General features: G+C 71.6%; 47 protein-coding genes and 1 tRNA gene (1 of these 48 running past the window's edge). 24 read left to right on the forward strand and 24 right to left on the reverse strand.

Annotated features, from left to right (window positions below; genetic code table 11):
- Nucleotides 1–339: 339 nt before the first annotated feature.
- Nucleotides 340–612 (reverse strand): hypothetical protein, encoded by a 273-nt coding sequence (locus AB0O40_RS16625; protein ID WP_365041261.1) that lies wholly within the window; start codon nt 610–612, stop codon nt 340–342.
- A gap of 289 nt (nt 613–901) precedes the next feature.
- A complete protein-coding gene (locus AB0O40_RS16630) occupies nt 902–1,870 on the reverse strand; it encodes a sigma factor (RefSeq protein WP_365041263.1) in 969 nt (322 codons plus the stop codon).
- Between the two features lie 96 nt (nt 1,871–1,966).
- On the opposite strand from AB0O40_RS16630, the gene AB0O40_RS16635 reads away from it, so the two are divergent.
- Complete coding sequence (locus tag AB0O40_RS16635; protein ID WP_365041266.1) at nt 1,967–2,359, forward strand: hypothetical protein; 393 nt, start codon at nt 1,967–1,969, stop codon at nt 2,357–2,359.
- 4 nt (nt 2,360–2,363) lie between these two features.
- On the opposite strand, the gene AB0O40_RS16640 is transcribed toward AB0O40_RS16635, so the two are convergent.
- Nucleotides 2,364–3,548 carry a PLP-dependent aminotransferase family protein gene (locus tag AB0O40_RS16640; RefSeq protein ID WP_365041269.1) on the reverse strand — a complete coding sequence of 395 codons (1,185 nt, stop codon included), beginning with the start codon at nt 3,546–3,548 and terminating at the stop codon, nt 2,364–2,366.
- Nucleotides 3,549–3,711: 163 nt separating this feature from the next.
- Between AB0O40_RS16640 and AB0O40_RS16645 the strand changes: the two genes are divergently transcribed.
- Nucleotides 3,712–4,572, forward strand: a complete 861-nt coding sequence (locus AB0O40_RS16645) for a hypothetical protein (protein ID WP_365041272.1) — start codon at nt 3,712–3,714, stop codon at nt 4,570–4,572.
- 218 nt (nt 4,573–4,790) lie between these two features.
- On the opposite strand, the gene AB0O40_RS16650 is transcribed toward AB0O40_RS16645, so the two are convergent.
- The 3 genes from AB0O40_RS16650 to AB0O40_RS16660 form a co-directional block, all read right to left on the reverse strand.
- Nucleotides 4,791–5,003 (reverse strand): DUF397 domain-containing protein, encoded by a 213-nt coding sequence (locus tag AB0O40_RS16650; protein WP_365041275.1) that lies wholly within the window; start codon nt 5,001–5,003, stop codon nt 4,791–4,793.
- Nucleotides 5,004–5,261: 258 nt separating this feature from the next.
- The gene (locus AB0O40_RS16655; protein WP_365041277.1) at nt 5,262–6,146 is read right to left on the reverse strand and encodes a helix-turn-helix transcriptional regulator; all 885 of its coding nucleotides are present in this window, start codon (nt 6,144–6,146) and stop codon (nt 5,262–5,264) included.
- 214 nt (nt 6,147–6,360) lie between these two features.
- Complete coding sequence (locus AB0O40_RS16660) at nt 6,361–7,107, reverse strand: GPP34 family phosphoprotein (protein WP_365041280.1); 747 nt, start codon at nt 7,105–7,107, stop codon at nt 6,361–6,363.
- Between the two features lie 183 nt (nt 7,108–7,290).
- Here AB0O40_RS16660 and AB0O40_RS16665 point away from each other — a divergent pair, with 183 nt between their 5' ends.
- Together AB0O40_RS16665 and AB0O40_RS16670 are read left to right on the forward strand one after the other, a co-directional pair.
- Nucleotides 7,291–9,894 carry a hypothetical protein gene (locus AB0O40_RS16665; protein WP_365041282.1) on the forward strand — a complete coding sequence of 868 codons (2,604 nt, stop codon included), beginning with the start codon at nt 7,291–7,293 and terminating at the stop codon, nt 9,892–9,894.
- Nucleotides 9,895–10,152: 258 nt separating this feature from the next.
- Nucleotides 10,153–11,865 (forward strand): MFS transporter, encoded by a 1,713-nt coding sequence (locus tag AB0O40_RS16670; RefSeq protein WP_365041395.1) that lies wholly within the window; start codon nt 10,153–10,155, stop codon nt 11,863–11,865.
- Nucleotides 11,866–11,940: 75 nt separating this feature from the next.
- Here the strand turns inward: AB0O40_RS16670 and AB0O40_RS16675 are convergent, their stop codons facing one another.
- The 5 genes from AB0O40_RS16675 to AB0O40_RS16695 all read right to left on the reverse strand — a co-directional run bounded on the left by AB0O40_RS16675 (nt 11,941) and on the right by AB0O40_RS16695 (nt 18,899).
- Nucleotides 11,941–13,017, reverse strand: coding sequence for an NlpC/P60 family protein (locus AB0O40_RS16675; RefSeq protein ID WP_365041285.1), 1,077 nt, complete (start codon nt 13,015–13,017; stop codon nt 11,941–11,943).
- Between the two features lie 79 nt (nt 13,018–13,096).
- The gene (locus tag AB0O40_RS16680; RefSeq protein WP_365041288.1) at nt 13,097–13,579 is read right to left on the reverse strand and encodes a poly-gamma-glutamate biosynthesis protein PgsC/CapC; all 483 of its coding nucleotides are present in this window, start codon (nt 13,577–13,579) and stop codon (nt 13,097–13,099) included.
- Entirely contained in the window at nt 13,576–15,249 is a 1,674-nt protein-coding gene (gene pgsB / locus AB0O40_RS16685; protein ID WP_365041291.1) for a poly-gamma-glutamate synthase PgsB, read from the reverse strand. Before pgsB ends, AB0O40_RS16680 begins: the two co-directional genes overlap by 4 nt.
- Before the next feature lie 6 nt (nt 15,250–15,255).
- A complete protein-coding gene (locus AB0O40_RS16690; protein WP_365041294.1) occupies nt 15,256–17,514 on the reverse strand; it encodes a cache and HAMP domain-containing protein in 2,259 nt (752 codons plus the stop codon).
- A gap of 161 nt (nt 17,515–17,675) precedes the next feature.
- Nucleotides 17,676–18,899: a CapA family protein gene (locus AB0O40_RS16695; protein WP_365041297.1), complete on the reverse strand. Its 1,224-nt coding sequence runs from the start codon at nt 18,897–18,899 to the stop codon at nt 17,676–17,678.
- A 161-nt stretch (nt 18,900–19,060) separates the two neighbouring features.
- Between AB0O40_RS16695 and AB0O40_RS16700 the strand changes: the two genes are divergently transcribed.
- The 3 genes from AB0O40_RS16700 (at nt 19,061) to AB0O40_RS16710 (ending at nt 21,164) form a co-directional block, all read left to right on the forward strand.
- Nucleotides 19,061–19,891: a hypothetical protein gene (locus AB0O40_RS16700; protein ID WP_365041300.1), complete on the forward strand. Its 831-nt coding sequence runs from the start codon at nt 19,061–19,063 to the stop codon at nt 19,889–19,891.
- A 139-nt stretch (nt 19,892–20,030) separates the two neighbouring features.
- Nucleotides 20,031–20,231: a hypothetical protein gene (locus tag AB0O40_RS16705; protein WP_365041303.1), complete on the forward strand. Its 201-nt coding sequence runs from the start codon at nt 20,031–20,033 to the stop codon at nt 20,229–20,231.
- Nucleotides 20,232–20,528: 297 nt separating this feature from the next.
- A complete protein-coding gene (locus AB0O40_RS16710) occupies nt 20,529–21,164 on the forward strand; it encodes a sortase (protein ID WP_365041306.1) in 636 nt (211 codons plus the stop codon).
- Here AB0O40_RS16710 and AB0O40_RS16715 read toward each other — a convergent pair.
- The 3 genes from AB0O40_RS16715 to AB0O40_RS16725 all read right to left on the reverse strand — a co-directional run bounded on the left by AB0O40_RS16715 (nt 21,136) and on the right by AB0O40_RS16725 (nt 22,030).
- A complete protein-coding gene (locus AB0O40_RS16715; RefSeq protein ID WP_365041309.1) occupies nt 21,136–21,672 on the reverse strand; it encodes a hypothetical protein in 537 nt (178 codons plus the stop codon). The two genes, AB0O40_RS16710 and AB0O40_RS16715, sit on opposite strands and share 29 nt — an antisense overlap.
- 4 nt (nt 21,673–21,676) lie before the next feature.
- On the reverse strand, nt 21,677–21,892 hold the full coding sequence (locus tag AB0O40_RS16720; RefSeq protein ID WP_365041311.1) for a cold shock domain-containing protein: 216 nt from the start codon (nt 21,890–21,892) through the stop codon (nt 21,677–21,679).
- Nucleotides 21,893–21,957: 65 nt separating this feature from the next.
- Nucleotides 21,958–22,030: transfer RNA gene (locus AB0O40_RS16725), tRNA-Arg, on the reverse strand.
- Nucleotides 22,031–22,798: 768 nt separating this feature from the next.
- Between AB0O40_RS16725 and AB0O40_RS16730 the strand changes: the two genes are divergently transcribed.
- The 4 genes from AB0O40_RS16730 to AB0O40_RS16745 all read left to right on the forward strand — a co-directional run bounded on the left by AB0O40_RS16730 (nt 22,799) and on the right by AB0O40_RS16745 (nt 35,103).
- Nucleotides 22,799–26,458, forward strand: coding sequence for a LamG-like jellyroll fold domain-containing protein (locus AB0O40_RS16730; RefSeq protein ID WP_365041314.1), 3,660 nt, complete (start codon nt 22,799–22,801; stop codon nt 26,456–26,458).
- 142 nt (nt 26,459–26,600) lie between these two features.
- Complete coding sequence (locus tag AB0O40_RS16735; protein ID WP_365041317.1) at nt 26,601–33,563, forward strand: polymorphic toxin-type HINT domain-containing protein; 6,963 nt, start codon at nt 26,601–26,603, stop codon at nt 33,561–33,563.
- A gap of 2 nt (nt 33,564–33,565) precedes the next feature.
- Nucleotides 33,566–34,024 carry a hypothetical protein gene (locus tag AB0O40_RS16740; RefSeq protein ID WP_365041319.1) on the forward strand — a complete coding sequence of 153 codons (459 nt, stop codon included), beginning with the start codon at nt 33,566–33,568 and terminating at the stop codon, nt 34,022–34,024.
- Between the two features lie 440 nt (nt 34,025–34,464).
- Nucleotides 34,465–35,103: a hypothetical protein gene (locus AB0O40_RS16745; protein ID WP_365041321.1), complete on the forward strand. Its 639-nt coding sequence runs from the start codon at nt 34,465–34,467 to the stop codon at nt 35,101–35,103.
- A 3-nt stretch (nt 35,104–35,106) separates the two neighbouring features.
- Here the strand turns inward: AB0O40_RS16745 and AB0O40_RS16750 are convergent, their stop codons facing one another.
- Entirely contained in the window at nt 35,107–36,384 is a 1,278-nt protein-coding gene (locus AB0O40_RS16750) for a M6 family metalloprotease domain-containing protein (RefSeq protein ID WP_365041324.1), read from the reverse strand.
- Between the two features lie 262 nt (nt 36,385–36,646).
- Here AB0O40_RS16750 and AB0O40_RS16755 point away from each other — a divergent pair, with 262 nt between their 5' ends.
- From AB0O40_RS16755 to AB0O40_RS16765, 3 genes are all read left to right on the forward strand, one after another.
- Nucleotides 36,647–37,309, forward strand: coding sequence for a TetR/AcrR family transcriptional regulator (locus AB0O40_RS16755; protein WP_365041398.1), 663 nt, complete (start codon nt 36,647–36,649; stop codon nt 37,307–37,309).
- 201 nt (nt 37,310–37,510) lie between these two features.
- A complete protein-coding gene (locus tag AB0O40_RS16760; protein ID WP_365041327.1) occupies nt 37,511–39,061 on the forward strand; it encodes an MFS transporter in 1,551 nt (516 codons plus the stop codon).
- A 717-nt stretch (nt 39,062–39,778) separates the two neighbouring features.
- Nucleotides 39,779–40,759, forward strand: coding sequence for a sigma-70 family RNA polymerase sigma factor (locus AB0O40_RS16765; RefSeq protein WP_365041330.1), 981 nt, complete (start codon nt 39,779–39,781; stop codon nt 40,757–40,759).
- 27 nt (nt 40,760–40,786) lie between these two features.
- Here AB0O40_RS16765 and AB0O40_RS16770 read toward each other — a convergent pair whose 3' ends face one another.
- A complete protein-coding gene (locus AB0O40_RS16770; protein WP_365041333.1) occupies nt 40,787–41,761 on the reverse strand; it encodes a YafY family protein in 975 nt (324 codons plus the stop codon).
- A 179-nt stretch (nt 41,762–41,940) separates the two neighbouring features.
- Here AB0O40_RS16770 and AB0O40_RS16775 point away from each other — a divergent pair, with 179 nt between their 5' ends.
- The 3 genes from AB0O40_RS16775 (at nt 41,941) to pfkB (ending at nt 45,327) form a co-directional block, all read left to right on the forward strand.
- Entirely contained in the window at nt 41,941–43,446 is a 1,506-nt protein-coding gene (locus tag AB0O40_RS16775; protein ID WP_365041401.1) for an MFS transporter, read from the forward strand.
- A gap of 181 nt (nt 43,447–43,627) precedes the next feature.
- On the forward strand, nt 43,628–44,389 hold the full coding sequence (locus tag AB0O40_RS16780) for a DeoR/GlpR family DNA-binding transcription regulator (protein ID WP_365041335.1): 762 nt from the start codon (nt 43,628–43,630) through the stop codon (nt 44,387–44,389).
- Nucleotides 44,386–45,327, forward strand: coding sequence for a 1-phosphofructokinase (pfkB, locus tag AB0O40_RS16785; protein WP_365041338.1), 942 nt, complete (start codon nt 44,386–44,388; stop codon nt 45,325–45,327). Before AB0O40_RS16780 ends, pfkB begins: the two co-directional genes overlap by 4 nt.
- Nucleotides 45,328–45,337: 10 nt before the next feature.
- Here the strand turns inward: pfkB and AB0O40_RS16790 are convergent, their stop codons facing one another.
- The gene (locus tag AB0O40_RS16790) at nt 45,338–46,117 is read right to left on the reverse strand and encodes a DUF6227 family protein (RefSeq protein WP_365041342.1); all 780 of its coding nucleotides are present in this window, start codon (nt 46,115–46,117) and stop codon (nt 45,338–45,340) included.
- Nucleotides 46,118–46,292: 175 nt separating this feature from the next.
- Entirely contained in the window at nt 46,293–47,330 is a 1,038-nt protein-coding gene (locus tag AB0O40_RS16795; protein WP_365041345.1) for a P1 family peptidase, read from the reverse strand.
- Between the two features lie 87 nt (nt 47,331–47,417).
- On the opposite strand from AB0O40_RS16795, the gene AB0O40_RS16800 reads away from it, so the two are divergent.
- Nucleotides 47,418–48,065: a vitamin K epoxide reductase family protein gene (locus AB0O40_RS16800; protein ID WP_365041347.1), complete on the forward strand. Its 648-nt coding sequence runs from the start codon at nt 47,418–47,420 to the stop codon at nt 48,063–48,065.
- A 103-nt stretch (nt 48,066–48,168) separates the two neighbouring features.
- Here AB0O40_RS16800 and AB0O40_RS16805 read toward each other — a convergent pair whose 3' ends face one another.
- The gene (locus AB0O40_RS16805; RefSeq protein WP_365041350.1) at nt 48,169–48,579 is read right to left on the reverse strand and encodes a rodlin; all 411 of its coding nucleotides are present in this window, start codon (nt 48,577–48,579) and stop codon (nt 48,169–48,171) included.
- Nucleotides 48,580–48,759: 180 nt separating this feature from the next.
- On the opposite strand from AB0O40_RS16805, the gene AB0O40_RS16810 reads away from it, so the two are divergent.
- Both AB0O40_RS16810 and AB0O40_RS16815 read left to right on the forward strand, forming a co-directional pair.
- A complete protein-coding gene (locus AB0O40_RS16810; RefSeq protein WP_365041353.1) occupies nt 48,760–49,347 on the forward strand; it encodes a hypothetical protein in 588 nt (195 codons plus the stop codon).
- 146 nt (nt 49,348–49,493) lie between these two features.
- Nucleotides 49,494–49,733, forward strand: coding sequence for a chaplin (locus AB0O40_RS16815; protein ID WP_365041355.1), 240 nt, complete (start codon nt 49,494–49,496; stop codon nt 49,731–49,733).
- 205 nt (nt 49,734–49,938) lie between these two features.
- On the opposite strand, the gene AB0O40_RS16820 is transcribed toward AB0O40_RS16815, so the two are convergent.
- The 5 genes from AB0O40_RS16820 to AB0O40_RS16840 all read right to left on the reverse strand — a co-directional run bounded on the left by AB0O40_RS16820 (nt 49,939) and on the right by AB0O40_RS16840 (nt 53,270).
- The gene (locus AB0O40_RS16820) at nt 49,939–50,283 is read right to left on the reverse strand and encodes a hypothetical protein (protein WP_365041358.1); all 345 of its coding nucleotides are present in this window, start codon (nt 50,281–50,283) and stop codon (nt 49,939–49,941) included.
- 174 nt (nt 50,284–50,457) lie between these two features.
- Complete coding sequence (locus tag AB0O40_RS16825) at nt 50,458–51,795, reverse strand: chaplin (RefSeq protein ID WP_365041360.1); 1,338 nt, start codon at nt 51,793–51,795, stop codon at nt 50,458–50,460.
- A gap of 127 nt (nt 51,796–51,922) precedes the next feature.
- On the reverse strand, nt 51,923–52,156 hold the full coding sequence (locus AB0O40_RS16830; protein WP_365041362.1) for a chaplin: 234 nt from the start codon (nt 52,154–52,156) through the stop codon (nt 51,923–51,925).
- Nucleotides 52,157–52,447: 291 nt separating this feature from the next.
- Nucleotides 52,448–52,858: a rodlin gene (locus AB0O40_RS16835; RefSeq protein ID WP_365041364.1), complete on the reverse strand. Its 411-nt coding sequence runs from the start codon at nt 52,856–52,858 to the stop codon at nt 52,448–52,450.
- 145 nt (nt 52,859–53,003) lie between these two features.
- Nucleotides 53,004–53,270 (reverse strand): chaplin, encoded by a 267-nt coding sequence (locus AB0O40_RS16840; RefSeq protein ID WP_365041367.1) that lies wholly within the window; start codon nt 53,268–53,270, stop codon nt 53,004–53,006.
- Between the two features lie 102 nt (nt 53,271–53,372).
- On the opposite strand from AB0O40_RS16840, the gene AB0O40_RS16845 reads away from it, so the two are divergent.
- From AB0O40_RS16845 to AB0O40_RS16860, 4 genes are all read left to right on the forward strand, one after another.
- A complete protein-coding gene (locus tag AB0O40_RS16845; RefSeq protein WP_365041370.1) occupies nt 53,373–54,575 on the forward strand; it encodes a DUF3344 domain-containing protein in 1,203 nt (400 codons plus the stop codon).
- Nucleotides 54,576–54,596: 21 nt separating this feature from the next.
- Nucleotides 54,597–55,778, forward strand: a complete 1,182-nt coding sequence (locus tag AB0O40_RS16850; protein ID WP_365041373.1) for a glycosyltransferase — start codon at nt 54,597–54,599, stop codon at nt 55,776–55,778.
- Nucleotides 55,775–57,271 (forward strand): exopolysaccharide biosynthesis polyprenyl glycosylphosphotransferase, encoded by a 1,497-nt coding sequence (locus tag AB0O40_RS16855; protein ID WP_365041376.1) that lies wholly within the window; start codon nt 55,775–55,777, stop codon nt 57,269–57,271. The genes AB0O40_RS16850 and AB0O40_RS16855 overlap by 4 nt, the downstream gene beginning before the upstream one ends.
- Nucleotides 57,272–57,345: 74 nt before the next feature.
- Nucleotides 57,346–57,671, forward strand: the 5' portion of a protein-coding gene (locus tag AB0O40_RS16860; RefSeq protein ID WP_365041404.1) for an O-antigen ligase family protein. 1,021 nt of this gene lie beyond the right edge of the window; only the first 326 of its 1,347 coding nucleotides appear in the window; the start codon lies at nt 57,346–57,348; its stop codon lies beyond the right edge, outside the window.

The raw sequence follows: 57,671 nt of genomic DNA on the forward strand, positions 1-57,671 counted from the left end.
CGACCGCCACGGCCGCGCCTCCCCACCCCGCCCCTTCCCGAAACCGGTGGGCGGCCGCCCCCGGAGCCCCCGCACCGCCGCTGCCGCGACGGTCGCCTCAAGCGCCGGCGGGGCTGGAAGCGCGGGGTCGCGCCCAAGCCGCACCGCCGCTGCGCGACGGTCGCCTCAAACGACGGCGGGGCTGTCCGGTCAAGGCGTCAGCCACGGCCCCAACTCCGCCGGGTTGCGGATGACCCAGATGTCGGTGATGCGGGTGTCGGTCACGGCGAAGGCGGCCACCGTCGCGGATGCGCACACCTGCGCCGGTACCGGCGCCTGAGAGGCGCCGGCACCGGCAGTTCAGCGGGCGCCCCAGACGAGCGGGGTGGTGACCGTCCAGGCGCCGAGGAGGGCCCAGACACCGGGGGAGACGCGCCGGCCACGGATCCGCGCCCACAGAAGGGCCGTGGCGACCGGAACGACAGCGGCGAACTGCGCCGCCGTCCCCGCCGCCACGAGCCCCGCGGCTCCCTGCCGTTCACCGACCTTGCGCAGCACGAAGCCGACCAGCAGGACGGGGACGGCCAGGTGGGCGACGAGGTCTTGCGCGGAGGACTTCCCGCGGGCGGTCACGACGTCAGGCCGAAACGCTGCCCCGCCCTGACGGGTTGCGGTCCGGTGTGCGCGGCGTCTGTAGCCGTGGGGGGAACGGGGGTGGTCACGCCTGTGGGCGGATGTAGACATGTCGACATGGTTGTGCCAAGGGGGCCCTCGGTAACACCCGCTGAACGGCGGGGTCCGCCCCGCCCTTTGGGCTCGCGCCCCGCCGGAACCTCCCACCCTGGCCGGTGGTCCGGCGTTCCAGCCCCGCTGGGAGGTGCCCCCAGCGGGGCTGGGTATGCGCGGCGGGCCCCGGGCGCGGTCAGGGCGTCAGCCACGGCCCCAGCTTCGCCGGGTTGCGGATGACCCAGATGTCGGTGATGTGGGTGTCGGTCACGGCGAAGGCGGCTACCGTCGCGGTCATGCCGCCGTGTTGGGCCACCAGGCCCGGCCGGCCGTTCACCTGCCGCTCCAGCAGCACCAGCCCGGGTGCCTTGTCGGCGATCGCCCGGACGTACTGCGCGATCGGGCCGCTGCCCGCCACCGGGCGGAGGACCGTACCGACCAGCCCGCCGCCGTCCGCCGTCATCACGGCGTCCGGGTCCAGCAGGGCGACCAGCGCCGAGACGTCCGCCGCCTCCCAGGCCACCTTGAACTCGCGTACCAGCCGGGCCTGCTCGGCCACCGCGCCGCCCGCCCCGCGGGGCCCCGTCCGCCCGGCCGGGTCGCCCGGGGTCCCCGGGGCCGAGCCCGCCGCGGACGCCCCCCGGACCCGCCGGCGTCCCGAGGCCGCCAGCTGGCGGCAGGCGGCCGGGGTGCGGCCGACGACGGCGGCGATCTCGGCGAAGGGGTAGCGGAAGACGTCGTGCAGGACGAAGGCGACGCGTTCCGCCGGGGTCATCGTCTCGAGGACGACGAGGAAGGCCATGTTCACGGAGTCGTCCAGGACCACCCGGTCCGCCGGGTCGTCCGGGCCGCCCGACCCGCCGCCCCGGCCCCACTCCGTCCGGTCCGGCAGCGGCTCCGGCAGCCAGGCGCCGACGTACTTCTCCCGGCGGGCCCGGGCCGAGCCCAGTACGTCCAGGCAGATCCGGCCGGCCACCGTCGTCAGCCAGGCGCCCGGCGAGCCGATCGCCGCCCGCCGCGCCGCCGGCATGGCGTACCAGCGGGCGTACGCCTCCTGGACCGCGTCCTCCGCCTCGGTCAGCGAACCGAGCAGCCGGTACGCCACGTTCGTCAACTGCCGCCGCTCGGCGACGAGTACCGCGCCGCCCGGGTCCCACACGTCCATCCAAGCCCCCCGTTCAAGGACGCCGCCTCACATTCCGCGGGGCTGCGTCGTCGGACCAGCGAGACAGTACCGATCACCGCAGCCGAGGAGCCCCCGATGGCCACCACCGCCGCCCCCAGCACCCCGACCACCCCCCGCTCGGCCACCTTCCTCCGGGTCGCCATAGCCCTCCAGACCCTGACGATCCTCTGCCAGGCGAGCACCGCCGGGCTGCTGCTCACCTCCGCCACCGGCGAGACGCTGCACAGCGTCGGCGCGCGCGTGATGTACGCGGCGTCGATGCTCTACCTGCTGGCCGCCGTGCTCGCCTGGCGGCCGGGCGGCGGCTCCGCCCGGCGGATCGGGCACGCGGGCGGGTTCCTCGTCCTCGCGTCCGCGCAGGTGGTGCTCGGGGTCACGCACCACCCCGCGCTCCACGTCCCGCTCGGGGTGCTGATGTTCGGGCTCAGCATCCTCGACCTGGCACACCTCGCGCTGCGCCGCCCGTGAACCCTCAGACGGACAACGCCACCCCGAGCCGCTCCAGCCCCTCCGTGATCTCCGCCGGGGTGTGGGTGGTGAAGGAGAGCCGCAGGGTGCGGGGGTCCGGGGCGGTGGCGTAGAAGGGGGCACCCGGGACGTACGCCACGTCGTGGGCCACCGCCGACTTGAGGAGGGCGGCCGCGTCGTGGCCCTCCGGGAGGCGGGCCCAGACGAACATGCCGCCCGCCGGCCGGTTCCAGACCGAGCCGGCCGGCAGCGCGCCGCCCAGCCCGGCCAGCAGCGCGTCCCGCCGCTCGCGGTAGGCCCCGCGGACCTTGTCCAGGTGGTCGTTCAGGTCCACCGCCGCCAGGTAACGCGCCGCCGCTATCTGGTCGATGGTCGAGGTGTGCAGGTCCGCGGCCTGCTTGGCGCGGGCCGCGGCCCGGCGCAGCTCGCCGGGGGCCCGCAGCCAGCCCAGCCGCAGCCCCGGCGCCATGATCTTGGAGAAGCTGCCGAGCAGGGCGGTACGGTCCTCCGCCCCCGGGTGCGCCGCCAGCCACGGCACCTCCGCGCCCTCGTACCGCAGGTCCCCGTACGGGTCGTCCTCGACCAGCCACAGGCCCAGCCGGGCGGCCACCGCGGCCACCTCCCGGCGCCGCTCCCCGGGCAGCGTCCGGCCGGTCGGGTTCTGGAAGGTGGGGACGGAGTAGAGCAGCTTGGGCCGCTCCCGCCGCACCAGCTCCTCCAGGGCCGCCGGATCGAGTCCGTCCTCGTCGCACGGGACCGGGACCACCCGCGCGCCCGCCATGCCGAAGCACTGGAGCGCCGCGAGGTAGGTCGGGTTCTCCACCAGGACCGTGTCGCCCGGCTCCAGCAGGGTCGCGGCGATCAGGGTGAGCGCCTGCTGGGAGCCGGTGGTGATCAGCACGTCCTCGACGGCGGTGGGCAGCCCCCGGCCGCTCGCCCGGGCCGCCACCGCGGCCCGCAGCTCGGTGGCGCCCTCGGTGACGGAGTACTGCAGGGCCCGGCCCGCGCAGTCCGCGAAGGCCCCGTCGTAGGCGGCCCGCAGGCCCGCCGCGTCGAAGAGCTCGGGCGCGGGCAGCCCGCCCGCGAAGGAGATCACCCCGGGCCGCTCGGTGAGCGCCAGGATCTCCCGTACGGGCGAGGCGGCGACCGAGGTCGCACGAGCGGCGAACGGGGGCAACTGAGCGCGCATGGAGGCTCCTTGACGTCTTCCGGTGTGGACGTGACCCGCCCTGCTACCAGGCTGGCCGCCACCCTAGCCAAAAAACATGCATCAGCCACCTACCTGTCCGAGGGCCGGACCCGCGACCGCCCGACCCCTCCCCATCTGACGCAGCATCAGCTACACCGGTGCCATGACACCTCAGGACGCAGGAGCAGAGGACACCCGGGCCGGGGACTACGCCGAGCTGGCGGCCGTCGGGCCGTACGGGGTGCACCCGGGGCACGCGCTGATCACCATGGTCGAGCCGCACCCGGGCCACGAGTACGCCTACAACCGCTGGTACGAGGACGACCACTACTACGCCGGGGCGATGGCCATGCCCTGGATGTACGCGGGCCGGCGCTGGGTGGCCACCCGGGACCTCCAGGAGCTGCGCTACCCGGAGAAGTCGGCGGTGGCCCAGCCGGTGACCGCCGGCTGCTACATCTCGACGTACTGGGTCACCGAGGGCCGCTACGACGAGCACATGAAGTGGACCGTCGGCATCAACAAGCGCCTCAACCGCGACGGCCGGGTCTACCAGGACCGCACCCACGTCTTCACGGCCTTCCAGGACCACGAGGCCACCGTCTACCGCGACGGGGCGGCCGGCCCCCGGGACTTCCACGCCCTCGACCACCCGTACGCGGGCCTGGTCGTGACGGTGGTGGACGCCGAGGGGGCGGACCGGCGGGCGGAACTGCTGGAGCTGCTGCGCTCCCGGCTGCTGCCCAAGCGGCTGGCGGGCGGCCCGGCCGCGATGGTCACCGTCTTCCGGCCCACCCCGCTGCCGGGGGACCGGATGACGTACGTGAAGCAGGTCGAGGGGGTCGACACCCGGCTGACCCTGCTCTGGTTCCTCGAGCAGGACCCCCGGGAGGTCTGGGTGGACCGCTTCCTCGGCCTCGACGATGAGGTGGCCGCCACCGGACTGGGCCGGGTCGAGCTGGTCGCGCCCTTCATCCCCACGGTCCCGGGCACGGACCGCTACGTGGACCGGCTCCGGGCCTGACGTCCGGGCGGGAGCCCTGACACGCCGGCGCCCGGGCCGGCTGCGAGCCTGGCGGGATCGCAGCCGGTCCGGGCGGTTCGGGGTCCGCGCCGGGAGTCGTGCACGGCTCCCGGCCGGGCGTGGCCGAGCCCCCTCGGCCGGGACGGCGGGCCAGTCGAGAGGGCTCTTTCCAGTGGTGCGGTGCGACGGCGGACGCCCGGGGAGGTCTCCCCGGACGGTCAGCCGAGGTGGCCAAGCGGCCCCCGGGTGACGCCCGAGACGAAGGACGTCCAGGCGGCCGGCGCGAAGGTGAGGGCCGGGCCGGCCGTCACCTTCGAGTCCTGCACCGCGATCTCCTCGACGACGGGCGACTTGACTTCGACGCACGCGCCGTTTCCGGCGGAATAAGAAGACTTCGTCCAGACTTCCGTGGCGCCCTGAAGAATAGCCATGTTCACTCCGGTCCAGCGTGATGTGGTGATGTGGCGCCAATCTGTTCCTGATTGGCGTGATCGACGCTACTCGCCCATCCGCCCGGGTGAAGGGGCCATTCACTCGACCGGATGGCATATTCCAGTGGGGTCTTCCATTACGGACCGGTCTCGGTGTACCGTGCCGCGCCATTCGAGTCTTGCCCGGATTTCACCGGATCCCGCCGGGTCTCGGCAGGTCTCGCCGGATCTCACCGGGTCTCACCGGTTCTCGCCGGGTCACGACTCCTGACGGGCCGCGTGCTCCTGGATGCGTTCCGCGATGAACTTGCGGGTGTCGTCGGGATTCAGGGCCTGGGCCCGCAGGTGTTCGTACATGACGCTGTACTTCTGTACGTCGTTGGCCTTCTCCAGGTACAGGTCGCTGGTGACGCCCTCGATGTAGACCACGGTCGAATCCGAGGCGTCCGGGAATTCCAGAATCGCGTACTGGCCGTTCACGCCGGGATGCGCGCCCATGCTGAAGGGCATGACCTGGACGGTGACGTGCGGGAGTTCCGACTGCATTATCAGGTGCTCCAGCTGCCGCACCATGACCTGCGAGTCGCCCACCCGGCGCAGCAGGGCCGCCTCGTCGATGACCGCCCACAGCCGCAGCGGACCGCGCTCGGCCTCGGGGTCGTCGGTGGAGACACGTTCCTGCCGGCGCATCCGCACCTGCACGCGTTTCTCGATGTCCAGCTGCGGGGTCTCCGGGAGCGCCCCGCGGATGATCGCGGCGGCGTAGTCGGAGGTCTGCAACAGGCCCGGGATGATCTGCGGTTCGTACACCCGCAGGGACGCGGCGTCCGTCTCCAGGCCGATGTAGACGCTGTAGGGGATGTCGCCGAAGGCGTGCCACCAGCCCTGCTGGCGGGAGTCCTTGGCCATCTGCATGAGTGAGTCCACGAGCCTGCGGTCTTCCACCTCGTACACCTCGCAGAGGTCGCGTACGTCGCGCTGACTGATGGAACGGCGGCCGTTCTCCAGGCGGCTGATCTTCGACTGGGAGACGAGGAGGCGCTCGGCGACCTGCTCCGCCGTCATGCCCTTGTCCTCACGGAGCTTGCGCAACTCCATGCCCAGTCGGCGGCGTCGGACGGTGGGATTGACATTGGACGCCACGGGAACGGCACCTCCGGTCGGTCTGTGTGTATCTGTGTCTCTGTGTATCCACTGATGTGCAGACTGCCACCGAAGAGGGCCTGGCGCTGGGAAAGTTGCAGGAATGCAGACGCGCGGGGTGGCGGGACCGGATCTCCGGCCCCGCCACCCCGCGCGCTGGCGGCTCCCGAACCGGGTTCGGTGGGGTGATGCGGTCGAGCGGTCGTACGTGTGATCAGTGGGCGGCGGCCCGGGCCATCGCCACACCGCGGCGCGGCTGCATGGGTACGCCCGCCGCCGCGGTCGCCCGGGACGGCCCCGAAGGCTGGGGCTGCGCCTGGGCCCGGCGCGGCTGTGCGCCCGCGCCGTTCTGGACGTCCATCACGGCGTGCGCCACGAGGCCGCCCATGGGGTCGTGCCTGATCAGGTCCCGCAGCCGGGACCTGGAGGAACGCCCCTCATTGCCGGGGTAGAGGTGCTTGCCGAGACCGACTGCGTGGGCCAGTGCGGCGAGCGCCGCGGTCCGCGGGTCCGGGGGTACGCCGGTGCGGATCGCACTGTCCAGCCGGGCCCTGATCTCCCGGCTGATCGCCGTGTCCGTCGCTTGGTAGCGAGTCGTCGGCAGCACCCCGCACATCTGGCCGGCCACGGCATGCACCATGCCGCACCGCTCCAAATGCGAGAGGTACGTCTGGCGGAGCCCCAGGCGGGGTCCGCCGATCCAATGGACGGCCCTCACCGGGCTGCCGCGACGGCGCAGCAGTTCCAGTGCGGAGTCCAAGGTCGGATCTCCTGTCGGCCGTGGCATCACCACGGCGATACGATCCCCGTCTGGGGCTATTCGTCCTGCCAGAGCCAGCTCTACTAGCTGGGCCCCGGCCAGGCCGAGGTCGAGCGACTGCGGCTGCGCTGTGGTGCCCGTGGCCGGGTCCAAAGCGAGCAGCAGAAGCTCCTCCGGAATGGTTCTGCGGCTCCTGCCCATCCATGCCTCCCCGCGTGGATGAATGACAGGGTGACCCCTCTCACATTCATCTGTCGAGAGTGCCTGGCCGCTTTGTGGTGGAACCGGCAACTATGTCGTTCTCGTCCGACGCGAGAGCGATGCGCATCAGACGGGACACTGTTAGACGGTTCGGACAGCCGGACAGCGAACGAGGAGGAACTGGTGGCGGGCGAGTCCCCCGACAAGTCGGTAGAGCAAGGTTCGTCGGGCACGACGGCGCAGAATCCCCCCGAACACGACCCCCGCCTCTCCCTCTTCGGCCCCCGGTCGACCCCGGCCGCCGCTCCCGCCGAGGACGCGCCCGAGCCGGCCGGGGACGCCGAGCCGGGCGCGGCTGCGGAGGCCGCCCCGGCGGCCCCTGGGGCGCCGGCGGCCGTCGAGGAGTCCCCCGAGGCCGCCGACGCGCCCGAAGAGCCGCAGGCCGCCGTACGCGAGCCCGCTCCGGCCGAGCCCACCGGGCCCGAGGCCGCGAAGCTCGCGGCGACCGAGCCCGAGGCGGCGAAGCCCGCCGCCGCCGAGCCTGCGGCCGCCGAGCCCGAGCCCGAGACCGCCGAGCCCGAGGCCGACGAGCCCGAGCCCAAGGCCGACGAGCCCAAGGCGACCGAGCCCGAGGCCGCCGAGCCCGCCCCGGCCGCCGACGGCTTCGATGTCTTCGCGCGCCCGGCCCGGCGCACCCCGCCCGCGGGGGAGCCCGCCGCCTCCGCCAAGCCCCCCGTCGACCCCCGGGTCGTACCCGGTCAGGGTGCCGGCCGGAGCGAGGACGAGGGGCTGCGCTCCGCCGTCGCCGCCTGGGTCGCCTCCACCGACCAGGCCGATGCGAATGCGAACACCGAGGCCCCTGCGGCGGGTGGGGCGCCGACCGCCGAGCCGACCGCCGAGCCGGCCGCCCCGTCGGCCGCCAAGCCGGGCGCCCAGCCCCTGCCCGACTCCGAGCGCACCGCCGTCTTCCGCGCCCCCAGGCTCCCGGAGGCCGACCCGGCCCCGGCCCCGGCCGCGGACAAGCCGGCGACCGAGCCCGCGACCGGCGGTCCGGCCGCTCCGAAGCCGCCCGTCGACGAGTCCGAGAAGACCGCGGTCTTCCGCGTCACCAAGCCCCCGACGGCCCCCGCCGACCCGGCCGACGACGTCGAGAAGACCACCGTCTTCCGCGCCGTGAAGCCCCCGACGGCGGGCCCGGCCCCCCAGGCCCCCGCCCCGGCGCCCGGTCGTACCGCCCCCGCCTCCGACCGCGACACCGCCGTCTTCGGCACCGGCCCGGCCCGCCCCCAGGCCCCGGGCCAGGGCGGCAGCCGGAACGGCGACCAGGGCCCCGGCGGCGGCACGGCCGCCCAGCCCAAGAACAGCAGCACCTTCGTCCCGCTGCGCGGCGACGACGCCCCGCCGGTCCGGGAGACCCCCCGCACCGCACCCCCGGCCCCGGCCCCCGCCGCGCACCCCGGACTCGCCGAGAGCGAGCGCACCAAGCAGCAGCCGATGCCGCCGCGCCCGCCGCTCGACATGCTCGCCGAGCTGTCGAACAACCCGCCCCCGCCGCCGAGCGCGCTGCGCACGACGATCCGGCGGTTCAAGATCTGGACCCCGCTGGTGGTCCTGCTGGCCATCGTCTTCGTCGTCGTCCAGCTGGTGCGGCCGCTGCCGGACCCGAAGCTGGTCATGACGGCCAAGGAGAACTACTCCTTCGCAGGTGAAAAGCCCACGCTGCCCTGGCCCGAGGACGGCCAGGCGTACATGGCCGCGGCCGGCCTGGGCACGGTCGGCTCCTTCGGCGAGCAGAAGCCGGTCCCGATCGCCTCGGTCACCAAGTCGATGACGGCGTACATCATCCTGCGCGACCACCCCCTCAAGCGCGGCGAGAAGGGTCCGATGATCGACATCGACCAGGCCGCCGAGGACGAGGGCCGCAAGGACAAGTCGGACAACGAGTCGACGCTGAACACGGTGCAGAAGGGCCAGCAGATCAGCGAGTACGACGCGCTCGCGGCCCTGATGATCCCGTCCGCCAACAACATCGCCCGGCTGCTGGCCCGCTGGGACGCCGGCGACCAGGCGGCGTTCGTCAAGAAGATGAACGACACCGCCCGCGAGCTGGGCATGGCCAACACGACGTACACGGACCCCTCGGGTCTGGACGCGACGACCGTCTCCACCGCCGAGGACCAGGTCAAGCTGGGTCTGAAGCTGGTCGAGATCAAGGCGCTGATGGACATCACCAAGCTGCCCTACTGGGTCGACCCGTCCGGCAAGAAGTGGCGCAACTGGAACGACCTCGTCCCGTACAACGGCGCGCTGGGCATCAAGACCGGTTCCACCACCGCCGCGGGCGGCAACCTGCTCTTCGCCGCCCACAAGATGGTCGGCAAGACCGATCAGCTGATCGTCGGCGCGGTGCTGGCCCAGCACACCTCGCACATCCTCGACGACGCCATCGCGGCCAGCAAGCGCATCATGCTGGCCACCCAGGACATGCTGGTGAGCGCGAAGGTCGTCAAGAAGGGCGATGTGGTCGGGTACGTGGACGACGGCCTCGGCGGGCAGACCCCGCTCGTCGCCACCGCGGACGTGGACGCCATCGGCTGGCCCTCGGTCACCGTCGACATCCGGCTGACCGCCAAGGGCAAGAAGGGCGTCCCGCACACCGCCGCCGACGGCTCCCGGATCGGCACCCTGACCATCGGGTCCGGCGCCAGCCAGGTGAAGGTCCCGGTGGCGGTGCAGGGTGCGCTGGCCGAGCCCGGCATCGGCAGCAAGCTGACCCGCGTCGGCTAGCCCGGCCGGGACCCGACGAGCCGGACACACGACAGAGGTGAGACGCATACGACCGCCGCGGCGCCCCGGGCAACCCCGGGGCGCCGCGGGGCGTCTGTCCCGCCGGACGGCCCGTCCGCACGGCACGCCGTGCGGGCGGGCCGCACGGGAGAGTGGAGAGTCTGAGTGACGACCGCCGAGCAGCAGGACCCCGCGCCGCCGTACGCCGGCCCGCCCGCGGACCGCGGTCCCGGGGGCCCGGGCCGCCGGGACCGGGCGCTGGCCCTGGCGCGCCGCCGTCCGGTCCTGTTCACCACCGCGGTGGCCGCGGTGCTGCACCTGGTGTGGTTCTTCCTCTTCGCCAACAGCGGCGGGGACCTGGCCGCCCAGGACGCCTGGGCGGAGTTCGTGGGCCGGCACCCGGACTCCGCGTACAACCTCGCCTGGTACGGCGGGATGCACCCGGTCTCCTACAGCGTCGTCTCCCCGTACCTGATGTCCCTGCTGGGCGTGCGGACCACGATGATGATCGCGGGCACGCTCTCGGCGGGGCTGCTCACGCTCATCCTGTGCCGCTGCCGGGGGGCCGTGAAGGACCCGCTGCCGCCCGCCCTGGCGGGGGTGTTCGCGCTCTTCTGCAACGCCCTCTCCGGCCGGGTGACCTTCGGGCTGGGCCTGCTCTTCGCGCTGGGCGCGGTGGCCGCGGTCTTCTGCTGGCCCCGTAAGTGGGCGGAGAACCGCTGGGGCAAGGCGGCGGTGGCCGCGCCCCTGGCGGGCCTCTCCACGGCCGCCAGCCCGGTCGCCGGGCTCTTCCTGGGCGTGGTGGCCGCCGCGCTGTTCCTGAGCGGCCGACGGCCGGGCGCCTTCTCCATCGGCCTGCCGCCGGTGGTCGTGGTGGGGCTGTCCTCCTGGCTGTTCCCCTTCTCCGGGACCCAGCCGCTGTCGCTGGGCAGCGCCTCGCTGCCGTTCCTCTTCGGCGTGCTGGTGCTCGTCCTGGTCCCCAAGGGGTGGCAGACGGTCCGGGTGGCCGCCGGGGTGTACGCCCTCGGGGTGCTGCTGTGCTGGCTGGTGGACTCCCAGATCGGCTCCAACGTCACCCGCTTCGCGATGCTCTTCGCGGGCGTGGTGCTGCTGGCCGCGCTCCCCTATGCCGAGCGCCGCTCGCGCCGCTGGTACGCGCTGGTGCTGGCCTTCATAGGCCTGAACGTGTGGATCGGCGTGAACAGCGTCAGCGACATCGTCCGCACCACCCCGCAGGCCGCCTGGACCCGTGAGCTGGCGCCGCTGGTGGACCAGCTCCAGCGGGTGGAGGCGGACCGGGGGCGGGTGGAGGTCATCCCCGTCTCCAGCCACCGCGAGTCCTCCGCGCTGGCCCCGTACGTCAACCTGGCCCGCGGCTGGAACCGGCAGGCGGACCTGGAGCGCAACCCCCTCTTCTACGACGACACCCTCGACGCGGCCGGGTACCGGCAGTGGCTGGACCGCTGGGCGGTGCACTACGTCGTCCTGCCCAAGGACCCGCCGGACTCCGGGGGCAAGAGCGAGGCCGAGCTGATCCGCGGCGGCCTGCCCTACCTGAAGCGGCTGTGGGGGGACGCCAACTGGCAGCTCTTCGAGGTGGACGGGCCGACCCCGCTGGCCGACCCGCCGGCCGTGGTGCGGCGGGCCGACGCGGGCGAGCTGGTCATCGACGTGCAGCGGGCCGGCCGGGTGCTGGTGCGCATCCCGTACTCGCCGTGGCTGGGCCTGGTCGACGAGGCCGGCAAGGGCGTCGAACCGCCGCGTGAGACCCGGGAGTCCAAGGCCCGGGGTGCGGACCCCAAGGAGTTCGAGAACGTCTCGGGCTGCCTGCTGCGGGCCTCGGGCGACGAGTTCGGCGACGAGTGGACGGTGCTGCTGGCCCCGGAGCCGGGCCGCTACCGGCTGGCCGCCAAGTACAAGCTGCCGCGGGGCACGGCCTGCCCGGACGAGCTGGCGGCCCAGGCGCCCTGAGCCGCCCGTACGTACGACGGTGCCCGCCACCCCTTCGCGGGGGTGGCGGGCACCGTCGTACGTGCGCTGACCGGGTCAGAGGCGCTTGGCGCTCCGCAGGGTCGAGGCGTAGTAGCCGTTGCCGTCCAGGCGGGAGGTGCCGCCCTTGTCGCCGATGGTGGGGCCGTTGGCCTCTTCACGGCTGGAGATGAAGATCTTGTGGCCCTCGGTGTCGTTGCCGAGGTACATGCCGGTGTGGTCCAGGCGCTGCCCGGTGCGCTGGTCCAGCTTGAAGAAGAGCAGGTCGCCCGGCTGCAGCACGTCGATGTTGGAGGGCCGGTCGGCGGGGGTGATGCCCTTGAGCGGGATGATGTCCACGCCGACGTTGGAGCGGGAGATGCCGTTGGCGGTACGCGGCAGGCCGTCGCCGTGGCCGTCCAGCGGCGCGAGCGGGTAGCGGCTGCGGTAGCCGAAGACGGTCCGGATGAAGCCGGAGCAGTCGATGGCGCGGTACTTGGCGGCCTCGGGGGCCATCGTCTCGCCGTTGCGGAAGGTGTACGACTGGCCGAGGTAGTCGTAGAAGTCCGACTGCTCCTCGCGCAGGTCGTTGCCGACCGAGCCGTTCGGGTTGATCGGGCCGAAGGCCGCGTCGCCCGCGTAGGGGGTGCCGTCCGCGTCCTTCTTGACCGGGGCCTGGTCGCCGTACTGGAAGGCGATCGCGAAGATGTCGTCCTCTTCGCTGCCGTAGAACTTCTTGAACCACTCCTTGAACCACTGCTCGCGCTCGGCGCCGTTGCGCCAGGACTCCGGCATCAGCCGGACCCAGTCGCTGGTCACCACGCGGGTCTTGGTGTTGGCCGGCTCGGTGAAGGTACGGCTGGGCCCGGTCAGGGTGGCGGTACGGGCGCCGTCGGTGAAGGTCGCCAGGACGTTTCCGCTGCCGTCCCGCAGCACGGAGCGCTCGGGGTTCTTCAGGCGCTCCCACTTCTGCTGGCCGGCGTCCGCGCTCTTGCCGGCCGCGCTCACGCCGTCCGTCACGCTCGCGACCACGGGGGCCTTGGCCTGCTCGTCCTTGCGCAGCTCGACGGTGAAGTAGGCGCTGCCGGCGAGCAGCGCCACCACCGTGACGGCATGCAGGACGGGACGCTTCTTTTTGGGCTTGAGCTCGCTCATCGATTGCTCCGGGCGGGTCGGTCAGAAGGTACTGCGGGCGGATGCGGGTGCGGACTGCGCGTGCGTGTTCGGGCCAGCCTTACACGTGCGGCATGAATCCGAGCAGGATTCCGGCGGTCAGGACGACGTACGTCATGAGCGTCGCGGAACCGGTGGCGAGCAGCGTGGCGCCCTTGGGCTGGCGGACCAGCTGGTAGGCGATCAGGCCCGGGACGATGAAGCCCAGGGTCTGGTTCGCGTAGAGCAGCGGGAACTCCATCTGGAGCACGATGACCACGGTGGCCTGCAGGAGCACACCGATGAGCACGACCGCGGCGAACAGGCGCTTGCCGTAGAGGATCACGAACTTCTGCGTGAGCAGCGTCAGCAGGTAGGTGAGCACGGTGATGCCGATCACCAGGGCGGCGCGCTGCAGGTCCTCGATGAGGGTCAGGGCGAGCCAGCCCGGGGTGATCATGCCGCCCGGCGACAGGTTCGTCGTCAGGTAGCACATGAGCGAGAACAGCAGGCCCAGCGCGATGCCGATCGCGGCGATCTCGGGGGTGAGTACGGCGGGGATCAACGGGGCTCTCCTGGGCTCTGCCACTGCTGGGTCGGGTGGGGCTCTTGCTGCTGCTGCGGCCGCTGGGGCTGCTGCTGTTGGAACGGCGGCCAGGGGGCCTCGGGCCGCTGCTGCTGCCCGTACTGCTGCTGGCCTTGCTGCTGCTGCTGGTGCGGGGCCTGCTGGCCGTACTGCTGGTGCTGCTGGCCCTGCTGGGCGTACTGGTCCCCGTACGGCTGCTGCTGCGGCAGCGGCTGGACGTACTGCTGCGGCGGCACGTGCTGCATCTGCTGCGTGACCGGCCGGCCCTGCTGGTGCAACGGCTGCGGCGGGTACGGCTGCTGGGGCTGGCGCGGCCGCGGGACCGGCGGGGCCTGCATCCGGCGGGCCTCCTCGGCGGCCGGGATGTTCGCGTACGGGTCCAGGTGCTTGACGTACAGCGCCATGGTCTGGTCGTGCCGCGGGTGGTGCGCCTGCGCGCCCGGCAGGGCCGCCTCGACGTCGTCCTCGTCCTCGAAGTTGGGCAGCTCGGCCAGGTGCTCGAGCAGGATCTCGCCCTGGCCGTGGATGTTGCCGATCGAGACGAGCGAGGAGTCGGGGCCCAGGTGGCCGAGGAGTTCGTGCATGAACTCCTCGCCGTCGCGCTCGCCGCCGAGGTCGATCGCCCGGTCGCGCCACTCCGCCGGGATGGCGTCGATGGCGGACTTGGACGGGTGGCCGATGACGAAGACCTTCTCCGGCTTGATGTCCGGGACGATCTGGCCCATCTGGCCGTTGCGCTCGACGCGGTCGGGACGGCAGTTGATGACCACGTTCAGCGGGCGCTTGATCGCGCCCAGGTCGATCAGCTGCTGGATGTTCATCAGCGTCGACTCGGGGTCGTTGGCCGCGAAGATGTTGCCGAAGCGGAGCTTCTTGTCACCGGGCACGACGTACCGCTCGACGGAGAGCACGCCCGGGTCCGGCGGCGCGTCGTACATGCCCTGGAGGGCGGTCTGCCGCTCGATGCCCAGCAGGTCGGCGACGACCAGTGCGATCGCCACGTTCTCCTTGAAGGTGAACCACGAGAAGCCGCGCAGCTCCTCGTCGGTGACCATGTCCGGGTCGGCGTAGATCAGCTGGCAGTCGCGGGCGTCCGCCTCCTGCTGGAGGACGTGGAAGCGGTCCTTCTCGGCGGTGACGCAGATGCCGCCGACCGGCATCGAGCGCGACAGCGAGCGGCCGATGTCGTCGAGGGTCGGGCCCATCTCGGCGACGTGGTCCTCACGGACGTTGCAGAGCACGCCGATGGTGGACTGGATCAGCTTCTGCTGGTTGAGCTCCTGCAGCGGGGGCATGACCGCCATGCACTCCATGACCAGCGCGTCCGGCTGGTAGGCCGCCGCGCGGCGCACGATACCGATCTGCTCGACGACGTTCGCCAGGCCGAACTTCCGGTAGACCGGCTCCTCGGTGGCGTCCGGGTGGATGAAGCGGGCCGCGGTGCCGGTGGTCTTGGCGACCGTCACCAGACCGCCGCCGCGCAGCGCGCCCGCCACCAGGCGGGTGATGGAGGACTTGCCGCGGATGCCGTTGACCAGCACCCGGGTCGGTATCTCCTCGAGGTTGGCGAAGTGCCGCCGCTGCTCGATGATGCCGGCGACCAGCATGAACGCGCAGCAGACCACGAGCACGGTGTAGAGGAAGAGCACGGCGGATCAGTTCCTTCCGGCCGGGGTGGCACTACCGGCCCGCCCGGCGTTCCCACTGGCTTCCCGCTTCTTCAGCTCGACGAGCTGCTGCCTGATGACCTCCAGGCTGCGGGTGACGGCGCCGACCTCGTCGTGGTGGGTCGGGTAGAGGACGGTGCGGCGGTCGCCTTCGGCCAGCGCCTCGGCACGCTTGGCGAGCTCGCGCAGCGGGCGTACGACGATGATGTGCAGCCAGCCCAGGCAGGCGGCCGCGGCGGTCAGGCCGAGCAGGCCGGCCAGCACCGTGCGGTTCTGCAGGCTGTACTCGGGGATGTCCAGGCCCTTGGCGGGCTGCCAGCTCACCACGGCCCAGTTCATGCCCTTGGCCGCGCCGCCGCCGACGAAGGGCGCCGAGGCGGCGACCGTCTGCTGGCCGTGGTCGCGGTAGAGCACGCCGGACGGGCGCGGGGACATGCCGACCTTCAGCGCGGAGCCGGTGACCAGGGCGTCCAGGCGGGAGTTGTCGAGCTTCTCGAAGGCCCGGTAGCCGCTGTTGGAGGCGATGACCCGGTGGTCGTTGTCGAGCACCCGGATCTGGCCCAGGCCCGGCCGCTTGAGCAGCGCGTTGAGGAAGTCGATCCGGAACTCGCCGACCACGGCCTTGTCGCTGCCGGAGACCTCGGCGGTGCCGACCAGCACCGGCTCCTTGCCGGCCTTGGCCATCACCAGCGGCTTGGCGCCGGCCTTGGTGACCACCGGGGCCTTGGGGTCGCCGCCGGCCTTGGCCAGGACGTTGCCCTTGGCGTCGCGGACGTACAGGCGCTGGTAGCGGTTGTGCTCCTGGAGGGTGTGCTCGAGCACGCTGGTCATGCGCTCGGGGGTGGCCTCCTTCTCGCCCATGATCGCGGCGACCGACACGAGGTCGGCGTGGCCTTCGTTCAGGGCGCGGCGGACCCGGTCGTTGAGGGTGTCGGTGCGCTCGCGCTGGTCGTTGACGACCTGCTGCGGGACGACCACGTCGTCACCGGCGCGGTTGACCAGCAGGCCCAGCGGCAGGCACCAGGCCAGCAGCAGCGCCAGGGCGAGGCCGACCAGGGTGCGCACGCCGGCCTTGCGGATCTTGCCGCCGGTGTTGATGCCGTCCTGGCCGGGGTCGGGCTGGCCGAGCAGCTGGCAGCGCAGCCGCTCCAGCGCCAGGCCGATCCGGGCGCCCTCGCCGGTGCGCGGGATGTTCACGGGGCGGTGCAGGTCGCCGCGGGTCAGGCGGCGGCTCTCCAGGAAGAGCGCGACCAGCGGCCGCTGCACGGTGGTGACCAGCAGGAGGATCACCAGCGCGCCGATGAGCAGCAGCGCGCCGGCCGCGGCGGTGCCGATGAAGGCGTCGGAGGCGGGCCGGGTGTCCTCGGAGACCGGGACCATCGCGACGACGGTCAGGCCCAGGCTGGTGGCCATGGTGCCGACGCCGGGCTCGGGGCCGGCCAGCGAGGCGTAGCCGGCGACCGCGCGGTCACCGTCGGAGATGCCGCCCGTCAGGCTGCCGCTGACGCCGAGGAAGCCGCCGGAGCCGGGCTCCTTGGTCTTCAGCGGGTTGCCGTCGGTGCGCTTGGCCGCGGTCTTGGCGAAGGACTTCAGCTGCTTGGTGTCCCGCTTGACGTCGACCCGGTCGCCGTCGGTGAGCACCTGCTCGGGCTCGGGGATGCCGTCGCTGCTGAGGATGTTGCCGCTCGGGTCGACCACGGCGATGGAGCGGAAGCCGCCGAGGCTGATGCCGGGGACGCGCAGGCTGCTGGAGGAGACCAGGAGCTGCTGGGGCTTGCCCGGCCAGGAGAGCAGCGAGAGGGTCAGCAGCCGCACCTCGCCGTCCTTGAGCCGGACCATGCGCGGGGCCAGGCCGTTCTCGCCCGACAGCTTGCTGCGGTCGATGGCGGTCAGCGGCAGGTTCTCGCCGCGGGCGGCGAGCAGGCGGCCGGAGCTGATCTCGACGACCGCGGTGCCGCGCCACTTCTGGTAGACGCTGCCGATCTTGTCGAGGACGGCGTCGGGGGCGACCGGGTCGCCGGAGGAGAAGAGCGAGGCGGCGCGGTTGAGGTCGGTGACGCTCTCGTCCAGCGACGCGCGCAGGGCGATGGCCCCGTCCTCGGCGAAGTGCTGCTGGGAGGTGAGGACGGCCTTGGGTATCCCGTCCTTGCGGACGCTACCCAGGCTCAGGGCGGTGACGCCCGCCAGGAGGAGCAGCAGGGCGGACAGCACGGCTATCGGCGGGCGTATGCCACCGAGCAGTGACATGTCGGCCCTTCGGCGGACCTTGTGCCGCCGCTTCGTACGCGAAGCGGCCACAGGGGCGCTCCTCTCCTGGATCCGGGTGGTGCGTGTTGCTGTCGAAATGCGTGGGCGCGCGCGCCCGGGGCTGCCGGGCGTCGCGCGGTGTCGGCCGTGCCCGGTCGGGCTCAGTCCGGCAGTCCTTCGAGCGGACGGAGGCCGTCCTTGGCTGCCCCCCGGTTCTCGACGGTGCCGGAAGTCCGCTCGAACGCCAGACGGTATCGGGAACGCTGCTCCGGAAGCAGCTTCTCCGGTTCCTTGAGCGCGAGGGCCGGGACGATCAGCCGGTGGTCGCGGACGGGCTTGAACTCGCTGGAGGCGTTGCCGAGCTCGACCTCGGGGTCCGGCGGGATGTCCGTGAAGGTGGGCACGTAGCGGGCCTGGACGTCCCAGCCGCCGCGGGCCTTCTTGTTCTCGTGGAACTCGAACCAGCCGATGATGCCCTCTTCGGTCAGGCCGCTGGGCACGTCGTGGCGGGCGAGCTGGTTGCCCAGACCGTAGGCGACCCACATGCCGTCGACCTTCTCCATGGGCTGCACCACGTGCGCGTGGTGGCCGATGACCAGGTTGATCCCGGTCTTCTCGGCGATCTGGCGGGCCATCTGGAGCTGCGGCTTGGTCGGGTCCGGGTGGTGCTCACGGCCCCAGTGGATGGAGAGGATGACGACCTCGGCGCCGGCCTTGCGGGCCGCCTTCTCCGCCGCGGAGATCTTGGCCAGGGAGGTCTCGTTGACGATCCACGGCTTGTCCTTGGGGACCGGGATCCCGTTGAAGCCGAAGGCGAATGAGATCTGCGCCACCTTGACGCCCTTGACGTCCATGATGTTGGGCGTCTCGGACTCCTTCTTGTTGCGGAAGGAGCCGGTGTGCTTGAGCCCGGCCTTGTCGAGGAAGTTCAGGGTGCGGAAGACCGCCTCGGGACCGTGGTCGAGGGTGTGGTTCGAGGCCGTGGAGCAGGTGTCGTACCCGATGTGCTTGATCGTGGTCGCGATCTGCGGCGGGATCAGGAAGCGGGGGAAGGTCTCGAACGGGCCGTTGGGGTTGCCCATGACGGGCTCCATGTGGCAGATCGCCAGGTCGGCCTTGCTGATGACCGGCTTCACGCCGCCCATGATCTTGTCGAAGTCGTAGCCGGTCTTGCCCTCGGCCTTCGCGTCCCGCGCCGCCTGGTCGGTCAGCTCCGGGTGGATCAGGATGTCGCCCGCCGCGGCCACCGTGAAGCTGCGGCCACCTGCGGCCGAGCCGCCTCCGGAGTCTGATCCGCCGAGGAGTCCGCATCCGGTGAGAGCGGCGCTCAGCAGGAGTGCGAGTGCCCCGGTTCGGTAGGTGGCGGTTCGGGCGGCGTTGGTCATCACTCCGGTATTTTCATCTGACTATGAGCGCATCTCCCGCGAAACGAATAACGATTGCAATAACTTTCGGCGCTGTGGCTTCCATCCTCGCGATTGTGGCGTGTATCACGCTGTGGGATGGGCAACCCTCTGCCGGTCCGCAGGAGAAGCCGAAGCCGCGGGTGACAACGGGCGTTGACCTGGAAGAACGGATCACCCAATACACAACAGCCTTTGGTGAACGCGGTGGGTACCGCATCCCAAGCCGGGATGAACGCCTGACGCTCACTCAGGCCGTTTCGCTGCTGCTCGACGGCGACCAGGCGGCGGCCAAGGCCAAGCTCGCCGAGGTCGACTTCACTTTGCAGACCTTCACCGACCGGGTCAGTAACCGCCGGTACGCCGAGGTCGCGGACGCGGTGCAGGCCACCGGCAGCCGCAGCCGGGGCTGGGGCCGGGTCTACGTCGACCTGAGCGAGCCGGTCCGCTGGTCGGTCCAGGTCCCGCACCCCATCGCCGACGAGAACACCGAACGCCTCGGCGCGCGGGTCCTCCAGGGCGAGCCCGGCGGCATCCTCGTCCTCGCGGGCGCGCACCGCACGGCGGGCGTCGGCAACTCCGCCGACGTGGCCCACCGCACCGACTCCGTCTTCCACAGCGTGATCGACGAGCTCATGCGCCGGAAGCTGCCCGGGGTCCAGCTGCACGGCTTCGCCAACGAGTCCTTCCCCGAGTACGACGTCGTGGTCTCCACCGGCGCCGGCGACCGGGCGGTGTCCGACGCCAAGCGGCTGTCCAACGGACTCGAGGACGCCGACTTCGCCGTCTGCCAGGCCTGGGCCCGCAAGTGCAAACTCTCCGGCACCTCGAACGAGCAGGGCCAGGTCGCGGCCGAGGAGCGGCTGCGCTTCCTGCACATCGAGATGAACCGGGGCATCCGGACCAACAGCGAGAGCCTGGACAAGGTCGCCGAGGCGATCACGGTCCTGACCTCGCGCTGGTCGAAGGACTGAGCCGGGGCCACCCCCGGGGCGCGGGAGATGGTGACTCCGGGGGTGCGCAAATCGGGACATCTGCATACGATCCCAGTAGTCCGATCGGGTAAATCTGTCTCAGGGCTCTGTCGCAGGGTTCCGAAGGAGTGACGACGCCATGGCCAAGGACCAGAAGAAGGATCTCCGCGCGGCGGTACGGGCGGCCGAGCCGGCCGGACCCCCGCGCACGGCGGACCACGGCTTCGGCGGCCCGCTCCACAGCAAGGTCAAGGGCGGCGCCCACACCAAGGCGGCCCTCAAGCGCTCCGGCTCCCCCCAGGGCGACCGCATCGGCGAGCGGAGCAAGGGCCTGAGCTGACGGCCGTACGCAGGTGCCCTCCCGGTGATGTCGGCCGGGAGGGCTTTCGCGTTCCCGTGGGGGGCGTAACGCCTTCGCTGGAGTAAATCGGGGCAACCGTTACACCACGTACCCCTGCCCGGGACACGGCCCTCCTAGCGTCGAGGGGACGGCACGGACTGCGGCTCGCGGGCCCGCGGGCGAGACGGCCTGCGGCCGACGAGGGCCGCGGGCCAGGCTCGATCCGGACCGCGGCCCGCACCGGCCCCGGCCACGATCCGTTCGCCGTCGGTCACCCCACGCGACGAGGACGAATCCATGCAGACGAAGACCCGACCCCGACCCCGGCACCGGGCGCTGGCCGGCGCGCTCCTGGCGGCCACCCTCACCACCGGCGGACTCACCGCGTGCGGGGGAGGGGCCGCGGTGGACGCCGCGGACCCGGGGGTGGGCAACAAGGTGGCGGCCTCCCAGCCGGCCACCCCGGCGGCCCGGCCGCTGGCCGCGTCCAAGCCCACCGGCCTCCAGATCCCCGCGGCCGGCGTCGACGCCACGACGATGCTCGACCTCACCACCGACGCCGCCGGCGAGCTCGCCGTCCCGGACCCGGACACCGCCGCGGACGACCCGGGCTGGTGGACGGGCGGCGTCACCCCGGGGGAGAAGGGGGTCGCCGTCCTGGTCGCCCACTACGACACCAAGCACGGCCCCGCCCTGATGAAGAACGTCGCTCGGCTCGCCCCGGGGGACGAGATCCGCGTCCCCAGGGCCGACGGCGCCACCGCCACCTTCACGATCCGCGAGATCCAGGACGTGCCCAAGACCGACTTCCCCACGTCCAAGGTCTACACCCCCACCCCCACCCCCGAACTCCGCCTCCTCACCTGCGGCGGCCCCATCAAGGACGGCCACCGCGCCAACAACGTCATCCTGTACGCGAGCCTGGCGGCGTAACGGGTGCGGCGGGGGGCCGGGGGAGCCACCCCTCGAGCGCCCGCAGGTCGTCCTCCCGCAGCCCCACCCGCGGATCCACGTGGTGCAGCAACGCGGACCCGGGATGCCGCGCGGCGACCCAGGCGTGGTCCAGCTCGCCCTGCTCGTCGTCCACCCAGACGAACGCCCGCCCGCCGGCGTACTCGATCAGCGGGTCCGTCTTCCAGTGCACCCCGTCGGGCCGCTCCCGGAACAACGCCTCCCCGAAGTCCACGAACGGCAACTCGGGCAGCCCGAGGACCGGGGCGATCCACTTGTTGGCGTCCCCCATCCACGAGGTCGCCCAGACCAGCTCGTATCCGAGCCCTATCAGCGCCGCCCCGTGCCCCGGGTGCAGCCACACCCGCAACGGCCGCCGCCCGGCCGCAGGCACCCGGATCGTCGTGTACCCCACCGGCCGCCGCTCCGGCTTGGCCGCGTAGGGGTTCAGCGGCCCGTCCACATCGAGGAACAGCAGCGTCCCCGCCACGGCGCTAGGGCACGATCCGGGTGGCCCGGTAGGCGTACCCGTCCTGGAGGAAGCCCGGCTCCTCGAAGTCCAGCCGCACCCGCTGCCCGGCGCGCAGGGTCCGGAACCCCGCCATCTCGACCACGGAGAAGTGCCCGAAGCACCCCCCGGGCGTCTGCGGGCAGTCCACCACCCCCCACCCCTCCTCCTCGAACCACTCCCGCACCACACCCTCGACCACGGCAACCCCTCCCCAGATACGCCAAAGACCCCCCACCACGATCGGTGAGGGGCCTCTGCCCGTTGTGCCCCCGGCAGGATTCGAACCTGCGACACCCGCTTTAGGAGAGCGGTGCTCTATCCCCTGAGCTACGAAGGCCGACCGGCAACCCGCCCCCACCAGGGGGCAGACCGCCGCCGTCAGTGTAGCGGGTGGTGTGCCGAGCGTACGGGGCACTTTCCCCCGCGCGAGGCGCCGGCACGGACCGGGCGCCCGGCCCGATCGCCGACCCGACGCCCCGCAGTGACGCCGCTCACGCTCTGGATTCGGCCGTTCCCTGTGTGTGGCCTGTGGAGAACCTGTGGGAAACCGTGCGCTCGGCCTCGTTTCGGATGCCGGGCCCCAGTCAAGATCGTGTACATGCTCAATCGGCATATGACCGCTGGTGTTTGGTGCGCGGATCTTCTGTGAGTGATGGGTGGGCACCGCGTCCCCGCCCCCGGTGCCCGCACCGCACATCCGCACTCCTTCCGGCGTCAAACGGGCGAACGCCCCGGGTGCCCCTTTGGGCGGCACATCCCCTTTCGTGGCCTGGCTGGATGTGCCGCTTTGTTTCGCCGCGGAACCAATCACCCTTGACACCGCCGAACGACCCGAACGTATGTTGCAGCAGCTCGAGCGGCCCGGCCGGTCGAGCGGAACGGGCGGGGGGTCCGTTCCACCGGAGCGCGGCACGCGGGGGATGAGCGGCCGGCCGTAGCTGCGACGGGGGACGTCTGCAGCAGCGGGGCGCGGTGCCGACGTGGTGGGAACCCATCGCCTGATCCAAGACAGCGCGACAGCGCACGGCACCCGATGCCGCGTGCCGTGCGACGCGTTGTGACCACGGCCCGGGGGAAGCTCTCCCGGCCGGCGATGGGGTGGGGAATGTCAGTAAGAGAACGGAGAAGGCTCCGCCGTACCCTGGGCGCCGCGCTCGGCCTGGTCCTCGTGACCGCTGCCGCGCCCGCCTACGGGGTGGACAGACCGGCGGCGACCACGGACGGGCCGCAGTCCGAGGGCGAGCGGGCCCTGGTGAAGGCCGCCGACACCGGTGCGCCGGTCGAGGTGGTCGGCGAGCGCTCGGAGTTCACGACCACGTACGCGAACCCGGACGGCGCGACGTTCCGACTCGAGCAGTCGGCCGTCCCGGTACGGGTGAAGACCGAGAGCGGGAGCTGGGTCACGCCGGACCCGACGCTCGTGATGCGTCCGGACGGCACGGTCGGCCCCAAGGCCGCCATCGTCGGGTTGAGCTTCTCGGGCGGTGGCGCCGCCTCGGACCTCGTCACGATGGAGCGCGAGGGCCGGACCCTCGGGCTGGGGTGGCAGAAGCCGCTGCCAAGGCCCACCCTCGACGGGGCCAGCGCCACGTACCCGGAGGTCCTGCCCGGCGTGGACCTGCGGATGACCGCGACGACTGAGGGCTTCCGCGACCTGCTGGTCGTCAAGACGCCCGAAGCGGCGGCCAACCCCGCACTCAAGGAGATCGAGTTCGGGCTCAAGGCCAACGGCCTGGAGGTCTCCGGATCCAAGCAGAACGGTCTGACCGCCTGGAACAGCGACGGCCAGACCGTCTTCCAGGCGCCGCCGGCCCTGATGTGGGACTCCAGCGGACCGGACGCACCCCCCGTACAGCCGACGGCCAAGAAGGCGGCCGCGAAGGCGGCGGTGGGGGCGGCCAAGGCCGCTCCCACGGCAGAGGCCGATGCCGGCGATTCGCCCTTCGACGGCCCCGGCCACGGCGACCGCAAGGCCGCGCTGCCCCTCGAAGTGGACGACAAGTCCCTGACGGTGGTGCCGGACCCCGCTCTGCTCGCGCAGCGCACGCCGGCGGCCTTCCCGCTCTACATCGACCCCTCCTTCAGCGCTGACGACAGCGTCGAGCGGACGCTGCTGCGCAGCGACGGCTACGAGAACTGGGGCTGGGGCAACGGTGACGACGACCTGGGCAAGGGCATGGGCAAGTGCGGTTCCTGGGCCGGCTACTACTGCGGCCCCGGGTACGTCCAGCGCCTCTACTTCCAGTTCACGCCGGAGAAGCTGCGCGGCAAGCGCATCGTCGACGCGACCTTCCGGGTGGCCGAGCCGTGGGCGTTCCAGTGCGAGCCGCGCAACGTGTGGCTGGTCAAGACGGCCGGCCGCATCACCAAGTCGACCACCTGGGCCAACAAGCCGGGGTATGCGGACCGGCTGGGAGACCGGTGGGTATCCGCAGGCCGGGGGTCGTTGTGCGACCCGGACAAGCCGAAGGCGTACATCGAGTTCAACGACAACCCGGACGAGACCGACGAGAACCTGACGCCCACGGTCCAGGCCTGGGCCAAGGGCACCGCCCCGCTCACCCTCGAACTCCGCGCCGAGGACGAGAGCGACACGAGCGAGTGGAAGCGGTTCCGGAACGACGCGGTTCTCAACGTGCAGTACATGAGCGACCCGGCCGTGCCCACGGACCAGGAGATCGACGGCCATGACTGCGAGACGGACCCCGACGACGCGACCACCGTCTCGCACGAGAAGCCCGTTCTGAGCGCGCGGCCGCAGGTGGTCCGGGGCGGCGAGAACGGCGCAAGTCTCAGCGTGGCCTTCCTCTTGGAGCGCAAGAACGGATCGAGCTGGGTCTCGGTACTCGACAATCCATTCGTCGAGGCTCCATCCGGTCATGATGCGAAGCCGAACTCACGGCAGACCGTCCAATCGGGGCAGATCCCGAACCTGAAGGACGGCGAGCTGTACCGCATCCGCACCTGGACGCGGTCCTACGCATCCCAGATGAAGACGACCGGCAGCGACGTGAACGACGCGCCCACCTGCTACTTCAGGGTCGACCTCTCGGCGCCGGAGCCGCCGGTCATCACGTTCAAGGGCCCTTACTCCGCCTGTGATGTGGCCTGCTTCCCGGCCGGGCGTCCGGGCCAGGCAGGGGCGTTCACCTTCCGTCCTGCCGCCGGCGACGACAACATCGCGAGCTACCACTACAAGCTCAGCACCGACACCAGGTGGCGGGACATCTCGGCGAAGGCCGACATGCCCGTGAAGCTCACCCCGCAGACGTCCGGTCTCGTCTCCGTCCGGGTGCGCGCCCGGGACTCGGTCGGCAACGGACGGCTGGGTGAGGAGGCCAAGGTGTCCTTCATGGTTCAGGAGGACCCGGACCCCGTTGCGCACTGGAACTTCACCACCATGGACGGCGAGGACGCCGCCGACACGGCGTCCCACGACATCTCCCGCGACCCGGCGGACCTGCGCAACGGCGCCTCCCGGCCGGACGACGGCCGCAGGGGCTGGCTCACCGACATAGACCAAGAAGACCGGGCCCTGAAGCTGGACGGGGTCGACGACTACGCGGTCACCGAGCACTCGGTGCTCGACACCCGGAAGTCGTACACCATCGCGGGCTGGGTCCGTCCCGACCGGGTCGACGACACCTTCTCGATGGTGGGAATCGCCGGCGAGCACTCGAGCGCCGTCTCTGTCACGCACCACTCCGGTGGCGAATGGTCCGCGCGGCTGGCCAGTGCCGACGGATCCGAGGACTTCATCGTCGAGGCGAAGACCAAGACCGTCCCCAAGGTCTGGACGCACGTTGCCGTCGTCTACGACGAGGGCAACGAGATGGACATGCGCCGCAAGGTGTCCCTCTACCTCAACGGTGTCCCGCAGGGCTCGACCATCGTCGACAAGCCGCTGATGGCCGCGACGGGCCCGCTCACGCTCGGTCGGATCAAGTCCCGCGACGAATGGGTCAGCCACTTCGCAGGTCTGATCGACGAGGTGACGGTCTGGCAGGCACCGCTGATCGAATCCTCCGTCAGGGCTGCGGCCCGGCTGGGGGACCGCGACACCGATCGCAACCGGGTCGAGTTGTCGGCCCGGTGGAACCCGGACCTGGCCGTCGACGGTGTGGGGGTCGTCGACACCTCCGGCTACGACCGGACCCTCTCGCTCACTTCCGGGGCGTCGATCGCGGGCGGCAAGCTCGTGCTGAACGGCACGTCCGGATCCGGATGGGCCGACGGGCCGCTCGTCGACGAGCTGGGGTCCTTCACCGCCACGATCGAAGCAGAACTGGACGACGAGAAGCTCGTCGACAAGCCCGACGGGTATGTAGCCCAACTGCTGGGCCAGCGGACCTCCTCCGGAGCCGCGTGGGGCGTCTGGTTCAAGAAGTTCGAGAACGTCCCGAAGCCCGACAAGGTCCATGGCGGCCTGGTGATGACCGCCCAGGGCAGGTGGTACTTCGGTCGGCTGAACGCCGATGGGACGGGCACCTGGGTCCAGTCCAAGGACTACGCGGTGACGGACGAATCCGTGCAACTCACGGTGGTCCAGGACGTGCAGGGCCAGAAGCTCCAGCTGTACGTCGACGGTCGGCGCGACACGGAGCGGGAGGGCTACCAACCGGTGGAGACGAACGCCACCACCTTCGCCGTGGGCAAGGGCCTGGTGAAGGACGAGTGGAGTCGCTTCCTGCCCGGCCGCATCAACGATGTCCGGCTCTGGTCCGGCGCCATGCGCAATCCCGATCAGGTGCAGGACTTCACGTAACCGCAATCGATTCCTTCCGCTGTCGCCTGCGGTCCGGCTGAGGCCGGGGGCCGTCCGCCCCCGGCCTCACCACCCGGCATCCGCCCGGCACGGCATTTCCTCTGGCCCCTTCGGGTAGCCAGACCACTCACAGGAGACACCCTTGTCCCATAGACGCCTGTGGGCACGGACACCGCTCGTCGGTGTCCTGTCCCTCGCGCTGTCGGTCCCGGCGTCCTTCGTACCGCTGGCCGTCGCGGCCGAACTGCCCGGTGTATCGAAGGCGCCCAAGTACGAGGCGGCGAAGCTCCGCCCGACCGACGACGACGCCCCCGCCCGCCGGGTCGCCGCCGAGCTGGCGACCGTCAACAAGGCCCAAGAGGCGAGAGCCCGCGCTGATCAGAAGAGTGCTTGGCCTGGCCCTTCCACGAGCACCCGGGACCTGTCGAGCCCGCCGCCTGCCGGCTCGCTCGTCGACGTCCGGGCCGTCCGCGCACAGAAGGCGGGCGGTCAGGCTGCGCCGGCCGCCGCGGGCTCGGCCACGGTCCGGGTCCTCGACCAGTTGGCCGCCCGCCGGGCCGGCGTCACGGGCGTACTGATCACGGCCGCGGCGACCAACCCCGGAAGCGCGCAGATCGGGGTGAACTACGGCTCCTTCGCCTCCGCCGTCGGTGGCGCCTGGTCGACCCGCCTGAAGCTGGTGGCCCTGCCCGCCTGTGCCGTCGCCACCCCGCAGAAGGCGGAGTGCCGTACGACCACCCCGTTGGCCTCGAGCAACGACGTGAAGGCCCACCGCCTGACCTCCTCGGTCACACTGCCCGCCGCATCGGGCGAGAGGACCGCGAACACCGCACCGGCGGTCTTCGCGGTGATGGCGACGGACGTCACCTCTCCCAAGGGCGCCGGAGACTACAGCGCCACTCCGCTCTCGGCCTCGGCCAGCTGGGAGGCCGGCGGTTCGTCCGGCGGCTTCACCTGGTCGTACCCGATCACGGTGCCGCCCGCAGCGGCGGGCCCCACGCCGTCGCTGGCCGTCTCGTACAGCTCCGCCTCGATCGACGGCCGGACGGCCAGCACCAACAACCAGGGCACGATCGTCGGTGAGGGCTTCGACCTCACCTCCTCGTACATCGAGCGCAAGTACGGGTCGTGTGACGACGACGGACACGACAAGAAGTACGACCTCTGCTGGAAGTACGACAACGCCTCGCTCGTGCTCAACGGCAAGGCCTCCGAGCTCGTGAAGGACGAGAGCGACACCACCGGCAAGACCTGGCGGCTGAAGAACGACGACGCCACCAAGGTCTTCCACGAGACGGGTGCCGCCAACGACGACGAGGGCGACACCGAGACCAACGCCGGTGACAAGGCCGGCGAGTACTGGCGTGTGGTCACCGGTGACGGCACCGTCTACACCTTCGGCCGCAACCGCCTTCCGGGCGCCCCCACGGGCAGCGAGACCAACTCGGTCTGGACCGTCCCGGTCAGCGGTGACGACGAGGGCGAGCCCGGCTACAAGAAGGGCAGCACTTACACCAGCCGGATGGTCAAGCAGGCCTGGCGGTGGAACGTCGACCTGGTCCAGGACACCCGCGGGAACGCGGCCAGCTACTGGTACGCCGCTGAGGAGAACAACTACGCCAGGGGCGGGGACAAGGACAAACTCCTCCTGTACACCCGAGGCGGGTACCTCAAGGAGATCAAGTACGGCCAGCGGGCCGACGCGCTCTTCACCGGAGTCACCTCGGGCAGGGTCCTCCTCGGCTACGGCCAGCGCTGCGACAGCAACTGCTCCTCGCTGAACGAGGACACGGCGAAGAACTGGCCGGACGTGCCCTTCGACGCCATCTGCTCCAAGAGCGAGACCGACTGCAAGGCGGGCAGCCCGGCGTTCTTCACGCGGCTGCGTCTGGAGAACATCAAGACGCAGGTGTGGTCGACCGCCAAGGCCACCGACGGTTTCGTCGACGTGGACGGCTACGACTTCTCGTCGCGGTTCTGGGATCCGGGCGACATCGGCGACAGCGCCGACCAGAGCCTCACTCTGACGTCCATCCAGCGGACCGGCCTGAACGGCAGCGACCTGAAGGTACCGCCCGTCGTCTTCGACTACGGGGCCAAGGACGCGGCCACCGACCAGCCGAACCGCGTGGAGGTCAAGGGCGATGACATCCTGCCGCTGAACCGGCCGCGCATCCACGGCATCATCTCGGAGACGGGCGCGAAGACCAAGGTCACCCTGTCCCAGCCCGAATGCGTGCGCACCACCAAGATGCCCGCCGACGAGGACGACAACACGGACCCCACGCGGCCCTGCTATCCCGTCAAGTGGAACATCAACGGTGCGGTGGGCACCAGTCTCGACTGGTTCCACAAGTACCGAGTCACCGGCGTGACGACGGTGGACGAGCCCACGGGCTCGGAGGTCGTGACCACCTACGCCTACGACAAGCCCGGCTGGCACTTCAACACCGATCCGATCACGCCCGAGAAGGACCGCACCTGGTCCGACTGGCGCGGCTACGGGCGGGTCACCACGTACACGGGCCTCGCCGGTGACGCGCGCACCAAGAGCACGCGCGTCTACATGCAGGGCATGCATGGCGACAAGCTCAAGGACAAGACCACCACCCGCACCAACAAGATCGCCGCCATCGACCTGGACGGTGACGCCACCGCGGTCACGATCCCGGACTGGGACGACCTCGACCAGTACGCGGGCTTCCTGCGCGAGGAAGTCACCTACAACGGCAGCACGCCCATCAGCGCCACGCTCAACAGCCCGATGAGCAGGCTGACCGCGAGCCAGCAGAAGTCCTACGCCGACATCAAGGCGTACTACGTCCGCACGGCGCGCAGCTACGCCTACACCCTCCTGACGGCGGCCCCGCCGGCACCGGGTACCTGGCGCCGCAGCCACACGGACTACTCGTACGACGACTACGGCATGACGTACCGGGTGGCTTCCGCCGGTGACTCCGCCAAGTCGGGCGACGAGACGTGCACCACGACCTGGTACGCGCGCAATGACGCCCTCGGCCTCACGAGCCTGGTCTCGCGCACGCGCACCGTCTCCGAGCCCTGCACCGACGAGGACGGCAAGGCCGTCACCGACGACCAGCTGAGCCTGCCCTCGTCCACCTCGAGCCGCGGCGACGTCATGTCGGACACGGCCGTGGTCTACGACGACGCCACGGTGACCGGTTGGAAGAACGGACGGGTCCCGACCAAGGGCCTGCCGACCTGGGCCGGACGCGCCAAGGCCTACCCCGCCGTGACCAACGGCACGGCCCCGCGCACCCCGTCCGAGGGTGACGGCTGGCAGACGGTGTCGACCACGGCGTACGACGCCCTCGGCCGTCCGACCGCGGCCACCGACGCCCAGGGCAACACCACGACCACCGCCTACACGCCCGCTACGGTCGGCCCGCTGACCGCGACGGTGGTGTCCGGTCCCAAGCTCGACGCGACCGGCAAGACGCACCAGAGCTACAGCTTCATCGACCCCGCGCGCGGATCCGTGGTCAAGAGCTACGACGCGAACCTGAAGCAGACCGTCAACGGCTACGACGCCCTCGGCCGCATCACCGGCACGTGGTTCAGCAACCGTTCCCAGGCCGGTGGTGAGACCCCGAGCATCAAGTACGAGTACTCGCCCTTCGTGCCGGGCAAGGCGCCGTGGACCTCGGTGACGAGGCTCAAATACGACAACGTCTCCTACCGCAGGCCGGTCTACTCGCTGTTCGACACCCTTCTGCGACCGCTCCAGACACAGCGCGAGGCGGCGGACGGCGACGGACGGATCCTCACCGACACGAAGTACGACACCCGCGGCGCCGCCTTCGAGAGCTACGCGGACGCCCTGGACAGCGAGAACAAGCCCAACGGGCAGTACCAGGCGGTCGACGGCCACGGCGCCTACCCCATGACCCACACGAACTTCGACGGCGCCGGCCGGCCGGTCAGCACCGAGCTGTGGGTGAAGGAGGAGAAGAAGTGGACCACCACCACCAGCTACACCGGTGACTCGGTAGCCACCTCGGCACCAGACGGCGGCACCGCCTCCCGCACCTTCACGGACGCCCTGGGCCGCACCACGGAGACCAGGACCTACGCGAGCGAGCAGCCGGAAGGCTCGTACACCAGCGTGCGCTACGGCCTGGCCCGGGACGGCAAGCCGCTCTCGGTCACCGGACCCGACGGCGCCAAGTGGGCCTACTCGTACGACCTGTTCGGACGCCAGCGCACCTCTGACGACCCGGACAAGGGCACGTCCACGACCTACTACACCTCCCTCGACCAGATCTCGAGCACCGTCGACGCCCGGGGCACCACGCTCCTGTACGCCTACGACGAGATGGGCCGCAAGACCGGCCTGTGGAAGTCCTCCAGGACGGACGCGAACAAGCTGGCCGCCTGGACGTACGACACCGTGCTGCTCGGCACGCCGGGTGCCTCGATCCGCTACGAGGGCGGAGTGGACGGCAAGGCCTACCGCAAGGAGGTCACCGAGTACGACTACCTGAGCCGTCCCCTGACGACGGAGCTGAAGCTCCCGGCCGACGATCCCTTCGTCACCTCGGGCGCCATCAAGGCGACGACCTCCTACGAGACCAACCTCTGGGAGGACGGCACGATCAACAGCACCTCCGAGCCGGCCGCCGGCGGGCTCCCTGCAGAGACGATCTCCACCGACTACGACACGCACCTGCTGCCGAACCAGCTCTCCGGCACCACGGGCTACGTCCAGAACATCGGGTACACGGCCCTCGGACAGATCGACAGCATGAAGCTGTCCCGTTCCGGCGCCCTCGGCGTCAAGGACGTGGACATCAGCAACACCTACGAGATGGGGACCGGTCGCCTGACCAGGTCGCAGGTCGCCGACCTGACCCACGGCCTCCTCCAGAACACGTCGTACGACTACGACGACGCGGGCAACGTGAAGTCGATCTTCGACCGCGCGACGGCCAATGGCGCCGTCGAGCCCGACTACCAGTGCTTCACCTACGACGGCCAGCGCCGGCTGAGCCAGGCCTGGACCCCGGACACGGCGAGCTGCGCCACCAGCGGCCGCACCGCGGCCAACCTGGGCGGTGCCGCTCCGTACTGGAAGGAGTACACGTACACCGACGCGGGCCAGCGTGAGTCGGAGACCACGCGCACGTCGACCGGCACGACCAAGCGGCAGTACTGCTACGAGAACGCCCGGCCGCACGCCCTCGTCTCCACGACCACGGGCCCGGTGTGCATCAACATCCCGCAGTACGTCTACGACGATGCGGGCAACACCGTCGAGCGCGTCGCGTCTCCGACCAACGACGCCACCCAGACCCTCGACTGGAACAGCGAGAACAAGCTCAGCAAGCTGACCGAGGGCACCGACACCACCACCTACCTCTACGACGCGGACGGTGAACTCCTCATCCGCCGCAACGTGGGCGGCGAGGCGATCCTGTACGCGGGTGCCACGGAGGTGCACCTCCAGGGCAGCAAGAAGTGGGCCAACCGCTCGTACTCCATCGCGGGCCAGCGGGTCGCGGTCCGCAGCAACGAGTCCGGCAGCTCGAAGGTCTCCTTCCTCGCCGGCGACCAGCACGGCACCTCGTCGGTCTCCGTCGACAGCGGTGACTCCCAGACCCTGAGCAAGCGCTTCCTGACCCCCTTCGGCGCCCTCCGCGGCAACTCGCTGGGCACCTGGCCCGACGACAAGCGCTTCCTGGGCAAGCCGGCCGACACCAACACCAACCTCACCCACATCGGCGCCCGCGAATACGACCCCTACATAGGCCAGTTCATCAGCGTCGACCCTCTCCTCACCGTCGACTCCCACCAATCCCTCAACGGCTACTCCTACGCCAACAACAACCCGACAACCTTCAGCGACCCCACGGGCCTGTTCTGTGACGGCTGCAACTCCGGCAAGGGGTGGTCGCGCCCTGACGGCGGGACGGACGTCGACACTGACGGCGACGGGGACTACGAGGACGACGGAGGCGGCTTCAACGACGACGGGACGATCCGCAGCACCGGCGGAAAGGGCGGCGCCAAACCAGGCACCAGGCTCCATGACCTCGGCTTCGGCGCGAGCGGACCGCTCCCGGAAGACCTCGCCAGGAAGTGGCTCATGTCCGGGTACCCGAGCGAAGCACAGATGCGTGCGACCAACGGCGAGTCCTATGAGCACCTCAGCCCTGAATTGAACCTCGAGCTCTACTACCGCGAGCAGTGCACCGGCGCCACAACCGCCATGGGCACCTGCAGAAAGATTCGCGACTACTACGACGGCTGGGCCCACGTCAAGGGAATCGACACGGTCCAAAAATGCCCGCTGTGCGACAACATCGGCTTCAAAGCCCTCATGCTCTACGTCGGGTCGAGGGTCGGAGGGTGCACGAAGTGCTTCCCCGCCGGCACTAAGGTCCTCCTCGGAGACGGATCCTCGAAAAAGATCGAAGAAATCAAGGTCGGAGACCTTGTCACAGCCACCGACCCGATCAACGGAAAGACCGCGAAGCGCCGAGTAACGGCGCTGATCATCACCGAAGCCGACAAGAAATTCAACACCCTCACGCTCAAAACCAAGCACGGAACCGAGCGACTCACTGCAACACACGAACATCCCTTCTGGTCACCGTCCGAAGCTGACTGGATCCCCGCCAGGGTCCTGAAGCCTGGCATGACACTCCTGACCGACGACGGAACCACCGTCGCCGTCACCAGTAATACGCAGTACACGCAGCACGCCCGGACCTACAACCTGACGGTCGACGACCTTCACACGTACTATGTGCTGGCAGGCGAGACTCCGGTACTCGTTCATAACAGCGACTGCCCTAAATATGAAAACCCGGGGCACCACGATCCGACGGGTGGTCCGAATCCGTACGTTCCGAAGAAGGCGGTGCTGCCGGGTGACGCTGAGGAGCAATTTGGCAGGAGCGTCCTCGTCGACGGCACCAGGTGGACCAAGATCGGCTCCGGCAAGAATGCCGAATATTACCGCTACTTCGATGACGGCAATGGTAACTGGCACTGGAGTGGCAGCACCAACGGTGTGACGAAGTCGGGTACTCCGGTTCCGATTCCGATGAGTCGCGTTCCTATTGAGGTCAAGAGAGGTTAGACGTGAGATTCCTGACCGATGACGGTCGCTTCGGATTTCTTGTCGCCCCACTGAATGGTATCGGCATGTTCCGGTTCCAGCTCATCGTCGACGGTCAGCTGATCGGTGATACCGAACCGTGCATTCTGGGCACAGCCATGGCCAGGCTGGGAGACCTGACGCATCTGGATGATGATCGGCTCAGTCTCCTGTCCTCGGACAGGGAAGCCGTACTCTCGGCGTTGCTCACTGAGGAGAAGCTCCACGACCGCACAACCCTTTCTATCGCCGAGTCGCTGGATGACTGGTTGATCCACGGATATGCATTCAAGGGGAATGTAGTTATAGTGGCGCGAGGTGACGAGGATGGATCGCTGACGGGCCCTACACTTGTCTCCGTCGTGACATCTGCTGAGTACGCTCCGATTATCGAGGCGGCTCGCAGCTATTGGTCGAGCGTCAAAAGCTCCTCCATTGCGTGATTTTTTCGTTGCGATGGAATAGGTTCATTGCCGACCGAAGCAGAGTAGATTATCGCTACTGAGCGATCCGGCAGCCTCGTCCTATCAAGAACGGATCTCTACTCGAGCTGCATGAATCTCCGAAATGGATCTGAAGCCCCATCGGTTTTTACTGATGGGGCTTCAGGGGTTTCTGACGGCAGTGGTTGACGGCAACGCCCAGGGGATGGTGACTGCACAGAGCGGAGAGTCGTCACGGTTGCCGGGGCCCGTGGGGTGGCGACCGCGTGCCTACGGACAGCGCCGCCCTTGAGCGCGTGGCATCTCGCCTGGTTGAGGCAGTAGGTGAGCTGTTCAGAGTTTCTTTACTTGATCAAGGGCGTCCCGCTGACGCGGGCCGCCGCCCGCTCCTGTCTGTCGCCCCCGCCGATCGCGGTGACCGGAAGTGATGGTTCTGGATAGTGAACGCACTGGATTCTGTTGTGCGGGAGTATGTTGTTCCCGCTGCCGCCGCTGCCGCCGCTGCCGGATTCCGCAAGCGTGGGCGAATGTTTTGGAAGGCGAACGAAAGTCGCGATTATGTGATTCTTGAATTCCAAACCCATGCAGTCAACCCCGACGCCCTCGTGTTTGATGTCGAGTTCCATATCGTTCCGGAACCATACTGGGACTGGGTGAATCTAGGGCACCAGCGACCCGGCGCGGTCCCGGATTCGTCCGGGGCGTTGGTTTCGGTGAGAGCGATACCGCCAGAAGCGGCAGCGCACCATCCCGCCTCGGAGATGCCGTTCCGTGCGCGCTGGGCGCTTCGCTCCGGAGACGAGGCTTCGTTCGGCCGCCTACTGTCAGATGAGCTCACGGAGCGAGTCTTCCCTCGAATGCAGCGTCTTCTGGACAGGGATCACCTGCTGGAAGTCCTGCGTGGACGGGATGCGACGCTCATGAAGCGCATGACGCCGCAGCTACGAGAGATCCTGCTCCGAGTCGACCAGCTGTCACTAGCCGATCTTGCGCGGCTTCTGGCCGGACTCGAGAGCACCCGCGCCCCGGCCGCGTTCTCGCGTTGGGCATATGACAGGGTCGCCGCCCGCGAGCGCTGACCCCTACGGCCGCGTCACCCGCACCTGGTAGCTCCCGTTCCGTAGCTCCCCCACCACCGAGATCGAGATGCCCGCCTCGTCGTCCTTGAAGGTTTCGCCGGGGGAGAAGGGGGCGTCGGAGAGTTCGGCGTGGACGTTGGGGCGGCGGGTGCAGCCGCCGCTGGACTTGGTGCTGTCGGAGACGGTGACCGGGCCGCGGCCGGTCTCGACGTCCGAGTCGACCTTGTAGATGAGGACGCCCGGTTTGCAGACGGCCTCGTCGTTGCCGGCCCGGGTGCGGACCTCGACCGCGTACCCGGCCTTGTCGGAGATGGGCACGAAGGCCAGCTTCGTGCCGCCCTCCACGGCCAGCGGCGACAGGACGTGGTCGCTCACCCCCGCCTTGGAGGCGCAGCTGATCTGGCTCGCGTCCAGCCAGCCCAGCTTCCACTTGTGCCAGCCCAGCAGGTCGTTGTTGGCCCCCCAGTCCTCGGACATGATGTCCCAGTGCCCGACGGTGCCGCCGCCGTCCGAGGTGTAGAGGTCCGGCAGGCCGAAGACGTGCCCGTTCTCGTGGGGGAGCACCCGGTAGCCGGTCTCGCGGTAGGAGCCCGAACCGTCGTCCTGCCGGCTGTAGACGAAGGACGTGTTCGCCAGCGGCACCCCGTCCGCCATCGGCGCCTCGCTGTTGCCGGAGAAGGTCACCGACAGGACGGTGTCCAGCGCGGAGGGGCCCGCGTTCGGCGTGACCAGGATGTTGATCAGGTCGTACTTGCTGAAGTCGACCTCCGGGTCGGCCGCCGCCACAATGTGCTCGACCAGCTGCCGGTACCCCGGCTCGTACGGGGACCCGCGCTCGATCCCGTACGCCGCGAACGGCATCGGCATCCGCAGCCACCTCCGCAGCGGGGCCTCGGGCCGGTAGTTCAGCCGCCCGTAGGAGCTGGTGCGGAACCAGTCCGAGGTCTGCGGGAAGAACTCCGCCAGCCGGTCGGCCGCGGTCCCCTCCGCCTTGGCGTCCGGGAAGTCGATCATCAGGTTGAGGGCGCGGACCTCGCCGGTGGAGCGTGAGTAGCCGGGCGGGGTGGGCACGCCCTCCGAGAGCTGGACGCCCATGGCGCCCGAGATCCGGCAGGGCGCGAGGGAGGAGGCGTCCGCCGCGGCCACCGGGCCGGCGGCGGAGTGGCCCCGGTGACTGATCCCCGCACTGGCGGTGGCGGTCACTCCGAGGGCCAGCGCGGTGAGGCCGATGTACGCGCTGGTGCGGCGGTGCCTGCATATCCGGTGGCGGGTGTGCGCCATGCGATCGCCCTCGGGGGTCGGGGGCGGCCGGCCGGGTCCGGTCCACCCTCTGTTCGACACCCTCTGCCGGGGTGCGGCCGACCGCGCGCCGGAGGCGGCCGAACGTGGAGGGTGACGTGACCCACGTCACACCAGGGGGTGAAATAACCGGGGACCCGATCCCCGTTTGGATGGTTGTAGCAAAAGCGGGGAGCGAGTCCCCGGATTCCAGTACCCGACAGAGCAGACAGGTGTGGTTGAGGTGATCGACGTGGTCGAGGAGATATCTGCGGCAGGTGGGGCCGTCCCCGCCAAGCCCGTCCGCGTCCCCCGCCCCCGCGCCGACGCCCTGCGCAACCGCGAGCGGATCCTCGCCGCGGCCCGCGAGGCCTTCGTCGAGTACGGCCCCGAGGCCGCCTTCGACGAGATCGCCCGCCGTGCCGGGGTCGGCAACGCCACCCTCTACCGCCACTTCGCGGACCGGAGCACCCTGGTCCACCAGGTCGTCCTGTACGTCATGGACCAGGTGATCGAGCACGCCGAGGCGGTCCTCGCCGAGGAGCCCGACGCCTTCGCGGCGCTCTCCCGCTTCACCCACGCCGCCGCCGACGAGCGGATCGGTGCCCTGTGCCCGATGCTCTCCGGCGACTTCGACCGGGAGCACCCGGAACTGCTCGCGGCCAAGGACCGGCTCGAGGCCGCCGTCACCGAACTGCTCGCCCGGGGCCACCGCGCCGGGCAGGTCCGGCCGGACGTGGCCGCCGGGGACCTGATGATGGCCCTCTCCCAGCTCAGCCGCCCGCTGCCGGGCACCGGCTGCCTGGACGTGGACCGCTTCACCCACCGGCACCTGCAGATCTTCCTCGACGGGCTGCGCGCCCCGGCCCGCTCCGTGCTGCCGGGCGCCGCGGCCACCCTCGACGACCTGAGGCGGGACCGCATGTGACCTCCACCGTGCGGTTGGTCTCCGGCCTGACCCCGAACCCTTACGACTCCGAGCCCTCTCGCTCAGATGTCCCAGCACATCCGTCTATGTCGACACGTTCCTGAACTCGCCCTTCAGGAAAGCCTCTTCGCCGGCGTCTCAGGCTCGCCAGTGCACCGCACCGCCTGACCGCCCGGTCCGCATCACGAACGGGGAACCCCCATGCCTAAGAACGAGCCGGCCGCCGCGCAGCACGCGCCGCTGGCCGCCGACCCCCGGCGCTGGAAGGCGCTGGTCTTCATCGCCCTGGCCCAGCTCATGGTCGTGCTCGACGCGACGATCGTGAACATCGCGCTGCCGTCCGCCCAGCACGACCTGGGCATCTCGGACGGCAACCGCCAGTGGGTCATCACCGCCTACGCCCTCGCCTTCGGCGGCCTGCTGCTCTTCGGCGGCCGCATCGCCGACCTGTGGGGGCGCAAGAACGCCTTCATCGTCGGCCTGATCGGCTTCGCCGCCGCCTCCGCCCTCGGCGGTGCGGCCACCGGCGAGGCCATGCTGCTCGGTGCCCGCGCGCTCCAGGGCGCCTTCGGCGCGCTGCTCGCGCCCGCCGCGCTCTCGCTGCTGGCCGTCATGTTCACCGATGCCAAGGAGCGCGCCAAGGCCTTCGGCATCTACGGTGCGATCGCCGGTGGTGGTGGCGCCGTGGGCCTGATCCTCGGCGGCTTCCTGACCGAGTACCTGGACTGGCGCTGGACCTTCTTCGTCAACATCCCCTTCGCCATCGTCGCCGCCATCGGCGCGTACATGGTGATCCGCGAGCCCGAGGGCGCCCGCAACCGCGCGCCGCTGGACATCCCGGGCGTGGTCCTCTCCACCCTCGGCCTGGTCTCGCTGGTGTACGGCTTCACCCGCGCCGAGTCCGACGGCTGGACCGACCCGGTGACGCTGGGCCTGTTCGTGGGCTCCGCCGTGCTGCTGGCCGCCTTCGTCTTCGTCGAGTCCAAGGTCCGTTCGCCGCTGCTGCCGCTGCGCGTGGCGCGTGACCGCAACCGCGGTGGCGTGTACCTGTCGCTGGGCCTGGCCGTGATCGCGATGTTCGGCCTGTTCCTCTTCCTGACGTACTACCTCCAGGTCGTGAAGGGCTTCTCGCCCGTCAAGACCGGCTTCGCCTTCCTGCCGATGATCGCGGGCATGATCACGGGCTCCACCCAGATCGGCGCCCGCCTGATGACCCGGGTCGCGCCGCGGCTGCTGATGGGCCCGGGCTTCCTGCTCGCCGCCACCGGCATGCTGATCCTGACCCAGATCGAGGTCGGCTCCTCGTACGCGGCGCTGATCCTGCCGGCGCAGCTGCTGCTGGGCCTGGGCATGGGTACGGCCTTCATGCCGGCCATGTCGCTGGCCACGCTCGGGGTCAACCCGGCCGACGCCGGTGTGGCCTCGGCCATGGTCAACACCTCGCAGCAGGTCGGCGGCGCCATCGGCACGGCCCTGCTGAACACCATCGCCGCCTCGGCGACCACCGAGTACCTGGTCTCGCACGCGGCCCAGGCCCAGGGCGGCAAGCAGGCCGTCCAGGCGCTCCAGGCGCAGGCGATGGTGCACGGCTACTCGTCCGCGATCTGGTGGGCGGTCGGCATCCTGCTGGTCTCCGCGACGATCGCCTTCACCTTCATCAACACCGGCCGCCCGGGTTCCGGCGGTGCCGTGGCCTCCGGCGACGGCAAGGCCGCGGACGCGGAGCTGACGGTCCCGGTCATCGCCCACTGACCCCGACCCCCTCAGAACGCCCCAGCGCCCCGGCGCACGCCCACCCCGCGTGCGCCGGGGCGCTGTCGTACGCTCCGTCCGCTCCGGCCGGCCGGCCCGGTCCGGCAGGGGTCAGCCGACGGCGTTCCGGGCCGGCCCGGTGATCTCCTCGCCGATCACGAACCCCTTGGCGGGCCCCTCGCCGATGGTGACCTCGTGCCCGTACTCCGCCCGCACGAGGTCGGCGTACTCGGCCGGTGGGTGACACCTCGATGGACCCCTCGATGATCTCGGCGCGGTAGCCCTCCGGGAGTTTGGGGAATGGGCCCGCTTCACCCGCGCGGGTGAGCGCGGCCGATCCCGCATGCGCCGGCCCCGTGCGGGAAGCCGCGCCGGAAAGCAACCACAGGGCCGGACGAGTCGTCCTAGAGGGCAGATCGCAGTGGCCGGTAGGCGGTGGATCGGGGCGGGGCGGTGTGATCCGCGTCTCCTCCGGCCGGGGCGCAGGGTTCGGGACCTAGGTCCCGGGCAGGCGTCCTGACCTGCGGGTCTGCTGGTGGCCGAGGTCCCGCGCCGGGATGTGGCGGGGCAGGATACTGCAAGATCTCGGAAACGGAGCCGAGGTGTGGGAATTCTGTCCCGATTCCGGTCGTTGTTTCCTTCGGATGCCGCCCACTCGGGAGAGTGGCGGACAGCCACCAGCCGCACCGCGACCGAACTCATCGCAAGGGAGCACGCATGGCAACCCGCGCCGTCGCCCGTCGTCAGTCCTCGGCCGGCTCCGCCCGCGCCGTCGGCGGGGAGATCGCCGACCGCGACCTGGTCGGCATGTACCTGGACGAGATCGCGCGCACCCCGCTGCTCGACGCCGCCAAGGAAGTCGAGCTGTCCCAGATCATCGAGGCCGGCGTGTACGCCCGCGAAATCCTCGAGGGGGAGGCCGACGGCAAGGCCGCCGGGGCGTCGAAGGAAGAGCTGACCGAGCTCGCCGAAGCCGGCGAGCGGGCCAAGGAAGTCTTCATCCGCTCCAACCTCCGCCTGGTCGTCGCCGTCGCCCGCCGCTACCCGCGCAGCGGCCTGCCGCTGCTGGACCTCATCCAGGAGGGCAACGCCGGACTGGTCCGCGCGGTCGAGAAGTTCGACTACGCCAAGGGCTTCAAGTTCTCGACGTACGCCACCTGGTGGATCCGGCAGGCCATCACCCGCTCCATCGCCGACCAGTCCCGCACCATCCGGCTCCCCGTCCACCTCGTCGAGGAGCTGGGCCGGATCCGGCGCGTCCAGCGGGAGTTCAACCGCGAGCACGGCCGCGACCCGGAACACGCCGAGATCGCCGCCGAGTTGGACGCCACCGAGAAGCGCGTCGGCGACGTCCTGGACTGGGCCCGCGACCCGGTCAGCCTCAACATGTCGATCGACGACGAGGGCGAGACGCAGTTCGGCGACCTCCTCGAGGACACCTCCGCGATCTCCCCCGAGCAGTCCGTGCTCTCACTGCTGCGCAGCGAGGAGCTGGAGGACCTGATCGGCAAGCTCGACCAGCGCACCGCCTCGATCATCAAGATGCGGTACGGCATCGACGACGGCCGCGAGCGCACCCTCACCGAGGTCGGCAAGCAGCACGGCCTGACCCGCGAGCGGATCCGCCAGATCGAGAAGCACGCCCTGCTCGAGCTCAAGAAGATGGCCGCGGACACCGGCTTCGACGCCGCGGCCTGAGCCCTGGCGCGAAGGGCCCAGGAAGGCTCACGAAGGGGGCCCGCCCGCCGCCGACAGGCGCGCCCCCAGGGCCCGTGCGGTCTCCGCCAGCGCGGCCGGGGCCCGCACGGTGAACGGCAGCCCCGTCAGGGCCAGTCGCATCGCCACCCACTCCAACTGGTCGGTGGAGGAGTACCGCAGCCGGCAGCCGCCGCCCGGCTCCGGCTCCGGGGTGCCCAGCCAGTGCGGCACCGCCGCCGCCACCTGCTCCACGGTCGCGCCGAAGGCCACCTCCACCTCGTAGGCGCGGGCCGCCGCGCCGCCCCGGATCGCCCGGGAGACAAAGGCCAGCACGTCCCCCATCGGCAGCTCCCGCCCGGTGAAGCGGGCCCCGGTCGCGAAGGGCTCGCTCACCCGGTCCACCCGGAAGGTCCGCCAGTCGCCCCGGTCCAGGTCGAAGGCGACCAGGTACCACCGGCGGCCGGTGGAGACCAGCCGGTACGGCTCCGCCACCCGACGGGACAGGGTCCCGTCGCCCGCCCGGTACGCGAAGCGCAGCCGCTCCTGGCCGGCGGCCGCGGCCGCGATCACCGTGAGCGTGCGCGGGTCGATGCTGGCGCCGTCCCCGCGGCTCAGCGCCGTGGTGGCGGACTGGAGGGTGCTCACCCGGTGCCGCAGCCGGGCCGGCAGCACCTGCTCGAGCTTGGCGAGGGCGCGTACCGACGCCTCCTCGATCCCCTCGATGGCGTGCCCGGCGCCGGCCCGCAGGCCCACCGCGATGGCCACTGCCTCCTCGTCGTCCAGCACCAGCGGCGGCATGGCCGCCCCGGCCACCAGCCGGTAGCCGCCCTCCGAGCCCTTCGAGGCCTCCACCGGGTACCCCAGCTCGCGCAGCCGGTCGATGTCGCGGCGGATGGTCCGGGCGGTCACCCCGAGGCGTTCGGCCAGCTCCCGGCCGGGCCACTCGCGGGGGGTCTGCAACAGGGACAGCAACGTGAGGAGGCGTGCCGGTGTATCGGTCATGGAATCCAGGTTCCCCCTGAAATAGGACACGATCTGTCCTAGACGCAGTCTACGTTTCTCCCATGAGCACCGAGACGGGAAAGAAGACGGCGGGCGGGACGCCCGAGCCGTCGGCGCAGACGGCGCCGAACGACGACATAGCCGGGGACCGGCGGCGCTGGTTCGCCCTGGCGATCGTGATGACCGCGGCCTTCATGGACCTGGTCGACGTCACCATCGTCAACATCGCACTCCCCAGCATGCGCGCGGACATGGGGGCGTCCGACACCGCGCTGCAATGGATCACCGCGGGGTACGCCCTCGCCTTCGCGGCCGGTCTGATCACCGGCGGCCGCCTCGGTGACATCTACGGCCGCAAGCGGCTCTTCCTGATCGGCATCACCGGCTTCACCGCCGCCTCCGCGCTGTGCGGCTTCGCCGCCAACACGGAGATGCTGGTCGCCTCCCGCTTCCTCCAGGGCGGCATGGCCGCGCTGATGGTCCCGCAGGTCCTGGCGATCATCCACGTCACCTTCCCGCCGCACGAGCGCGGCAAGGTCTTCGGCATGTTCGGCGCGGTGGTCGGCCTCGGCGCCGTCTCCGGCCCGATGCTCGGCGCGGTGCTCACCGAGTGGAACCTCTTCGGCCTCGAATGGCGCCCGATCTTCCTGATCAACCTGCCGGTCGGCATCGCCGGCCTGGTGCTCGGCCTGCGCTTCATCACCGAGTCCAAGGCCCCCAAGGCGCTCCGCCTCGACCTGGTCGGCGTCCTGATGGTCACCCTCGGCCTGGTCATGCTGATCTACCCGCTGACCCACGGCCGCGAGGCCGGCTGGCCGGTCTGGGGCTTCGTCTCCATGGGCGCCACGCCCCTGCTGTTCGCGGCCTTCATCGCCTACGAGAAGTACAAGACGCGCAAGGACGGCTCGCCGCTGGTCGAGCTCTCGCTCTTCAGGATCAAGAGCTTCGCGGGCGGCATCGCGGTCCAGCTGACCTTCGGCATCGCGCTCGGCATCTTCTTCCTCTGCTGGACCCTCTACATGCAGCTGGGCCTCGGCTGGACCCCGCTGCACGCCGGCACCACCGGCATCCCCTTCTCGCTGGCCGTCTCCACGGCCGCCGGCATCTCGGTGCAGAAGCTGGTCCCGAAGTTCGGCCGCAAGGTCCTCCAGGCCGGCGCGCTGATCATGGGCCTGGGCATCCTCCTCTACATCTGGGAGGCCAACCGCTACGGCCTGGCCATCCACTCCTGGCAGATGGCCCTCCCGCTGGTCGTGATGGGCCTGGGCATGGGCCTGATCGTGGCTCCGCTGACCGACGCGGTCCTCGCCGACGTGCCGCGCGAGCACGCCGGCTCCGCCTCGGGCCTGATCAACACCATGGGTCAGGTGGGCAACGCCCTCGGCCTGGCCCTGGTCTCGGTGGTCTTCTTCACCGTCATCGACGACAAGCTGCCCAAGAAGGGCCCGGGCCCGGCCTTCGTCGAGGGCTACCAGACCGCCCTCTGGTACGTCCTGGCCGTGCTGGCCGTGATCTTCGCGGTGATGTTCCTGCTGCCGGCCCGGCAGAAGCAGGGCATCGGCCACGAGGCCGAGGCCGGCGCCGTGGACGGACCGGCCGACGCGGTCACCGAGCAGGACGGTGCCGCCGAGCAGGACGGCAGCGGCGCCGGCGAGACCGAGCCGCTGAAGGTCCCGGCCGGCTGACCCCGGGGCGACCGACCGGTCCCGTCCGACCGCCCCGGTGCTCCGGCCCGGCACCGACCGAGCCCGACGGACATGCTCCCCCGACCCGGGGAGCATGTCCGTTTTGGTTGTTCCAGGGTGTTTTTCCGCGTATCCTGGGGGCGAATCCACACATTCGGGCATCGAACGGACCTGGAACCACATGTACGCTCCCGAGCGCCGGCAGGAGATCCTGCGGCTGGCCCGTGCCGCCGGCCGGGTGGACGTCCTGGCGCTGGCCGAGGAGTTCCAGGTCACCGCCGAAACCGTGCGCCGGGACCTCAAGGCCCTGGACCGGGCCGGACTGGTCCGCCGGGTGCACGGCGGCGCCCTCCCGGCCGGCCGCCTCGACTTCGAGCCCGACCTCGCCGAGCGCGAGGGCACCGCCGCCGACCAGAAGGACCGGATCGCCCGCGCCGCGCTCGCCGAACTCCCCGACGGCGGCAGCGTGATCCTGGACGCCGGCAGCACCGTCGGCCGCCTCGCCGCGCTGATCCCCCTCGACCTCACCCTCACCGTCGTGACCCACGCCCTCCCGGTCGCCGCCCGGCTGGCCGGGCACCCCGGGATCGAGCTGCACCTGGTCGGCGGCCGGGTCCGGCACCGCACCCGGGCCGCCGTCGACGCCTGGGCGCTGCGCGCCTACGCCGAGATCCGCGCCGACGTGCTCTTCCTCGCGGCCAACGGCTTCGCCCCCGGCACCGGCCTGACCACCCCCGACCCCGCCGAGGCCGCTGTCAAGCGCGCCGCCGTCGCCGCCGCCCGCCGCGTCGTCCTGCTCGCCGACTCGGCGAAGGCCGGGCAGGAGCAGTTCGCCCGCTTCGGCGAGCTCTCCGAGGTCGACCTGCTCATCACCGACGCGGGCCTGGACCCCGCCCAGCAGGCGGCCGTCCGCGCCGCCGGTACGGAAGTCGCACTCGCATGATCCTCACCGTCACGCCCAACCCCTCCCTGGACCGCACCTACGAGGTGCGAACACTGGACCGCGGTGCCGTCCTGCGCGCCACGGCCGACCGGGTCGACCCCGGGGGCAAGGGCGTCAACGTCTCCCGGGCGATCGCCGCCGCGGGCGGCCGGACCACCGCCGTGCTCCCGCTCGGCGGCCCGCCCGGCACCCTCCTCGCCGCCCTCCTCGCCGACCGGGGCGTGGACGTCACGGTCGTCAGCATCGCCGGCCAGACCCGCTCCAACATCTCCCTGGCCGAGCCCGACGGCACCCTCACCAAGATCAACGCGGCCGGTCCGGCCCTCACCCCCGAGGAGGCCGCGCTCCTGCTGGCCACCGTCCGCGGCCACGCATCCGCGGCCGGCTGGGTCGCCGGGTGCGGCAGCCTGCCGCCCGGCCCGGCCGGCACCTGGTACGCCGAACTGGTCGCGGCCGCCCACGCGGTGGGGGCCCGGGCCGCCCTGGACACCTCGGGCCCGGCACTGCTCGACGCCCTCTCCGCCGGACCGGACCTGGTCAAGCCCAACGCGGCGGAACTCGCCGAGGCCGTCGGCCGCCCGCTGGCCACCCTCGGGGACGCCGTCAAGGCCGCCGAGGAACTGCGCGACCGGGGCGCCGGGGCGGTGCTCGCCAGCCTCGGCGCCGACGGCCAGCTGCTGCTGGACGCCACCGGCACCCACTACGGCCGCGCCGAGGTCCCGGCGGTCCGCAGCAACGTCGGAGCCGGCGACGCCTCCCTGGCCGGCTTCCTGCTGGCCGGCGGCACCGGACCGGCCGCCCTGGCCTCGGCCCTGGCGCACGGCGCCGCCGCCGTCCAACTGCCGGGCAGCGTCATGCCCACCCCGGCCGACCTGGACCCGGCGGCGGTCACCGTCACCCGCGAACTCCCCCTGGACCTGCCGCTCTCCGAGGGCTGAGCCGGCCCGGCTACCGCACCCGCGCGCGCAGCTGCATCGCCCCCCGGGCCGCCGCCTCGGTCGTGTACACCTCGCACATGTGCCGGCCGTCGGGGGTGGCCGTGTGCTCCACCTCCCACAGGCTGAACTCCGTACCGTCCAGCAGCACGAAGGCGTGCTCGTAGAGCGTGAAACCGGCGTCCCGGCCGTCCGACAGGCACTGCCGGGTCCCGAACGCCTGGGTGATCTGGTGGGCGTACGCGGAGGTCAGCAGCCGCGCCACCGCCGCCCCCGGCCGGTCGGCGTTCTCCGCGCGCCGCAGCACCCGGCGGGCGTGGTCGGCCGAGTCGTCCACCGCGTAGGTGCGCCGCTGCCGCGGCAGCCCGGGGCGGCCCAGCAGCATCCCCAGCACCGCCAGGTCCTGCTCCGGACCGTCCTCGTCCGACAGGGCGCCGTACGCGGCGAGTTCGCCGACCGGGTCGGCCGGCCCCCCGCCCGACAGCCGGTCCAGGGCCAGCCGGATCTCCTCCTTGGTGGCGAAGAGCTCATGGCGCAGGACGCTCTCGCCCGGCGCGCGGTGGGCCAGCTCCCACAGGGAGACCGCGTCCCCGTCGGCCAGCAGGTAGGTGTGCCGGTACGTCTCGCGGTGCAGCCCGGAGACCGAGCTGTGGTGCGAGGCGTACAGCGCGGAGCTGTGGGCGAGCGCCGTGGCCAGGCGCTCGACCAGCCGGTCGGGCAGGTCGTAGGAGTTGAGGGCGCGGCCGAGGAGTCGCTCGAGGTGCGCCTCGGTTGTCTCGTACGGATCGCTCAAGGTGGGTCTCCAGGCCGTCGCAGCTTGTCACGTGGCGGAAGCACAACGTAGCCCCTGGGTCCGACAACGCGCCCGGGTTATGGAAAGACGTACGGCGACCGGCCGGGGTTCCCTGAGGTCGGCCGGGGGACGCCGTACCACCCGGACCGGGCCCTCGACCCGGCTCCGCGGCAGCTCAGTACAGGTCCCGGTACGCGGGGAACGCCCCGCCGGGCCCGTCCGTGCCGGTGGCCTTCAGCATCGCCCGGACCACGGCCGCGGTCACCGCGTCCGCGCCGGCCGCCAGCAGCGCGTTGAACCCCTCCAGGTCGCCCGGGTCCCGGTCGCCCGCCGACAGCGCGAAGACGGTGTCCCCGTCGTTCATCAGGTGCACCGGACGCACGGCGCGCGCCAGCCCGTCGTGCGCCGTCCCCGCCAGCTTGCGCGCCTGCGCCTTCGTCAGCCGGGCGTCCGTGGCCACCACCGCCAGCGTGGTGTTCAGCGGCGGCCGGACGGACCCGGCCGTCCGCTCCCGGGTCTGCCGCGCGGCCCGGGCCAGCCGCTCCCGGGCCGCCTCGTGCACCTCGGCCGCCGGGTAGGCGACCCGGCCCGCGTACATCCGCCCGTACAGCACCCCGGTCAGCGGATCCACCGCCGAACCCACCGCGTTGACCACCGTCAGCGCCCCCACGGTCACCCCGGACGGCAGCCGGACGCTGGCCGACCCCACCCCGCCGCGCAGCCCCCCGCACACCGCGCCGGTACCCGCGCCCACCGAGCCCTGCACCACCGGCCCGCCCGGCTCCGAGGCCGCCGCCGCGACCACCGCGGCCCGCCCCAGCGCCGCGTCCGGCCGGGCCCGCCAGTCGCCGCCGCGCCCGAGGTCGAAGAGGGCCGCGGCCGGCACCACCGGCACCACCTGGCCCGGCTCCCGGCCCACCGGCACGCCCCGGCCCCGCTCCTCCAGCCAGCCGACCACCCCGGAGGCCGCGTCCAGCCCGAAGGCGCTGCCACCGGTCAGCACCACCGCGTCGATCCGCTGGACCAGGTTCAGCGGGTCCAGGGCGTCCGTCTCCCGGGTGCCCGGCCCGCCGCCGCGCACGTCCACCGCGGCCACCGCGCCGCCCTCGGCCGCCAGCACCACCGTCGTGCCCGTCAGCGCCCCGTCCCCGGCCAGCTCCGCATGGCCGACCCGCAGCCCGGCCACATCCGTCAGTGCGTCTACGCGGTCCATGCGTCATCCGTACCAGTTCTCGTCAACTTCCGTACCGACAGGCCTGATTCGCTCAGTTCTGTACCGCAATGCTGGACTATGGGGCACATGTCAACGAACGTAACGGGCGAGGCGATCCCCCGCCAGCAGGGGCCCTCCCGCGGCCCGCGGGACGCCGAACGGCCCGCCACCGAGCGGGGGTTGGCCTGGCTCCTGGTGGTCACCGGCGCGGCCGGCCTGCTGGCCTCCTGGGTGATCACCCTCGACAAGTTCCTCCTGTTGGAGGACCCCGGCTTCAAGCCGGCCTGCAGTCTCAACCCCGTGGTCTCCTGCGGCAGCGTCATGCAGAGCGACCAGGCCGCCGTCTTCGGCTTCCCCAACCCGATGCTGGGGCTGGCCGCCTACGCGGTCGTCGTCTGCGTCGGCGTCGGCCTGCTCGCCGGCGCCCGGTACCGCGGCTGGTTCTGGCTCGGCCTGAGCGCCGGCCAGCTCTTCGGGGTGTCCTTCTGCGCCTGGCTGATGGCCCAGTCGCTGTACCGCATCAACGCCCTGTGCCTGTGGTGCTGCCTGGCCTGGACGGCCACCGTCCTGATGTTCTGGTTCACCCTCGCGCGCAACGTCCGCACCGGGCTGCTGCCCGCCCCGGCCTGGCTGCGCGGCTTCCTCGGGGAGTTCCCGTGGGTGCTGCCGGTCCTGCACCTGGGCACCATCGGGATGCTGGTCCTCACCCGCTGGTGGGACTTCTGGACGAGCTGACCGGGCGGTGAACGCCGGAACCCCCGGCGGCTGGCGGCCGCCGGGGGTTCCGTCACATCGCTCCACGGGCGTCAGGCGCCCGGACGGGGAGGGCGAGCGGAGATCAGCTGCCCACCGCGCCGTTGCCCGACAGGACCGGGATGTTGTCCAGGATGTGCGAGAGCGGCTCGTCGCCCTTGGCCTGGGTGGAGTTCTCGGTGCACTGCTGGGTCTGGGGCGCGGACAGGATCGGGATGTCCTGGACGCCGACGTTGACCAGCGCGACCAGCGACTGGGCGTTGACCTTGGCCGGGATGCCGATGCAGGGCTTGTTCAGGGTGCCCTGGACGAGGCCGAGCTGCGGGCTCATGTCGCCCATCGTCTTCTGGTTGCCGTAGACCTGCTGGGCGCCGTTGCCGTTCACGGTGTTGATGCCGTTGTCGTTGCCGATGGCAAGGGCCGGGGCGGCCATGGCGGCGCCCGCTCCGACGACGGCCGCGGTGGCGGCGGCAGTGGCCATAATCTTCTTGAGCATGGGATTGGTCCTTTTGTCGCACGAGTGCCCGCTAATGGAGCGCCCTGATCAACTGCCCGGCTCCGGGGTTGGTTCTGCTGCTTCACTCAAACGGCCCGCGCGCATTGCGGTCCGTAGACGCGGATCCCACGGTGAGTAAGGGGGATTGTCCCGGTCCCGCAGCCCACCGAAGGAACACCCATGCATCGCAAGAAGGCGCCCCGCGTCCTCGTCCCGTCCGCGCTGTGCGCCGCCCTCCTGTTCGGAGCGGCCGGTCCCGCGGCCGCCGCCGCGGGCGACGACACCGACGGCCTCGGCGCCCGCATCAGCGCCGCCCGCACCGCCCAGGAGACCGCCCGCGAGCGGGTCGCCGACGCCCGTGAGCGGGTGGCCGCGGCCCGGGCCCGGGCCGCGGCGGCCGGCCGTACCGGCTCCGCCGCGAAGGCGCCCGGCACCTCGGCCACCGCTCCCGGCCGGGCCCCCGCCGCGGCCGTCCAGGCCGGTCCGGTCGACGACCTGCTCGCCACCCTCCAGAAGACCATCAACGACCTGCTGGCCCAGCTCAGCGGCGCGTTGGGCGGCATCAAGATCCCGCCGATCGAACTCCCCAAGCTGCCCATCGAACTGCCGCAGCTGCCGATCGAGCCGCCCAAGCTGCCGGAGCTCCCCAAGCTGCCGGAGATCCCGCCGCTCCCGGTCGAGGTGCCCAAGGCGCCCGAACTCCCCGTCGACGTCCCCCAGGTGCCGGCCGCCCCGGCGGACACCCCGGACGTCCCCGACCTGCCCTAGCCCCCGACCGGCAGGCCGGGTGGTTACGACTATTGGGCTGAACAGGGCCTGTTTGAGTACGGGCCGTGTCGTCAGGGCAGGTGAGCCGTTTCGCTCGGTGTGAGCCCCGGATCGGGGCAGATCATCGAACAGAAGGTGCACTTCCCATGAACTCTGCCAAGAAGGCCGCCCTGGTCCTGGCCACCGCCGGTCTCGCCGCTGGTGCTGCCGCTGGTGCTGCCGTCGCCGACTCCGCGGCCGAGGGTGCTGCCGTCGGTTCCCCCGGCGTCCTGTCGGGCAACCTGGTCCAGGTCCCGGTCCACGTCCCGGTCAACGTCTGCGGCAACACCGTGAACGTGATCGCCGGTCTGAACCCCTCCTTCGGCAACACCTGCGTCAACGACTGATCCAGGTCGTCGCGGCTTCCTGTGGCGCCCGGGCCCCCGCCCGGGCGCCACAGGCGTGTCCGGACCCGGATCGTCTGCCCGGCGTACGAACTCCCCGGCGGCGTACGAGTTCCCCGGCGTACGCGTGCCCCGGTGGGCACGCACCACCGCCCGCCGCGCCGGGGTGACGGCGGGGCGGGCGGTGGAGGCGGTGCGGGCGGACGCCTCAGTGGGCGTTGACGTTCAGGCCGCCGAGCATCGGGGCGAGCTGGGGGGTGGTGTGGCCGGCGGCGGTGACGGTCTCCAGGACCTTGCCCGGGGCGTTGTTGCGGAGGCTGTTGACGCCCTCGGCGCCCTGCACGACGGTGTTCACCGCGGAGCCCTGCTCCTCGAGGGCGTTCTCGAGGTGCAGCGGGAGGTTCTCCGACAGGGGCGCGGTCGCGGCCACCGCGTCCATCGCGCCGCCGTTCAGGCTCATGGGGGACAGCGCCTCGCCGGCGAAGGCCGGGGAGGCCACACCGAGCGCGGCCACGGAACCGGCGACGACCGCGGCGACCTTCGAGAGCTTCATTTCTGATCCCTTTCTCCAGCGGCGACCGTCGCGCCACTCGCGCCCTGCACAACGATTCCTTTCGGCAAGGGAAACTCCGCATCGTCCGCTTTCTTGCGCGGTCGTTCGGACAAGCGATCGGCCGGAGAATCCCGAGGGATTTCCGGCCGATATTTTTTCACTCTTTCCGATGACTCAGGCGGTGCGTCCCCGGCGGTACAGGACCGCCCCGCCGAGCAGCAGGCCCGCGCTGAGCGCGGCGGCCGGCAGCATGCCGGGACCCGCTCCGGTGGCCGCCAGCACCGGCATGGCCCGGGCGGGCGCCGGCAGCGGGGCGGGTGCCTCGTGGTGCGGTACCGGGGCCGGCTGCGGAGCCGGTGCGGCGGCCGTCGGCGGGCTCACCGGTGCCGGCGCGGGCGGGGTGAGGTCCACCGGGCGGTCGTCCGCCGGGTTCACCGGCGGCTGGTCGACCGCGGGGGCGACCGGAGCGGCCGGAGCCGGTGCCGGTGCGGCGGGGACGGCCGGTGCGGGCGCCGGGGCCGGGACGACCGGGGCCGCGTCCTCATCGTGGCCGCGCCGCGGTCGCGGCTCGGGGACCTCGTGGGGGGCGGGCGCCGGGGCCGGGAGGGTGTGGGCCTCCTCGACCGGCGGCTGGGCCTCGGGCGCGGGCGCCGGCGCGGGCTTCACCTCGGGCGCGGGCGCCGGCGGCGGGGTCGCGTGGTGGACCGGCGGCTGCGGCGCTGGCTTGGCCTCGTGGTGCGGCTGCGGCGCCGGGTGCGGGTGGGGCTGGGGCGCCGGCTTGGTCTCGTGGTGCGGCTGCGGCGCCGGGTGGGGCTGCGGGTGCGCCGCCGGGTGGTGGGGCGCGGGGTGGTGCGGGGCCGGCTGGTGGGCCGCCGGGTGGTGCGGGGCCGGGTGGTGCGGCGCCGGGTGGGCCTGGGGACGCGGCTTCGGGTGCGGCGCGGGCTGCGGCGGCACGTGGTGGGCCGGCCGGGGCGGCGGGGGACCCTGCTCGTCGCAGTCCTCGTCGTCCTGGCGCCCGTACCCGCGGTCGTCCTCGGCCCGGTGGCGGCCGTAGCCGCGGTCGTCCTCGTCGCGGTGCTGACCGTAGCCCCGGTCCTCCTGGCCCCGGTGCCGGCCGCGGCCGCGGTCCTCCTCGTACCCGCCGGGCGGGCGCAGGTAGCGCTCGTAGTCGCGGGCCTCCGGCGCCAGGTGGCGCTCGTAGTCGTACCCGTCGCCGTAGCCGCCGTCGCGGTAGTAGTGGTGGTGCACCTCGTGGGTGCTGCCGGCCTCGCAGTGGTTGCCCATCGAGGGGTTGAGCGCGGCGCCGGCGTCGACCGAGTTGCCGCACACGTTCGGGGACACCGTGACCGGTACCGAGACGCTGTTGCCGGACAGCACGCCCGGCGAGTGCGAGACCTCGGAGGTGGCGCCGTGGGCGTACGCGGCCCCGGTGCCGAAGGAGAGCAGACTGGAGGCCGCCGCCGCGGTGAGCACGCCCTTGCTCAGTACTTGTCGGCTCAGTACCTGTCGCATGGGTCCTTCCCTGTCTCCGGCGCTGCGGCCGGTGCGGTAATTCAAGGTGGCCTCGGAGTGCACCGCCGTGCACTCCGAGGCCACCCCGAGGAGGTTTGCCCTAGCGGGCGAGGACGCGGGAGCGTCGTCAGTCGTTGACGCAGGTGTTGCCGAAGGACGGGTTCAGCAGGCCGACCAGCTGCGCGGTGTTGCCGCAGACGTTGACCGGGACGTGGACCGGGACCTGGACGAGGTTGCCCGAGAGGACGCCGGGGGAGCCGACGGCCTTGCCCTCGGCCGCGGAGTCGGCCATGGCGGGGGCGGCGGCACCGGCGACCATCAGCGCACCGGCGACGACGGTGAGAGCCTTCGTGTACTTCATTTTCATTCCTTCCCGCAGAGGTGTTTTGCCGCATACACGACTCTCGCGTTGCGCACCCCAGTTTCCTGTCCGTGCAACACCGCTGCGAGTTGATTAACGAGGGGTTCCGGAAAAGGAAACCGCGCTATCGGGTCGGACTCCGGGGATTTCACTCCAATGCCCGCAAGGCCCGTGTGCGGCAATTAGTCCGGCATTTGTCCGGACTATTCAAGAAGCGTTTTTGCGCCGGAAGACGACGAGGCCGCCGCGCCCCGGAGGGTGCGGCGGCCTCGTGGCGCGGGGCGGTCCGAACTAGCTCTTGACCGCGCCGTTGCCCGACAGGACCGGGATGTTGTCCAGGATGTGCGAGAGCGGCTCGTCGCCCTTGGCCTGGGTGGAGTTCTCGGTGCACTGCTGGGTCTGCGGGGCGGACAGGACCGGGATGTCCTGGACGCCGACGTTGACCAGGGCCAGCACGGACTGCACGTTGCCCTTGACCGGCAGGGCGACACAGGGCTTGTTGAGCGAGCCCTGGATCAGCGCCATCTGCGGGCTCATGTTCCCGTAGGTGGACTGGTTGCCGTAGATCTGGGAGGCGCCGTTGCCGTTGACGGTGTTGACGCCACCGTCGTTGCCGATCGCCATCGCCTGCGGGGCCATGGCCGCCCCGACGCCCACGACCGAAGCCGCGACCGCTGCCGTGGCCATCATCTTCTTGATCACTGTCGTCCCTTTTCTGAGGATTGCCCGGTACAGGAGCAACCGGATCAACTGCCCGGCCCGGGTTTGGGTTGCGACCCTTCACCCGAATGGCGGCACGAGCAGGGAGCCCGAGGCCCTGGCCTGCGCCTGCGGCCAGGGCGGCCGGCTACTTGTTGACGCAGGTGTTGCCGAAGGCCGGGTTCAGCAGCGCGATGACGTTCACGGTGTTGCCGCAGACGTTCACCGGGACGTGGACCGGGACCTGGACGAGGTTGCCCGAGAGGACGCCGGGGGACTCCGCCGCGTAGCCGGCCGCGAAGGCGCCGTTGCCGTCCGCGCCACCGCCGTGGGCGGCGGCCAGGCCCGCGCCGCCCATGACGATCGCGGCGCCCGCGACGGCGAGGGTCGAGGTGCGGATCAGCGTCTTCTTCATCTCGGATTTCCTTTCGGTTCGAACAATGGTGCACCCGCATAACGACGTCCCCGTCCCGAGGTTGCGCACGATCGCCCAAAAGGCCGTACGAGCGAGTCCGGCGTGATTTCCCTCCTGATTTCTGACAAAGTGCACTCCTGTTTTGACGCCTTGATCGAAAATGGAGACCGGGTCATGTCGGAGGCTTCGAAGTCGACCGGGCGCACGACCTTCCGCACCCTGGCACTGGTCGCCGGCCTGGGCTTTTCCCTGGCCCTTCCGGCGGCCGGCGCCGTCTCCGCACCGGCCGAAATGCCCGAGATCCCTTTCACCCAGCGTTACGCGGCGGTCCAGCACGGCGGCTTCGTACGGGCGTCCAACTCCGGCATCAGTTGCGACCGCCGGGAGGACCCGGACGCCGAGCCCTGCGGGGCGGTCCGGCAGGGGGCCGCGGGCGTCAACTCCGAGTTCTACATGTTCTACAGCGACCTGGACCGGGACCCGAACACCTACAACTCCACCCGCGCCGAGCTGCTGGTGCCGGCCGGCGCCCGGATCACCTACGCCCGGCTCTACTGGGGCGGCAACCTGCGGGTGGGCGAGCAGAAGCCGCCGGAGGACAACGGCCGGGTGCTGATCGCCGAGCCGGGCGGCGCGTACAAGGAAGTGCTGGCGGACACCAGGGTCGGCCACCGGACCGCGGACGGCAGCGACGCCTACCAGGCCTCGGCCGATGTCACCCCGCTGGTACGGCGGTTCGGCGCCGGACTGTGGACGGTCGCCCAGGTCAACATCGCCCGGGGCCACTCGGACGTGGGCGCCTGGGGCGGCTGGACGCTGGTGGCGGCGTACGAGAAGCCGGACGAGCCGCTGCGCCGGCTGTCGCTCTGGGACGGCTTCACCGCGCTGCGCGGGGCCGGCGGCCCGGAGCCGGAGGACGGTCCGGACAGCGGCCGGACGGTCGAGCTGACCGGGCTCAACGTCCCTCCGGGGGCGCCCGGCCGGGTCGGGGTGGTCGGCTACGACGGGGACCGGGGGGTCCTCGGGGACTCACTCACCGTGACGGCCGACAGTGGTCGGCGGTTGTCCGTGAGTGATGCGGAAAACCCTTTCAATGATGTGATGAATTCTACGATCACAGAATTCGGTCGTACTACTTTCAGGCGACAGCCCGAACACATGAACAATCTCGGATATGACGCGGACGTGTTCGATCTGAGTCCCGCACTGTCCGACGGCGCCCACAACCTGAAATTCAGGTTCGAGGCGGAAAACCAGGGTCATTTCCTCGGCGTGCTCTTCGTACAGGCAGACGCGCGCCGCTGAGTCGTACGGAGATCGCGCCTCGTGCAGTCAGACACGCCGACCGCCGGCCGCCGGCTGACGGTCCTCCACCTCGTCCAGCCCGTGGAGGGCGGAGTGGCCCGGGTCGTCACCGACCTGGTCCGCGCCCAGACCCGGGAGGGCCTGCGGGCCCTGGTCGCCTGCCCGCCCGGCGGGGTCCTCGCCGACGCCGCCCGGGAGGCCGGCGCCGAGGTCCTGACCTGGCGCGCCACCCGCGCCCCCGGCCCCACCCTGGCCGCCGAGACCCTTGCCGCCGCCCGGCTGCTGTCCCGGGTACGCCCCGACGTGCTGCACGCGCACAGCGCCAAGGCCGGACTGGCCGGGCGGATCGCCGCCCGGGGCACCCCGCCCACCGTCTTCCAGCCGCACGCCTGGTCCTTCGACGCCGTCGGCGGCACCACCGCGGCCCTGGCCCTGCGCTGGGAGCGGCTGGGCGCCCGCTGGGCCGACCGGGTGCTCTGCGTCAGCGAGGCCGAGCGCCGGGAGGGCGAGGCGGCCGGCATCGCCGGCCGCTGGGCGGTGGTCCGCAACGGCGTGGACCTCGACCACTTCCGCCCCGGCGACGGGGACGAGCGGGCCGTCGCCCGGGCCGGCCTGCCGCTGCTCTCCACCTCCGCGCCCCAGGGCCCCCTCGTGGTCTGCGTCGGCCGGCTCTGCCAGCAGAAGGGCCAGGACCTGCTGCTGCGCGCCTGGCCGGAGGTGAACGCCACCGCCCCCACCGCCCGGCTGGTGCTCGTCGGCGACGGCCCCGACGGGCCCCGGCTGCGCCATGCGGCCCCGCCCGGCGTGCTCTTCGCGGGAGCCGCCGCGGACATCAGGCCGTGGCTTCGGGCCGCCGATCTCGTTGTACTGCCGTCGCGCTGGGAAGGGATGGCGCTCGCTCCGCTCGAAGCCATGGCCTGTGGCCGCCCGGTCGTGGTGTCCGACGTCAGCGGGGCGCGCGAGAGCCTGCCGCCCGGCCAGGCGCCCCTGTGCCTCGTACCGCCGGAGGACCCGACGGCGCTGGCCAAGGCGCTCGGCCGGCTGCTGTCCGGCCCGGAGCGGCTCGACGCCCTGGGGCGCCAGGCCCAGGAGCACGCCCGTGCCGAGTTCGACGTGCGCCGGACCACGGCCGCGGTCACCGGCCTGTACCACGAACTGCTGGGCCTGCCCCGGCCCTTGAACCAGGAGCGCAACAGCCGATGACCATGGACAGCGCACACGCGCCACAGGCCGGCCGGAACGGGACCGGCGGCACGGCCGTCCGCCGTTCGGTGACCTCGATCCACCCGCCGCGCGGCCCCCGGGCCGACCAGGCCCGCCCCGCGGTCCGCCCGCAGCGGGCCCGCCGGCACGCCGGGGTGCTCCCGCTGCTGACCGTGGACGCGCTGGCCGCGCTGGCCACCACCGCGGCCGTGCCGGGGCTGGACTGGCCGCGGGAGGCGGCCGGGCCGATCGCGGTGGCGCTGGCCGCGCTGCACGCCCAGGCGGGTCTCTACCGGCCCCGCCTGGCGCCCGCCGCGCTCCTCGAACTCCCCACGCTGCTGGGCCGGTCGGCGGCGCTCTGGTGCGCGGCGGCCGCCGTGGTCGCCGCCCTCGACCCGGCCCGGGCGCTGGGCTGGGCCGCGCTGGCCCTGGCGGTGGCCCTCCAGACCGTGCTGGCCTGCGCCGGGCGCGGCTGCGTGAACCTGCTGCGGCGCCGGTCCGCGGTCCGCAACCCCGGCTCCGCGCTGGTCGTCGGCCCGGCCGCCGGGGCCCGGCAGGTGGCCGACGCCCTGCTCGCCCGGCGCGAGTACGGACTGCGGCCGGTGGGCCTGGCCGACCCGGCGCTCGACGCCGACGGCGCCGCCGCGCTGCCGCTGCCGGTGCTCACCACCCACGAGGACGTGCGGCGCGCGGTCATCCAGAACTCCGTCCGGCACGCGGTGCTCACCCGGCCCCCGGAGGCCGACGAGCGGACCGCCGCACTGGTCCGGCTCTGCCACGACCACGGCTGCCGGCTCTGGCTCGCCGACCCGGCCGGCACCGCCAAGGTCACCGGCATGCGGCTGGCCCAGCCCTTCGACCACCTGTGGGGCCACGCCGTGCAGCCGCTGCTGCCGCGGCCGGCCCGGCCGGCCGAGCGGGCCGTCAAGCGGCTGATGGACGGCTCGCTGGCCGCCCTCGCCCTGGTCGTCGCCGCGCCCGTGATGGGCCTGTGCGCGCTGGCGGTCCGGCTCTCCGACGGCCCCGGGGTGATCTTCCGGCAGGAGCGCGTCGGCCTCTACGGCCGCCCCTTCACGCTGCTGAAGTTCCGCACCCTGCGGGCCGACGAGCACGAGTCCGCCACCCGCTGGACCGTCGCCGGCGACCACCGCATGAGCCGGGTCGGCAGCCTGCTGCGCAAGTCCTCCCTCGACGAGCTGCCGCAGCTGTGGAACGTGGTCCGGGGTGACATGAGCCTGGTCGGCCCGCGGCCCGAACGCCCCTTCTTCGTCGCCAAGTTCAGCAGCCTGCACCCGGGCTACGAGGCCCGGCACCGGATGCCGGTGGGGATCACCGGACTGGCCCAGATCAACGGCCTGCGCGGGGACACCTCCATCGAGGACCGGGCCCGCTTCGACAACCACTACATCGACACCTGGTCGCTCTGGCAGGACCTGTGGATCCTGGCCCGCACCGCGGCCTCCTTCTTCCGCTTCCGCCTGGGGGGCAGCTGACCATGAGCAGCGCCGCGCCGACCCTGACCCGCCCGCCGTACCCCGCCGGGTACCCCGCCGAGCCGGTGGCGCTGCTGCGCCGGCACTGGCCGCTGCTGCCGCTGGCCGCGACCGTCCTGCTGCTCCTGGTCCCGGTGCCGGCCGGTGACGCCACCGCCTCCGGCAAGGTCACCCCGGCCGACGCGGCCTCGCTGCTGCTGGTGTTCGCCTGCGCGGTGCAGGCGCTGCGCGGCCGGGTCCGCCCGCTGTCGCCGCTCGGGGCGCTGGTGCTGGGCCTGCCCGCGGTCGGGCTGGCGGTGTCCACCGTCACCGCCGGGGACCCGTACGCGGCGCTGCCCGGCTTCGTGCGCTACCTCCAGGTCTTCCTGCTGGTGCCCGCCGCGGTGGTGCTCCTGGTGCG

Source organism: Streptomyces sp. NPDC089919, assembly GCF_040684615.1.
Classification (GTDB): Bacteria; Actinomycetota; Actinomycetes; order Streptomycetales; family Streptomycetaceae; genus Streptomyces.

Coding starts and splice junctions, on each gene's coding strand:
- pfkB (WP_365041338.1), top strand. CDS start 44,386: ATGATCCTCACCGTCACGCCCAACCCCTCCCTGGACCGCACCTACGAG.
- AB0O40_RS16650 (WP_365041275.1), bottom strand. CDS start 5,003: ATGGCTATTCTTCAGGGCGCCACGGAAGTCTGGACGAAGTCTTCTTAT.
- AB0O40_RS16770 (WP_365041333.1), bottom strand. CDS start 41,761: ATGACCGATACACCGGCACGCCTCCTCACGTTGCTGTCCCTGTTGCAG.
- AB0O40_RS16815 (WP_365041355.1), top strand. CDS start 49,494: ATGAACTCTGCCAAGAAGGCCGCCCTGGTCCTGGCCACCGCCGGTCTC.
- AB0O40_RS16780 (WP_365041335.1), top strand. CDS start 43,628: ATGTACGCTCCCGAGCGCCGGCAGGAGATCCTGCGGCTGGCCCGTGCC.
- AB0O40_RS16820 (WP_365041358.1), bottom strand. CDS start 50,283: ATGAAGCTCTCGAAGGTCGCCGCGGTCGTCGCCGGTTCCGTGGCCGCG.
- AB0O40_RS16795 (WP_365041345.1), bottom strand. CDS start 47,330: ATGGACCGCGTAGACGCACTGACGGATGTGGCCGGGCTGCGGGTCGGC.
- AB0O40_RS16630 (WP_365041263.1), bottom strand. CDS start 1,870: ATGGACGTGTGGGACCCGGGCGGCGCGGTACTCGTCGCCGAGCGGCGG.
- AB0O40_RS16645 (WP_365041272.1), top strand. CDS start 3,712: ATGACACCTCAGGACGCAGGAGCAGAGGACACCCGGGCCGGGGACTAC.
- AB0O40_RS16825 (WP_365041360.1), bottom strand. CDS start 51,795: ATGCGACAGGTACTGAGCCGACAAGTACTGAGCAAGGGCGTGCTCACC.
- AB0O40_RS16765 (WP_365041330.1), top strand. CDS start 39,779: ATGGCAACCCGCGCCGTCGCCCGTCGTCAGTCCTCGGCCGGCTCCGCC.
- AB0O40_RS16730 (WP_365041314.1), top strand. CDS start 22,799: ATGTCAGTAAGAGAACGGAGAAGGCTCCGCCGTACCCTGGGCGCCGCG.
- AB0O40_RS16675 (WP_365041285.1), bottom strand. CDS start 13,017: ATGAGCGAGCTCAAGCCCAAAAAGAAGCGTCCCGTCCTGCATGCCGTC.
- AB0O40_RS16640 (WP_365041269.1), bottom strand. CDS start 3,548: ATGCGCGCTCAGTTGCCCCCGTTCGCCGCTCGTGCGACCTCGGTCGCC.
- AB0O40_RS16830 (WP_365041362.1), bottom strand. CDS start 52,156: ATGAAGTACACGAAGGCTCTCACCGTCGTCGCCGGTGCGCTGATGGTC.
- AB0O40_RS16840 (WP_365041367.1), bottom strand. CDS start 53,270: ATGAAGAAGACGCTGATCCGCACCTCGACCCTCGCCGTCGCGGGCGCC.
- AB0O40_RS16800 (WP_365041347.1), top strand. CDS start 47,418: ATGTCAACGAACGTAACGGGCGAGGCGATCCCCCGCCAGCAGGGGCCC.
- AB0O40_RS16710 (WP_365041306.1), top strand. CDS start 20,529: ATGCAGACGAAGACCCGACCCCGACCCCGGCACCGGGCGCTGGCCGGC.
- AB0O40_RS16855 (WP_365041376.1), top strand. CDS start 55,775: ATGACCATGGACAGCGCACACGCGCCACAGGCCGGCCGGAACGGGACC.
- AB0O40_RS16810 (WP_365041353.1), top strand. CDS start 48,760: ATGCATCGCAAGAAGGCGCCCCGCGTCCTCGTCCCGTCCGCGCTGTGC.
- AB0O40_RS16705 (WP_365041303.1), top strand. CDS start 20,031: ATGGCCAAGGACCAGAAGAAGGATCTCCGCGCGGCGGTACGGGCGGCC.
- AB0O40_RS16750 (WP_365041324.1), bottom strand. CDS start 36,384: ATGGCGCACACCCGCCACCGGATATGCAGGCACCGCCGCACCAGCGCG.
- AB0O40_RS16635 (WP_365041266.1), top strand. CDS start 1,967: ATGGCCACCACCGCCGCCCCCAGCACCCCGACCACCCCCCGCTCGGCC.
- AB0O40_RS16690 (WP_365041294.1), bottom strand. CDS start 17,514: ATGTCACTGCTCGGTGGCATACGCCCGCCGATAGCCGTGCTGTCCGCC.
- AB0O40_RS16695 (WP_365041297.1), bottom strand. CDS start 18,899: ATGACCAACGCCGCCCGAACCGCCACCTACCGAACCGGGGCACTCGCA.
- AB0O40_RS16660 (WP_365041280.1), bottom strand. CDS start 7,107: ATGGGCAGGAGCCGCAGAACCATTCCGGAGGAGCTTCTGCTGCTCGCT.
- AB0O40_RS16805 (WP_365041350.1), bottom strand. CDS start 48,579: ATGCTCAAGAAGATTATGGCCACTGCCGCCGCCACCGCGGCCGTCGTC.
- AB0O40_RS16775 (WP_365041401.1), top strand. CDS start 41,941: ATGACCGCGGCCTTCATGGACCTGGTCGACGTCACCATCGTCAACATC.
- AB0O40_RS16760 (WP_365041327.1), top strand. CDS start 37,511: ATGCCTAAGAACGAGCCGGCCGCCGCGCAGCACGCGCCGCTGGCCGCC.